The sequence below is a fragment of the Collinsella sp. AM41-2BH genome (genome assembly GCF_003468085.1).
GTDB lineage: Bacteria > Actinomycetota > Coriobacteriia > Coriobacteriales > Coriobacteriaceae > Collinsella.
In genome coordinates, this window is sequence record NZ_QSGH01000005.1 from 1 (window position 1) to 48513 (window position 48513).

35 protein-coding genes and 5 tRNA genes are annotated in these 48513 nt (G+C 61.2%); 33 read left to right on the top strand and 7 right to left on the bottom strand.

What is annotated here, in order from left to right; all coding sequences use genetic code 11:
- The first annotated feature begins 144 nt into the window (after window positions 1–144).
- The 7 genes from DW899_RS03600 to typA all read left to right on the top strand — a co-directional run bounded on the left by DW899_RS03600 (window position 145) and on the right by typA (window position 3930).
- Window positions 145–221 (top strand) — tRNA-Ile (locus tag DW899_RS03600).
- A gap of 67 nt (window positions 222–288) precedes the next feature.
- Window positions 289–364: transfer RNA gene (locus DW899_RS03605), tRNA-Ala, on the top strand.
- Between the two features lie 4 nt (window positions 365–368).
- Window positions 369–445, top strand: a tRNA-Ile gene (locus tag DW899_RS03610).
- Window positions 446–603: 158 nt separating this feature from the next.
- A complete protein-coding gene (locus DW899_RS03615; protein WP_117634709.1) occupies window positions 604–1104 on the top strand; it encodes a bifunctional nuclease family protein in 501 nt (166 codons plus the stop codon).
- 33 nt (window positions 1105–1137) lie between these two features.
- Entirely contained in the window at window positions 1138–1494 is a 357-nt protein-coding gene (locus DW899_RS03620) for a hypothetical protein (protein ID WP_147327465.1), read from the top strand.
- A gap of 30 nt (window positions 1495–1524) precedes the next feature.
- The gene (locus DW899_RS03625; RefSeq protein WP_089572580.1) at window positions 1525–1974 is read left to right on the top strand and encodes a hypothetical protein; all 450 of its coding nucleotides are present in this window, start codon (window positions 1525–1527) and stop codon (window positions 1972–1974) included.
- A 117-nt stretch (window positions 1975–2091) separates the two neighbouring features.
- Entirely contained in the window at window positions 2092–3930 is a 1839-nt protein-coding gene (gene typA / locus DW899_RS03630) for a translational GTPase TypA (RefSeq protein ID WP_117800040.1), read from the top strand.
- 129 nt (window positions 3931–4059) lie between these two features.
- Here the strand turns inward: typA and DW899_RS03635 are convergent, their stop codons facing one another.
- The 5 genes from DW899_RS03635 to DW899_RS03655 form a co-directional block, all read right to left on the bottom strand.
- The gene (locus DW899_RS03635; protein ID WP_117640653.1) at window positions 4060–5205 is read right to left on the bottom strand and encodes a polymer-forming cytoskeletal protein; all 1146 of its coding nucleotides are present in this window, start codon (window positions 5203–5205) and stop codon (window positions 4060–4062) included.
- Window positions 5206–5311: 106 nt separating this feature from the next.
- Window positions 5312–6109, bottom strand: coding sequence for a trimeric intracellular cation channel family protein (locus DW899_RS03640; protein WP_233539898.1), 798 nt, complete (start codon window positions 6107–6109; stop codon window positions 5312–5314).
- Between the two features lie 95 nt (window positions 6110–6204).
- On the bottom strand, window positions 6205–7212 hold the full coding sequence (locus DW899_RS03645; RefSeq protein WP_147349720.1) for a hypothetical protein: 1008 nt from the start codon (window positions 7210–7212) through the stop codon (window positions 6205–6207).
- Between the two features lie 274 nt (window positions 7213–7486).
- A tRNA-Ser gene (locus DW899_RS03650) sits at window positions 7487–7577 on the bottom strand.
- 48 nt (window positions 7578–7625) lie between these two features.
- Window positions 7626–7716: transfer RNA gene (locus DW899_RS03655), tRNA-Ser, on the bottom strand.
- Between the two features lie 494 nt (window positions 7717–8210).
- Here DW899_RS03655 and rpsF point away from each other — a divergent pair.
- The 6 genes from rpsF (at window position 8211) to DW899_RS03685 (ending at window position 11198) form a co-directional block, all read left to right on the top strand.
- On the top strand, window positions 8211–8504 hold the full coding sequence (rpsF, locus tag DW899_RS03660; RefSeq protein ID WP_006235831.1) for a 30S ribosomal protein S6: 294 nt from the start codon (window positions 8211–8213) through the stop codon (window positions 8502–8504).
- Between the two features lie 48 nt (window positions 8505–8552).
- Complete coding sequence (locus DW899_RS03665; protein WP_006235830.1) at window positions 8553–9005, top strand: single-stranded DNA-binding protein; 453 nt, start codon at window positions 8553–8555, stop codon at window positions 9003–9005.
- Between the two features lie 72 nt (window positions 9006–9077).
- Entirely contained in the window at window positions 9078–9344 is a 267-nt protein-coding gene (gene rpsR / locus DW899_RS03670) for a 30S ribosomal protein S18 (protein WP_006235829.1), read from the top strand.
- 15 nt (window positions 9345–9359) lie between these two features.
- A complete protein-coding gene (rplI, locus tag DW899_RS03675) occupies window positions 9360–9899 on the top strand; it encodes a 50S ribosomal protein L9 (RefSeq protein ID WP_022094073.1) in 540 nt (179 codons plus the stop codon).
- A 217-nt stretch (window positions 9900–10116) separates the two neighbouring features.
- The gene (locus tag DW899_RS03680; protein WP_117800042.1) at window positions 10117–10815 is read left to right on the top strand and encodes an IS1 family transposase; all 699 of its coding nucleotides are present in this window, start codon (window positions 10117–10119) and stop codon (window positions 10813–10815) included.
- A 20-nt stretch (window positions 10816–10835) separates the two neighbouring features.
- The gene (locus tag DW899_RS03685; RefSeq protein ID WP_117800043.1) at window positions 10836–11198 is read left to right on the top strand and encodes a hypothetical protein; all 363 of its coding nucleotides are present in this window, start codon (window positions 10836–10838) and stop codon (window positions 11196–11198) included.
- Between the two features lie 71 nt (window positions 11199–11269).
- Here the strand turns inward: DW899_RS03685 and DW899_RS03690 are convergent, their stop codons facing one another.
- Complete coding sequence (locus DW899_RS03690; protein WP_117629780.1) at window positions 11270–11764, bottom strand: nucleotidyltransferase domain-containing protein; 495 nt, start codon at window positions 11762–11764, stop codon at window positions 11270–11272.
- A 123-nt stretch (window positions 11765–11887) separates the two neighbouring features.
- Here DW899_RS03690 and DW899_RS03695 point away from each other — a divergent pair, with 123 nt between their 5' ends.
- The 9 genes from DW899_RS03695 to carB all read left to right on the top strand — a co-directional run bounded on the left by DW899_RS03695 (window position 11888) and on the right by carB (window position 25650).
- Window positions 11888–12454 (top strand): hypothetical protein, encoded by a 567-nt coding sequence (locus DW899_RS03695; RefSeq protein WP_117800044.1) that lies wholly within the window; start codon window positions 11888–11890, stop codon window positions 12452–12454.
- A gap of 146 nt (window positions 12455–12600) precedes the next feature.
- On the top strand, window positions 12601–13998 hold the full coding sequence (gene dnaB / locus DW899_RS03700; RefSeq protein WP_117800045.1) for a replicative DNA helicase: 1398 nt from the start codon (window positions 12601–12603) through the stop codon (window positions 13996–13998).
- 93 nt (window positions 13999–14091) lie between these two features.
- Window positions 14092–15378 carry an adenylosuccinate synthase gene (locus DW899_RS03705; protein ID WP_055251352.1) on the top strand — a complete coding sequence of 429 codons (1287 nt, stop codon included), beginning with the start codon at window positions 14092–14094 and terminating at the stop codon, window positions 15376–15378.
- Window positions 15379–15496: 118 nt separating this feature from the next.
- Window positions 15497–16801, top strand: a complete 1305-nt coding sequence (gene purD / locus DW899_RS03710; RefSeq protein WP_117800046.1) for a phosphoribosylamine--glycine ligase — start codon at window positions 15497–15499, stop codon at window positions 16799–16801.
- 21 nt (window positions 16802–16822) lie between these two features.
- Window positions 16823–17518, top strand: coding sequence for an NUDIX domain-containing protein (locus tag DW899_RS03715; protein WP_172622467.1), 696 nt, complete (start codon window positions 16823–16825; stop codon window positions 17516–17518).
- 247 nt (window positions 17519–17765) lie between these two features.
- Window positions 17766–19538: an ABC transporter ATP-binding protein gene (locus tag DW899_RS03720; RefSeq protein WP_117800047.1), complete on the top strand. Its 1773-nt coding sequence runs from the start codon at window positions 17766–17768 to the stop codon at window positions 19536–19538.
- Between the two features lie 19 nt (window positions 19539–19557).
- On the top strand, window positions 19558–20523 hold the full coding sequence (locus DW899_RS03725) for a hypothetical protein (RefSeq protein WP_117800048.1): 966 nt from the start codon (window positions 19558–19560) through the stop codon (window positions 20521–20523).
- A gap of 208 nt (window positions 20524–20731) precedes the next feature.
- Window positions 20732–22237, top strand: a complete 1506-nt coding sequence (gene carA, locus DW899_RS03730) for a glutamine-hydrolyzing carbamoyl-phosphate synthase small subunit (protein WP_233539893.1) — start codon at window positions 20732–20734, stop codon at window positions 22235–22237.
- 98 nt (window positions 22238–22335) lie between these two features.
- Window positions 22336–25650: a carbamoyl-phosphate synthase large subunit gene (gene carB, locus DW899_RS03735; RefSeq protein WP_117800049.1), complete on the top strand. Its 3315-nt coding sequence runs from the start codon at window positions 22336–22338 to the stop codon at window positions 25648–25650.
- Between the two features lie 215 nt (window positions 25651–25865).
- On the opposite strand, the gene DW899_RS03740 is transcribed toward carB, so the two are convergent.
- Window positions 25866–26648: a GntR family transcriptional regulator gene (locus tag DW899_RS03740; protein ID WP_158551165.1), complete on the bottom strand. Its 783-nt coding sequence runs from the start codon at window positions 26646–26648 to the stop codon at window positions 25866–25868.
- 308 nt (window positions 26649–26956) lie between these two features.
- On the opposite strand from DW899_RS03740, the gene DW899_RS03745 reads away from it, so the two are divergent.
- From DW899_RS03745 to DW899_RS03795, 11 genes are all read left to right on the top strand, one after another.
- A complete protein-coding gene (locus DW899_RS03745; RefSeq protein WP_089572603.1) occupies window positions 26957–27391 on the top strand; it encodes a PTS sugar transporter subunit IIA in 435 nt (144 codons plus the stop codon).
- A 79-nt stretch (window positions 27392–27470) separates the two neighbouring features.
- Entirely contained in the window at window positions 27471–27959 is a 489-nt protein-coding gene (locus DW899_RS03750; protein WP_089572604.1) for a PTS sugar transporter subunit IIB, read from the top strand.
- 72 nt (window positions 27960–28031) lie between these two features.
- Entirely contained in the window at window positions 28032–28889 is an 858-nt protein-coding gene (locus tag DW899_RS03755) for a PTS sugar transporter subunit IIC (protein WP_089572605.1), read from the top strand.
- Window positions 28889–29716 carry a PTS system mannose/fructose/sorbose family transporter subunit IID gene (locus DW899_RS03760; RefSeq protein WP_117646152.1) on the top strand — a complete coding sequence of 276 codons (828 nt, stop codon included), beginning with the start codon at window positions 28889–28891 and terminating at the stop codon, window positions 29714–29716. Before DW899_RS03755 ends, DW899_RS03760 begins: the two co-directional genes overlap by 1 nt.
- A 195-nt stretch (window positions 29717–29911) precedes the next feature.
- Window positions 29912–30238, top strand: coding sequence for a hypothetical protein (locus DW899_RS03765; protein ID WP_117646153.1), 327 nt, complete (start codon window positions 29912–29914; stop codon window positions 30236–30238).
- A gap of 104 nt (window positions 30239–30342) precedes the next feature.
- The gene (locus tag DW899_RS03770) at window positions 30343–30783 is read left to right on the top strand and encodes a MarR family winged helix-turn-helix transcriptional regulator (RefSeq protein ID WP_158550938.1); all 441 of its coding nucleotides are present in this window, start codon (window positions 30343–30345) and stop codon (window positions 30781–30783) included.
- A gap of 514 nt (window positions 30784–31297) precedes the next feature.
- The gene (locus tag DW899_RS03775; RefSeq protein WP_158566566.1) at window positions 31298–37711 is read left to right on the top strand and encodes a discoidin domain-containing protein; all 6414 of its coding nucleotides are present in this window, start codon (window positions 31298–31300) and stop codon (window positions 37709–37711) included.
- A 217-nt stretch (window positions 37712–37928) separates the two neighbouring features.
- A complete protein-coding gene (gene purE / locus DW899_RS03780; protein WP_117776632.1) occupies window positions 37929–38393 on the top strand; it encodes a 5-(carboxyamino)imidazole ribonucleotide mutase in 465 nt (154 codons plus the stop codon).
- Between the two features lie 35 nt (window positions 38394–38428).
- A complete protein-coding gene (locus tag DW899_RS03785) occupies window positions 38429–39427 on the top strand; it encodes a class B sortase (RefSeq protein ID WP_117646156.1) in 999 nt (332 codons plus the stop codon).
- 66 nt (window positions 39428–39493) lie between these two features.
- Window positions 39494–39913: a molybdenum cofactor biosynthesis protein MoaE gene (locus DW899_RS03790; protein ID WP_117800051.1), complete on the top strand. Its 420-nt coding sequence runs from the start codon at window positions 39494–39496 to the stop codon at window positions 39911–39913.
- A gap of 425 nt (window positions 39914–40338) precedes the next feature.
- Entirely contained in the window at window positions 40339–48453 is an 8115-nt protein-coding gene (locus DW899_RS03795) for a hypothetical protein (RefSeq protein ID WP_199570256.1), read from the top strand.
- The last annotated feature ends 60 nt before the right edge of the window (window positions 48454–48513 follow it).

Below are 48513 nucleotides of genomic sequence, written 5' to 3' on the forward strand. Positions count from 1 at the left end.
CTTAATGTGCTCTCCGTGCGAGCAGGACTGTCCGAGCAGGCGACTTCGCATGCCGCCGGGCAGCCGGGCCGACACCCCTCAAAGATTTTCAAAAAAGTTGTTGACGCGCGCGTAACGACTCGTCTAATATATCCCTTGCGCGATGGACCTGTAGCTCAGTTGGTTAGAGCGTCCGGCTGATAACCGGGAGGTCACAAGTTCGAATCTTGTCAGGTCCACCACTTTCTTTCGCAATAAACACCCCAGCGAGAGCCGAGTCGCCGCTGGGGTGTTTATTACTGTCTCCGTGGGGGTTTAGCTCAGCTGGGAGAGCGCGGGCTTTGCAAGCCTGAGGTCAGGGGTTCGATCCCCCTAACCTCCACCATGATGGACCTGTAGCTCAGTTGGTTAGAGCGTCCGGCTGATAACCGGGAGGTCACAAGTTCGAATCTTGTCAGGTCCACCATCAAAACTGTGAAGAGCCCTGGGGCGTTGCCTCGGGGCTTTTTTCTTGTCTGCGATAAATCTCATTTTGGTTTTGTGTGCTGTGCGAAAGATTGGGTAGTATAGCTATTCAATGCGGCGGGCTGCCGCGTGTTAACCGCTACGTACCGGAGGTGTTCCATGGTTCGTGTCGACATAGAGACCATCGTCATGGCCGCCGGTCCCGTGCCATCGCTTATCGTGCTTCGTGAGCGCAGCAGCAAATCGGACTCGCCCGCGCCGCTGCGTTCCCTTTCCATTCAGACTGGTTCGTTTGAGGCTGCGGCAATCAGCCGTGGCATCGATAGCGGCCGAGCCGAGCGCCCGATTACCCATGACCTGTTGCTCGATACTGTTGGCGCCCTGGGCGCCAAGCTCGAGCGCATCGAGATCGTTCGCGCCGAGCCGCCGGTGTTCTACGCGACGATCGTCGTACTGGCCGATGGTGACGAGTGCAAGATCGACGCCCGTCCCAGTGATGCCATTGCTCTTGCCGTGCGCAGCAATGCCCCCATGTTTGTGGAGGACGACATCATGAATCGCCTGGGCACTGTTTCTACCCACGCCGAGGAAGTCGACGACGAGCAGGAGTTCGAGAAGTTCGACGAGTTCGTCCATACGCTCTCCCCCGATGATTTCTAAATGCGGGGCGGCCAGGATGCGGAGTGTTCGCTGATGGCCGGCGGTATGTCGGCCGAGGCGGCTGCGATCGCCCGCGAGGCCCAGATGCGCTCGGAGGCTTCTGAGGCGGCTCGCATTGCCTATGTGACGCAGGCCCGCACGCTTCGCGAACGCCGCGGCTCGTTTATCAAGATGGTTGTCATCTCCGCCCTTGTCGCGGCAATCTGCTCGCGCCTTCGTGGTACAGTTGGTGCGCTTGGGTTTTCGATCTCTACGGGCCTCGTGATCTGGGGCGTGGTCGATGCGGTAATGCTGACCAGTCAGATCAAGGTGCTCGACAAGCGCGCGATGGATATGATGCGCGCCCGCGACGCTGCCGCCAAGATCGCCGCCGAGGCGCAAGAACTGTAACGACGCCAGACTCGATGGGAAGGTCTAAAGATGGCACAGGATATGCAGGACGCCGGTAACGTCTCCGCCGAGCTCGACGCCATGGTGTGTGACCTGATCGGTGCGTTCTTGGACGACCTGGCCGCCGGTGAAAACCCTGGCGTGGTCGTGGCAATTGAGGATGCCGCTTCCAACCGTTATCTGGCGGCGCTCGATGAGGATGGCGAAGAGGCGTGCCTCGAGGCGGCTACCAACTTTATCTCCGAGCACAAGATGGGTCTTAAGGACGAGGGCCTGGGCCGTATCGCCCGCTATGCCATCGGCTACACCGGCTGCGTTGAGATTGATGGCGGCTATCACGATGCTCTGCTCGTGAGCTTCTTCGAAACCACGCTCGAGAGTGGTTTTTCGGCATACGTGCTGTATGAGGGCATGGGTGCCGGCGATGGTTTTATGTGGAGCGACCCTGAACCTGCAGGTGAGGAAACCCCTCTTATCTAAAATCGCTAAAATAAACGAGTTTTCGGTAAAAGGCTCAATATTCCCGCTGAGCGTTGTGTTGCTGGGCGGGTCGCATACGCGTGCCGTTTGTATATGGATAGAAGATAGGGGAACTACATGCGCGTAGACAATCTGAGGAACATCGCCATCATCGCCCACGTCGACCACGGCAAGACGACGATGGTCGACAAGCTCCTGCGTGCCACGGACGCCTTCCGTGCCAACCAGCAGGTCGAGGACCGCGTCCTGGACTCTAACGACCAGGAGCGCGAGCGCGGCATCACGATTCTCGCCAAGAACATCTCTATCGAGTACAAGGACGTCAAGATCAACGTCATCGACACCCCGGGCCACGCCGACTTTGGCGGCGAGGTCGAGCGCGTGCTGCGTATGGCCGACGGCGCCCTGCTGCTGGTCGACGCCTTTGAGGGCCCCATGCCCCAGACCCGCTTCGTGCTGCGTCACGCTATCGACACCGGCCTCAAGATTATGATCGTCATCAACAAGATTGACCGTCCGGGTGCTAACCCCGAGAAGGCCTACAACGACTGCCTCGACCTTATGGCCGACCTGGGCGCCACCGACGACCAGCTTGAGTTCGCCATGGAGCACGTGGTCTACGCCAGCGCCATGAATGGCTTTGCCCGTCTTGATCCCAACGACGGCAACATGGACATGTATCCGCTGCTCGATATGATCATCGACGACATGCCCGCGCCCGAGGTTGACGAGAACGCCCCGCTGGCCATGCAGTGCGTGACCATCGACCACTCCAACTTCGTTGGCCGTATCGGCATCGGCCGCGTGTACTCCGGTACCATCCACCAGGGCGACCAGATCCTGGTTGTCAAGAACGACGGCTCCAGCGCCATCGCTACCGTCAAGCAGCTCTTTACCTTCGACTACCTGGGCCGCACCGAGTGCCAGGAAGTCGGCGCCGGCGACATCGCCGCCGTCGTGGGCATCGACCGCACCGATATCGGCGATGTCTACACCGACCCCGAGAACCCCGTCGAGCTCGAGCCCATCGAGATCGACCCGCCGACCCTGTCCATCGTCTTCGAGGCTTCGACCTCCCCGCTCGTCGGCCGCGACGGCGACATCGTGGGCGCCCGTCAGCTCAAGGAGCGCCTGTTCAACGAGGCCGAGAACAACGTGACCATGAAGATCGAGGAGCTCGAGGACAAGAGCGGCGTCGAGGTCTCGGGTCGCGGCATCCTGCACCTGTCCGTCCTGATGGAGTCCATGCGTCGCGAGGGCTTTGAGTTCCAGGTCGGCCGTCCCCGCGTTCTGTTTAAGAAGGACGAGAACGGCAACAAGATGGAGCCCGTCGAGCAGGCTGTTGTCGAGTGCCCGGACGAGTACTCGGGCAAGGTCGTTGAGGTCTTCGGTACCTCCGGCGGCATCATGACGAGCATGGATACCTCGGGCATCGTGACGCACCTCGAGTTTAAGATCCCGACCCGCGGCATCATGGGTCTTAAGAACCGCATCATGAACGTCACCCACGGCGAGGGCGTGTTCTACCACACCTTCCTGGAGTACGGTCCCTACGCCGGTGAGATCGGCAACCGTCAGAACGGCGCCATGATCTCCATGACCACCGAGAAGGCCGTTGCCTACGCCCTGGGTACGCTGCAGGAGCGCGGCCAGCTGTTTGTTGAGCCGGGTACCGAGTGCTACGAGGGCATGATCGTGGGCGAGCGCAGCAAGGCAGGCGACATGGTCGTCAACATCGCCCGTACCAAGAACCTGGGCAACCAGCGTTCCTCGACCTCCGACATCTCCGTGCAGCTGGTGCCGCCTCGCACCTTTTCTCTGGAAGAGGCGCTGGAGTACATCGCCGACGACGAGCTGGTCGAGATCACTCCCAAGAACATCCGCCTGCGCAAGCGTCTGCTCAACGCCACCGACCGCAAGAAGGCTGCCGTCCGCGCCGGCCAGGTCAACAAATAGGCGCTGGGCTTTATAGCGACTAACAAGAAAGGGCGTCGACCGCGATGGTCGGCGCCCTTTTTGGTGCAAGGGGGACAGGTTCGCTTGCACCACCACAAAGGTGCCTGTCCCCTTTGTGGTGGTTGGCGGCTAGGCGGTGGGGAGTTCCGGCGTATTAGCCGGCTGTTGCGACTTGAGGTGAGCGTTGCGCCAGATGATCTGGATAACATAGCCGAGCGTGAAGACAAAGGCCACGCCGCTGATGAAATCGCCTACGAGGGGGATTGCCGTAAGCGCGCCCGCGGCCACGCCGCCCGCGGCTGCCATGGCGTAGCGGTTCTGGTTGTGTCCGACCATGCGGGCGATCGCGCACCCCGCAAAGGCGCTCGACACCAACGCGATGCCAATAACACCGCACATGAGGGCTCCGGCAAGCGACAGACCAGCGATAGAGATAATTAGCAGTAGGACGGCGGGGACGATAGCAATCGTGCCCAGAAGACCGCTCACCCACAGGGGCATGGGGCGCTGGTGGAGCATGCCGGCGGCGCTGGCGGTTGCGCGCGGAAAGACGAGTTCGAGCAGTAGGGCGACAAAGCAGGTGGAAAGCGCCGCGGCGACGATACCGCCGATGACATCGTTAACGGTGGAAGTATCTTCGTTCTCGGTGCGGTCGATCTTGAGCGCACCGACCTCGGCTCCCGCGGCGCGCTCGGGGTCCTCGGAGACGTGCGCGTTCACGGTGCCGGTGATGTGGGCGTTCTTGCCCAGGATGAGCTTATCGGCCCAAACCTCGACATCGCCCTCGACGGTGCCATCGATAGTCACCGTATCGCCCGCAAGCGCTGCCGACTTGGTAGAGCCGCGCAGGGCAACCGTCTCGCCTATCGCATAGAAACAGTTGGCGGTGCTGTCGGAATTGAGCACGACATGCTGGCCGGCAACGGTCACGCTGCCATCAACCGTAGTCTTGGCAATGTCGATGGTGCGCGCCGCCAAGCGGACGGCGCCGCCCACCGTGCAGTCGCGGATGGAGAGGCTCTCGCCTGCTGCAATTATGTCGCGGCCGATGGACGCATCGTCCAAGTTGAGGGCCTGACCTGCCCAGTACAGGTCACCTTCGACGCCGGACGAATTGGCGTCATTGTCGGTCGCAAGTACGTTGCCTGCGGTGTCTGTGCCGGCGAACGACGCCGTGGGAAGCGCGGTGATCGCCAGCGCGATGAGTGCGAATAGGATGGTGATGCGGCCCCACGCTTTACAGCGCTGGGTCGACGGGAATTGATTGCGGGGCATAGTGAATCCTTCGTTAGATGCTCGATATGCATCTAACAGGGTACCCAACGCGTGGGCGCTCTAAAAGAACCTCTCGGTTGTATTTCGAAGGATGAGCCCGCGCAATCTACTTTTTGCGGTGCAAAAAGCGCGCGATGTCCTCTTCGGTGGGGCTTTTGATGTCAAAGCGCAGCGAGAGCCAGCGCAGACCCATGGTCACGACAACGCATACGACCAGCGCGGCGACATTGCTCATGATGCCGCTCATAACGAGACACACATAGCTTGTCGATCCGGCGATGGCGGCGATGGCATAAAAGTTAGTACGTTGGAAAATGCCCGGAACCACGCCCATAAAGCCGTCGCGCAACATGCCACCGCCCACCGCGGTGAAAAAGCCCATCATGATGCACACCGCCGGCGCAAAGCCGTAGACCAGCGCCTTGTCTGCTCCAGTGGCGGCGTAGATGCCGACCGAGATGATGTCGAGCAGGGGAATGAGTTTTTCGGGCTTGTCGACGATTGCCGGGAAAATATAGATGATGGCTGCCGTGGCAATGGAAAGCGGCAGCGCCATTGGCTGGTTGAGGATGTAGACGTTGCCCACCTGCAGCGTCATGTCGCGTAAAAGACCGCCGCCCAAGCCACAGACCACGGCGAGCGCAACTGCACCCACCAGGTCGAGTTTGTGCTCGCGCGCGACCAACACGCCCGAGATTGAAGCCGCGACGACGGCGAACATTTCGAGCCAAAACGGGATGGCGACCATGGCATCCGTGGCGTGTGAGGTAACGGTCATAGCGGCGACGACGGGCAAGATGGAATCCTTTGAGTTGCAGGTTTGGACAATGCCCGTACATAGTACATGGTTGGCGGCGATTGAGACCCTATTGCTCGGCAAACGGTAGGGGTTGGGTGCGGTCATAGGTTCCAAACATGTATACCAGCCTCCAAAGATGTCGAAAAATGTCGTTTTTGGCGGATGATGTACATGTTTTGGCGCGCGCCGAGCGGGCGACGTTACTCGGAGGGCGTCTCTATGTCCTTCGTGCCCTTCCAGTTGCGGATAAGTGCCTTGCGCAGTTCGTTTTGCTTTCGCTGATAATCGGCATCGGTGCAGCGGGGCATACCGAGCTCTTCGCGAATGCTATTCATGGCGCGATGAAAAGCAAGTTGATTGCTAAATTGCGCCGAGGTGAGCGTAACGATTCGATATCCCATTTGGGCAAGTACGGCTTCGCGTTCCGCATCTGCTCCCTTACGTTCGACCGCGTCGTGAAAGCCACCCTTATATTCGATGCCGAGCTCTCTGCGCTTATAGGTAATGAGGGCATCGATTTTGAGTGTTTGGGCTTTGGTGCAATGCCAAAGACGTTGAGGGATCTCGAGCGGTCGGTTGAACTCGATGCCTCGAATGCCAACGCCGCCTTCGCTTGTCGGAAGTGAAAGGGCGATTGCCGATGCAGTCTCCATAGGCGAGGCCGAGTGGTCGTAGACATGTCTGAGCGCGAGTCGCGCGCGTGTGGCACCGGGTTTGCCGGGGTATTGATCGAGCAGCTCGACAATTTCATCCTTGGAGGTGGTTGCTGGTTGCTCGGTATAAGGGTCAGAGGGATTAAGGCCCATGCGATAGTCGCCGCAAACTTCGTAGCCATACTCGAGGTATTCGATTCTATCCATCCACTCGGCGGCGAGCACGAAGGTGAAGGCTTCGTCGGTGATAAAGATGCCGGGCGTAAGCTCGTCAATATGGCCGTAGGGTAGGCTTTGGCCGAGAACATGGCAAGTGACACCGTTGGTGCGAATTCGCTCGAAAGCAAACACTACGGAGATATCGATAGTCTTGAACATATCGGGCGGAATGCCGCAGTCGGTGAGGGCCTGTCGTATGCGCGCGATGCGTTGCTGGGTGGAGAGACCTCTTGCGCCTATCTGGTAATCGTGTTGCGCGACCGCTTGAACCAGGCCTTGTGGCGCGTGATGGACGAGCCATGCAGTTTTATGCGAAATGAGAACAGGGGTATCCATTGGGGACCTCTCGCTCTGAGTCGATACCCAACTCTTATGTCCGTTGAGGTGGGGAAATATACCGGATGCTGGCAAAACGGTCGATCGTCCGCCGAGCATAATATGCAAAGGTGTACATCAGCCTCCAAAGATGTCGAGAAATGTCGTTTTTGGAGGGTGATGTACATGTTTTTGAGGGAGGGGCGGGTTCGAATCCCTCCTCCGCCGCCGTATTTGTATGTAAGGGGCTCAAAACAAAAAAAGCTCCCGTTGCTGGGAGCTTTTTCAACCAAAATGGCGGAGGAGGAGGGATTCGAACCCTCGTGACCTTATACAGGCCAAACGGTTTTCGAGACCGCCGCATTCAACCACTCTGCCACCCCTCCGCGTGGGGTAAAAACAAAGCAGGCTCAAAGGCCTGCTTTGGAATTAACTGGCGGAGAGTCAGGGATTTGAACCCTGGAGACGCTTTTGACGCCTACACGATTTCCAATCGTGCTCCTTCGGCCACTCGGACAACTCTCCGTTAAATGCGAAAGTCAGTATACACGAGGAATCGCAAAGTGCAAACAGAAAAGTTGGCATTTTTTGAAACGCTTGGCTTCGTGACGGGATCTAGGGGGCCAAAAACGGGCTCTGACCAGCATGACTGAATGCGGCAAATTGTTCAAAATGGGTATTTATAAACGACGCCGAACCAATTTTAAAAATAGTTGAACGGTGTTGTGAACCACTGGTATGCGTTTCGCGACCACAGCCTTGCAGTTGCTGACCTGCAGTTTGATTCGGTTTGTCCCCGCAGCGCCGTATCTTGTCCACAAATCCGTCAAGCATTTGGTCAGCATTTGGTTGGAAGACGCATGAAGTGCCGTGTGAGTATGGACATATGTGGAGGTCATGAGGTTGTAGCTGCATATTCTTGCAGCCTGGAAGGTTGAAAGATATTATTACCAAGTCTTTTCCTGCTTCAGGCGCACCTTCACGACCTGAAGCCACATTTGCCCAGAGGAGGTGACAATATGAAGGCTTATGAACTGCTGTTCTTTGTTGACCCGTCGCTCGACCCCGAGACTCGTCTCGCTGTTATGAAGCGTATCGATACCACGATCGCTGAGGGCGCTGGCAAGGTCGACTCCGTTGACGAGTGGGGCAAGCGCAAGCTCGCCTACGAGATCAACGACCTCACCGATGGTGACTACACCCTCATCAACTTCCACGCAGATCCTACCCAGATCGCCGAGCTTGATCGCGTCCTGCGCATCACCGACGCTGTGGTCCGCCACATGATCGTCCGTCGCGACGACCAGGAGTAAGACTGTCGTTTTGGACTGGGCTTGTGCCCCAAGAGGAAGTAGTGAGTTATGAGCATCAATCGAGTGAACATCACCGGTAACCTCACCCGCGATCCCGAGCTGCGCGCCACCGCCGGCGGAACCCAGGTTCTGTCCTTTGGCGTCGCCGTGAACGATCGTCGCCGCAACGCGCAGACTGGCGAGTGGGAGGACTATCCCAACTTTGTCGACTGCACCATGTTCGGCACCCGCGCCGAGGCCGTGAGCCGTTTCCTGGCAAAGGGAAACAAGGTCGCGATCGAGGGCAAGCTGCGCTACAGCTCTTGGGAGCGCGACGGCCAGCGCCGGAGCAAGCTTGAGGTCATCGTCGATGAGATCGAGTTTATGAGCTCCCGTGGTGGCCAGGGTGGCTACGACCAGGGCGGTTACGCCCCCGCAGCTCCCGCGCCCGCAGCACGTCCTGCCGCACCGGTGGCTACGCCGCCCGCGGTCGACGTCTACGATGAGGACATCCCGTTCTAAGGGTTGTTCACCTATTTTTGAGTGAGAGGCGGCTTCGGTTCGCCGAAGTTGCCAAACGAAAGGTATTTTGACATGGCTAATGATTTTTCTGCACGTCAGCCGCGTCGTAAGTACTGCCAGTTCTGCAAGGAGAACACTGAGTTCATCGACTATAAGGACACTCAGCTTCTCCGTAAGTACATGACCGACCGTGGCAAGATTAAGCCCCGTCGCGTCACTGGCGCTTGCACGCAGCATCAGCATGACATCGCCAACGCCATCAAGCGCGCCCGCGAGATGGCTCTCCTGCCGTACACCGTCCCCGTGGTTTCCTCTCGTGGCAACCGCGACCGCGGCTAAGAAGGGAGACGCATCATGAAGGTTATTCTTCTCGATGAGATCAAGGGCAAGGGCGGCGAGGGTGACGTCGTAGAGGTCGCTCAGGGTTACGCTGAGAACTTCCTGTTCCCCAAGAAGCTCGCTGTTGCCGCCACCAAGGGCAACCTCAAGCAGCTTGACGAGCGTCGCAACAACATCGCCAAGCGCGAGGCCGTCCGTCTGGCTACCGCCAACGAGACCAAGGCTGCCTTTGAGGGCAAGACGGTCACCGTTGACGTCAAGGTCGGCGACGAGGGCATCCTCTTTGGCTCCGTTACCGCCGCTATGATCGCTGACGCCATCAAGGCTCAGCTCGGTATGGACATCGACCGCAAGCGCGTCGAGCTCGGTAAGCCCATCAAGGTTGCCGGTGCCCACACCGTTGCCATCTCGCTGTACCGCGAGATCAAGGCCGAGGTTGTCGTTCTCGTCGGCGTTACCGCCGAGGAGCTCGCTGCCGAGGCTGAGGTCGAGGAGGCCGCTGAGGTCGCCGAGGCCGAGACCGCCGAGGTCGAGACCGAGGCTGCTGCCGAGTAGCATTTGCTGCAACGCAACAATCTTGTTCTAAGAAGGGCGCTCTGGGAGACCGGGGCGCCCTTTTATTTTTTGCGCTGAGTGGGTGTCACGTCATACATTGAGATGCAGTCCCACATAAGCGTTGTGTTAGACCACTTTGGATAAGTGTCCTGCACGCAGTACACGCGACGGGGCCCCGGTTGCGACAATTCCATCATCAGGAGAGATGGAGGTTGCAATGGAAGACGTGCTCACCCAGCTGACGAGGCAGTTCCTCCCGCAGATGACGGCTACCGAGAAGAGCAGGGCCCTGAGATCGCTCAAGGCGCTGATAGACGCGGAGCTTTTCGAACTCGCGGCAAGCGAGGGGGCGGAAGACGATCCCGACAGAGCCTGCCCCTGGTGCGGCTCCCCGCATTACGTGAAGAGGGGGCGAGACGGGTGCGGCCGTCAGCGGTTCCTCTGCCGAGGGTGCGCCAGGACCTTCATCGACGCCACCATGCGCATCTTCTCCACCACCAAGCTCGACAGGTCGGCCTGGATGAGGTTCGCGGAGTGCCACGTGGACATGCTCCCGCTGCGCGAGTCGGCGGAAAAGTGCGGCGTGTGCCTCAAGACGGCGTTCTTCATGCGCCACAGGCTGCTCGAGGCCATGGCCAAGCGCATGCCCGCCTTCCGCGTGGAGGCCGGCGGCGGGGCCGAGCTCGACGAGTGCTTCTTCAGGGAGAGCTTCAAGGGAAACCGCTCCAGGTCGGAGTCCGGCATGCCCAGGAAGCCCCGCACAAGGTCGCAGGGAACCGACGGGCACGAGAAGATATGCGTGCTCACCGGCATCAACGACGCCGGCGACATCTTCTACGAGATCGCGGGGAGGGGCGGCCTCGACGAGCGGCAGCCAGGGAGCTGCTCGCCGACAAGCTCGCGGTCGGCGCGATAATCTCGACGGACCGTGCGCACGTGTACCGCCGCGTCCTGCCCGCCCTCGGCGTCGGCGCGCACATCGCCAGCAAGAGGGAGGAGCACGCCATCAACAGGGTGAACAGCCTCCACTCCCAGATGAGGCACTTCATCGGCAGGTTCCGGGGTGTCTCCACGAGACGCCTCGAGAACTACCTCGCCTGGTTCAAGTGGACATGGTGCTTCAAGGTCCGCAGGAGCGCGGACGAGCTCGCCGAGCTCATAGTGAGGCAGGCAGCCCGCGGCACGTACGAGAAGACCTGGCGCCAGTACAAGGTGACCCCCTATCCGTTCTACGAGTACTGGATCAAGCAGGCGAAATGGGACTCGCGTGCGCGGAGGGCCATATACGGCGTGGCGTGATGTCCAGGGCGGTCTGGCGCAGCGCATCTGCGGCAAGCGCTGAAGTCGTGCCCCGATGCAAATAGCAACAGCTAGCGATATTCTTCGGGAACGTCGAAACCGTACTCACGGCATAGGAGCATGACATCGTGGGCGTCGTGCTCGTCATGCTGATAGCCCAAGTGAAACAACAGCTGGCTTTCGGGGTCGATGCACGACACCTCCACCTCGCCGATGCGCCCCCTCCCCGAAAAGACCTCCCCGGGAAAACGATCTCCCTGATACAGAATATCGCCATTCTCGGCGAAATCGAAGCAATGCAGGTCGACGATGCGCCCCGCCTCGTCTTGCCACACCGTGTGATCTTCGGTGGTGAAAGATGCAGCCACCTCGGAAAACCCCTCATCAGCAATTAGATCCACGAACCTTTGGTAATCCCCGCGCTGAACGAACAGGTCGATGTCGTTATGAGCCCTGGTCTCACGCCCGACAAGCGCATCGATGCCCCAGCCGCCATCAAGGTATACGCCAATGCCCGCACCTGCGGAAAGGCCGATTATCCAACACGCATCATCCTTGGTGACCATAGGAGCTCCTTCGCTTTCGCCTGCTATCTAAGCAAGAAAGATTATAGGAAAAGTCCCAGTATCCAAAGCGGTCGGGACTGCGGACAAAATAGTTGGACCGTTGAGGTCCGGAACGGAGTCCGCATGGCATACAGTAGGAGAATGGTGGAGAGGGCCAGGGCGCTTCGCGGCGCCGGGCTCACCGTCATGGAGATAACCGAGATACTCGGCGGGCCCGGCAAGACGTCCGTCTGGCGCTGGATCAGGGACGTGCGCAAGCCCGCGGGAAGGGCCGGTGGAGGAATGGACCTGCCGCGACTCGTCGGGGACGGCCCCGACTACCCCGACATCGACCCGGAGGACAAGGACGCCCTGATCGAGCGGCTCAGGCTCGAGAACGCGGTGCTGAGGGCGGTGCAGGACGTTTTAAAAGCCGCGAGCCTCGACGGGATGTCGAACAGGGAGAAGACCCTGGTGATAGACCGCCTGAGGCCGTGCGGGAAGTGGTCCTTGAGAGAACTCACGAGTTCCTTGGGGATATCAAAGAGCTCCTATGAGTACCAGCGCCGCGCGATCGCGAGGCCCGACCGGCGCGCGCCCCTGCGCGCGCTCGTGCGCAGGATCGGCCGATACAATACGGAGAGGCGCAGCGATGCGCTCGGCGGCCGCACGCCGGCCGAGTTCCGCGCCGCGCTGGGAAGGGCCGCGTAACGGTCCAAGAAATCGTCCGCAGTCCCGTCTAACACAACGTACATAAGGGACCGTTCGCCCGTTTGGTTCGGTGATGATTGTTAAGGCGCGCCTCGATTTAAAGCTGTGGCTGATACTATGGATGCTCGCAAGCGATATGAATGAGGATGCTCATGGCATATGACGATAGGGAGACATGGCTGACGGTCGAGGACCGCGGCTCCAAGTTGGGTCTCCCCCAAAACCAAGATGCAGAGGCCAACGTACTGGCCGCCATGCTGCTATCGCCCGAGGTGGTCGAAGAAGCCCAGGTCGAGCTGCAGCCCGATGATTTCTACCGGCCCATTCATAAGACCATCTATACCGCGATGGTCGATATGTACAATAGTCGCATCCCCATCGACTCCATCTCGCTGATCGATTACCTGCGAAGCATCAACAAGCTCGATGCCGTGGGCGGCGAGGCGTACATTTTGGAGCTGATGGGTCAGACCCTGTCGCTCGTCAACTGGCAGCACCATGCCGCCATCGTTCGTCGCGACTCGATGCTGCGTGAGCTGATTGGCGCCACCAACGAGATTAACGCGCTGGCCTACAACGCCCCCACCGATACTAAAGAGATCGTGGAGCTGGCCGAGAGCAAGCTGCTCAAGGTTACGGCGCGCGAGGTTAAGTCGAGCTACAAGACACTGACCGAGTTTATGGTCGAGGCCTATAACGAGGCCGAGGAAGTGTGCCAGGCCGGTGGCCAGGCAGCGGGCGTGCCCACGGGCTTCCCCTCACTCGACCGCATGCTTATGGGCTTCCGTGAGGGCCAGCTCATCATTATCGGCGCCCGCCCCGCCGTGGGTAAGACCTCGTTCGCTCTAAACCTGGCGCTCAATGCCGCCGCTGCGGGCTACACCGTCGGCTTTTTCTCGCTGGAGATGTCGGGCAAGGAAATTGCCCAGCGCCTGATTTGCGCCTATGCCATGATTTCGATCAGTGATTTTCGCATGGGTCGCATTAGCCCCGAGCAGTGGGCCAATATCAACGAGGCCACGCAGACCTTGTCCAAGCTTGATATTCTGATTGACGATACGCCCGGCACCACGGTGACCGAGATTCGCGCCAAGAGCCGCCGCATGCTCCACAACAAGGAGCGCGCCATTATCATCCTGGACTACCTGCAGCTGGTGAGTCCTCCGCCGGGACGCCGCTCCGAGAGCCGTACCGTCGAGGTCTCCGAGATGTCGCGTGGTCTGAAGATCATGGCCAAGGAACTCAAGATCCCGCTCATCGCGCTGTCGCAGCTCTCGCGTCAGGTCGAATCCCGTACCGGCAAGCGCCCGCAGCTTTCCGACCTTCGTGAATCGGGCTCCATCGAGCAGGACGCCGATATCGTTATGTTCTTGGACCGCTCCGCCGACGAGGCCGAAGCCTCGCGCGACGATCGACCCGACGAGGGCGTTACGCGTATCGTCGTGGCCAAGAACCGTTCGGGCCCGATCGGCGACGTCGACCTGATGTTCCTGCCGGCATCCACCAAGTTCTATGAGCTTGATGGGGCACATGCCGAGGAGTAGGACAGGCGCCCGTTGCACGGGTATACTGGGAATGTTTTGTGCTTCTGCGTGCCGGCGTGGCGCGTAGACAGTCCATGAATGTAAGGAGTAAACATGCCGTCAACCGTTTTGGTCGGTGCCCAGTGGGGCGATGAGGGCAAGGGTAAGATCTGCGACCTGGTCGCCGGCGACTTCGATGCCGTCGTGCGCTACTCGGGCGGCAACAACGCCGGCCACACCATCGTCGTCAACGGCAAGAAGTACGGCCTGCACCAGGTGCCCTCCGGCATCATGTATTCCGACCATGTGTCGGTGATCGGTAACGGCTGCGTCGTCAACCCCAAGGTTGTCCTTGAGGAGATCGACATGTTCGAGGCCGACGGCATCACCACCAAGAACCTCAAGATTAGCGGCAACGCGCATGTCATCATGCCGTACCACATCGACCTGGATGGCGCCTTTGAGCAGAAGCTCGGCAAGAAGAACATCGGTACCACCAAGCGCGGTATCGGTCCGTGCTATCAGGACAAGATGGCCCGCATCGGCCTGCGCATGCAGGATATGCTGGACGAGGCGCTGTTCCGCGACAAGCTGGAGACCGCTCTCGCCCGCGTGAACCCCGAGCTTGAGCTCATCTACAACCTGCCCACCTACACCGTGGACCAGATTTGCGACGAGTACCTGCCCATGGCCGAGCGCCTGCGTCCCTACATCACCGAGACGAGCCTGCTGCTCAACAACATGATCGATGAGGGCAAGGACCTGCTGTTTGAGGGCGCCCAAGCGACGTTGCTCGACATCGACCACGGCACCTATCCGTACGTGACGTCTTCCAACTGCACCGCCGGCGGCGCCATCACCGGCTCCGGCGTGGGCATGAAGAACGTCGACCGCGTGCTGGGCGTCATGAAGGCCTATATCACCCGCGTCGGTTCGGGCCCCATGCCCACCGAGCTTTCCTATGAGTCCGAGGCCGGTCACACGCTGACCGAGGAGGGCTATGAGTACGGTGTGACCACCGGTCGCCGTCGTCGCTGCGGCTGGTTCGACGGCCCCATCGCCAACTACGCCTCGCGCGTCAACGGCCTCACCGATATCGCCCTGACTAAGCTCGACGTGCTTTCGGCCTTCGACACCATCAAGGTGTGCGTGGCCTACGACGTCGATGGCGAGCGCTACACCAGCGTGCCCGAGCATCAGGTGCGCTTTGAGCATGCCAAGCCCATCTACGAGGAGCTCCCCGGCTGGAAGTGCGACATCACCGGTTGCCGCAGCTTTGATGAGCTGCCGCAGGAGGCTCAGGACTACGTGGCGTTTATCGAGGATCTGGCACACACCCGCGTGACGTTCATTGGCGTCGGCGCCGGTCGCGAGCAGATCATCAACCGATTCTGGAAGTAATCGGGACTATTTGGTTATTGCGATATACCCCTTTGCAGCCCAAGCGGGCGGCCGAGGGGTATATTTGCTTGCAAAGGGCTCGCGCGGAGCGGGCCATTCATCCATAGAGGAGGCACCCTTGAAGGCGGACACTCAAACCATCGACATCCTGTTGTTGGGCAGCGGCGGCCGTGAGCATGCTTTGGCAGCTAAGCTCGCAGCATCACCGCGCGCCGGCAAGCTCTACATCGCGCCGGGCAACGGCGGCACCGCGAGCTGCGGCGAGAACGTTGTTCTCGACGACTGCGATCCTGCGGCCGTGGCGGCGTTTGCGCAGAGCCACGGATGCGGACTCGTGGTAATTGGCCCCGAGGCTCCGCTCGTGGCGGGTGTGGCCGACGCCGTGCGCGCGTCGGGTATTCTCTGCTTTGGCCCGGGTGCCGAGGGCGCCCAGATGGAGGGCTCCAAGCTGTTCTCCAAGCAGCTCATGGAGCGCGCGGGCATTCCGACGGCAGCCTACGGCTCGTTTACCGACGAGGCTTCGGCTCTCGCCTACGTGCGCGAGCAGGGCGCCCCGCTGGTCGTCAAGGCCGACGGCCTTGCCGCGGGCAAGGGCGTCATCGTGGCGATCGAACTTGAGCAGGCCGAGGAGGCCGTGCGCGAGTGCTTTGGCGGCACCTTTGGCGATGCCGGCAATACTGTGGTCATCGAGGAGATGCTGACCGGCCCCGAGTGCTCGCTGCTCGCCTTTACCGACGGCAAGACCGTGCGCCCCATGGCCACCTCGCAGGACCACAAGCGCGCGCTCGAGGGCGACAAGGGCCCCAACACCGGCGGCATGGGCGTCTACAGCCCGGTGCCCATCGTGACCGACGAGGAGCACGCCACCATGGTGAAGGTCATGGAGCAGACCGTGGCCGAGCTCGCTGCCGAGGGCATCGACTACCGCGGCTGCCTGTATGGCGGCTTTATGCTCACGCCTGCCGGCCCCAAGGTGCTGGAGTTCAATGCCCGCTTTGGCGACCCCGAGACGCAAGTCGTGCTGCCGCGCCTTAAGAACGACCTGGTTGAGGTCATGCTCGCCTGCGCCAACTGCGAGCTCGATCAGATTGAGCTCGACTGGCGTGACGAGTGGGCTGTGGCCGTTGTCCTGACGAGTGCGGGCTATCCCGGCAGCTACGAGAAGGGCAAGGTCATCACCGGTATCGCCGACGCCGAGGCCATGGAGAACGTGACCGTGTACCACGCGGGCACTGCCATGGTGGACGGCCAGCTCGTGACCAATGGTGGCCGCGTGCTCGCCGTGACCGCGCTGGGCGACACGTTCGAGAACGCTCGCAACCTTGCCTACGAGGCCTGCGAGAAGATTGATTTTGAGGGCAAGACTCTGCGTCACGATATTGGCCTGCGCGCGCTGCGCGGCCGCGACGCCTGGGATGCCTAAAATCCGAGAGGAATGAGACGGATGGACGAGAAGAACGAAGAGCTCGTGGATGCGCAGATCGTTGAAGAGGACAGCCGCATGTATGGGCACGCCGAGGGCGAGCCCGGCGGCGAGGTCGCTGACGAGCCGGCGCTGGTGTTGGGCGACGACGACCCACACGATGCCGAACTGCACGAGAAGATTCTTTCGGAGGAGTGCGCCTGGAAGGGCAAGATCCTCGACGTCCACCGTCTTGAGGTTGAGCTGCCCAACGGTCGCCGCAGTGCCCGCGATATCGTTCGCCATCCGGGTGCGGCGGCCGTTGTGGCGCTGACCGAGAGCGGCAAGATCGTACTGGTGCGTCAGTACCGCACCGCCATCGACCGCGTGACGGTCGAGATTCCCGCCGGCAAGCTCGACCCGGGCGAGGACCCACTCGATTGCGCTAAGCGCGAGCTACACGAGGAGACGGGCTTTAGGGCCGGTCGCATTCGCTTTTTGACGTCGATTGTCACGTCCTGCGGTTTTTGCGACGAGATCATTCACATCTACTTGGCTACCAAGCTGGAGTTTGATGCGCCCAACCCCGACGATGACGAGTTTGTCAACGTTGACCTGGTGCCGCTGCACGAGCTGATCGACGCCGTGCTCGACGGCAAGATCGAAGACGCCAAGACCGTCGTGGGCGCCTTGGCCTGCGATAGCATCGCGCATCGCCTTGGGGGCGCGGAGCTCTAGGTTACGCGGTTTTACCAAACCGCGTAACGAGTCGACGCTGCAAACGCCCCTAAGCGGCAATCTGCCTTTCAATCGTCGCTCGCGTACCGAAGTACGCGTCGCTCCTCTTTCAAGGCACCTTGCTCGCTTAGGGACGTTTTCGCTGACGCTGCCAGAACATCGGCGTTATGCTTGTTGGGACGCTTTGTTTTCAGCCTGACCGGTTCAACCGGATTTCTCACGCTATTTATTTCTCTTCGAGGATTGCATGTTTAAAAGGTTTCTCTCGTATTACGAGCCCCAGATGGGGCTTTTTGTTGCCGATACTGTTTGCGCTCTGGTGCTTGCTGCCATTGACCTTGCGTTTCCTATTATTCTGCGCAATTTGACCGGTGGGCTCTTTACTCAGGGTCAGGCTGTCATTATGCAGGCGCTCGGCATGATTGCGGTGGGCTTGGTGCTGATGTATGCCGTCCGCTGCGCCTGCCGCTATTTTGTGAGCTATTGGGGCCACGTGATGGGCGCGCGCATGGAGTCCAAGATGCGCGAGGACCTGTTCGACCAGTATGAGCGCTTCAGCTTTGCGTACTTCGACCGCAACAGCTCGGGCGACATGATGAGCCGCGTGGTCAACGACCTGTTCGATATCTGCGAGGCGGCGCATCACGTGCCCGAGTGGATCATCATCTGCGGCATCGAGATTATCGGCTCGTTTGTGATCCTCTTTACCATCGCCCCGGTGCTGGCGCTTGCCATGGCTGTGGTGACAGCAGCGTTTGCGGTCATCATGTTTTGGCAGAACATGCGCATGCGCGAGGTCTTTAGCGACAGCCGCAAAAAGATCAGCGGCATCAATGCGCAGCTGCAGGATTCGCTGGCGGGCATGCGCGTGGTCAAGAGTTTTGCCAATGAGGAGACCGAACGCTTCAAGTTCCGCGCCTCCAACAATCGCTATCTTTCGTCCAAGGAGAACATGTATCACGCCATGGGCGTCTATACCGCGACGTATGGCCTGCTCTCGGGTGTGCTCTATGTGATCGTGGTGCTGCTGGGCGGCTGGCTGGTCGCCCAGGGACAGCTGCAGGCGGTCGATATGGCGACCTTTGCACTCTATATTTCGCTGTTCTGCACGCCGCTCGAGACACTCGTCAATTCGGCCGAAACGTATCAGAAGGCCATCGCCGGCTTTAAGCGCATGGACGAGGTGCTCTCGACCGCGCCGGATATCCAGGACAAGCCGGGCGCTACGGATCTGCAGGTGACTGCCGGCGCCGTGGAGTATCACGACGTGTGCTTTAACTACGAGGACGTTGAGCTGGGCGAGGGCGATGCCGAAGAGCGTCCCGTTATCGACCATATGAATCTGTCCATCAAGCCCGGGCAGACCATCGCTTTGGTTGGCCCTTCGGGCGGTGGCAAGTCCACGACCTGTTCGCTGCTGCCGCGCTTTTATGACGTGGCTGCCGGATCCATTAGCATCGACGGCCAGGACGTGCGCGATGTGACGCAGCAGAGCCTGCGTCGCGCCATCGGCCTGGTGCAGCAGGATGTCTATCTGTTTGACGGCACGATTGGCGAGAACATCGCCTACGGCAAGCCGGGCGCTACGGCAGGAGAGATCGCCGAGGCCGCCCGTCGCGCCAACATCGATGCCTTTATCGAGTCGCTTCCACAGGGTTATGACACGGTCGTGGGCGAGCGCGGCAGCCGTCTTTCGGGCGGACAGAAGCAGCGTGTTGCCATCGCGCGAGTGTTTCTCAAGAACCCCAAGATCCTTATTTTGGATGAGGCGACGAGTGCTTTGGATAACGAGAGCGAGGAGGCGGTGCAGGAGTCGCTCGAAGAGCTGGCACGCGGCCGCACCACGATTATCATCGCCCACCGTCTTTCGACCATTAAGCATGCCGATGAGATTGCGACCGTTGAGCGTGGTCGCGTTGTGGAGCGTGGCACGCACGAGGAGCTTCTCGCCCGTGGCGGCACCTATGCCCGTTACTATCGAATGCAGTTCGAAGGTGCGCGTGCGCACGAGCTCGACTGATTGATATGACAGGAAGTTTATGGCTGACAAGAACCCTTTGACTCCGGAAGAAGTGACGGAGTTATTCTCCGAAATCGATGCATCCGGCGTCTTGGATCCCACGCTTGCCAAAAAGCGAACCGAGCGCATGCGTGAGAAGGAGGCTGCGGCCAAGCGCGGTGACAAAGCGGCGCTAGCGCAGCTGCGCAGCGAGGACCGTGCGAGCCAGGCAAAACATATCGACCCGCTGTCTGAGGACGATCCTTCGGGCTCGCAGGTGAGCCATACCATTACGAAGACCGCGATGGCCGTGGTCATCGGTATTCTGGTGCTGATCGTGGGCATGCAGATCGGCTACGGCGTGATGCGCCGTCTGAATACCGCCAACCTGTCCGAGAGCGTTTCGGTGGATACCGTCTCGACGGCGCTGAAGGGCGGCCTTGAGTGGGGCAACGGCTTTACGCAGTTTCCGCTCGATTTTACCGTCGACGAGGCCGATGAGCGCACGGGCACGGTTGAGGTGACGGTGTTGGACACATCGTCTGCCAATGAGCTCGAGCTGCTGTCCAACGGGCAGATCCAGGCCGCGGCGCTTGCGACCAACGCCCTGCTCAACGATAAGATCGACCGCGTGGTGTATAACGTGCACGCCTATATCGATGAGGACAGCAATATCCAGCATGATTCCTTCTTTGGCATGTTCCCCGCGAGGGGTCATCAGAGCGCCATTTTGACGTTTGTGTGGACCAAGAGCTCGTCAAATGCCACGAGCATCGACTGGAAGATGCGTATCGTGAGCATGGACGACACGATTGCCGAGCGCATCCAAAAGCAGGTGAACTCGGTGTCGTCACTGATTGAGGACCCGGCGGTAAGCCAGACCAAGATCACGGAGGAAAAGGCCGAGCGCGACTTGGAGCATCGTCTGCATGGCCGCGAGATTTTCCGCGGCGGCAAGCCCGATCGCTCACCGTCCGATCTGCTGGAACAGGACAAGCAAAAGTAAGAGGCCATTATCCCGCGTGAGCCACAAGCCCACGCGGGATAATTTTTCTGGGACGGGGATTAAATAATCATTATGCATAGAAAGTCATAATTATCATTTCGTAAACATTTCGATGAAATTAACGCCATGAGGCATGCTTGCGGTTACAATACCGCGAGGCCTAACTACACACCTTTAAGCCGGTCCTGTGAGACCGGGAAGGAGAATTATGGCGAACAACCATACCGCGGGCGCTGCCGCCCGCACCTTCGCGCCCAGCGAGCTTTGCCAGCGTATGCTGGCCAAAACCAGCAAGGGCACCTGCGGTCCCTGTATCCTGTATCTTGAGGATGGGACCATTTTTTATGGACGTGCATGCGGCGCCGAGGGCACCGCGACCGGCGAAGTCTGCTTCAACACCTCGCTCGAGGGCTACTTTGAGGTCATGACCGACCCGAGTTATGCCGGCCAAATTGTAACCATGACCTATCCGCAGATCGGCAATTACGGTATCGACGAGACCGATGTCCAGTCGGCCTTCCCTGGCGACGCCGTGCGCCCTGCGAGCGCTCCGGCTATGCGCGGCATGATCGTTCGCGACATGTGCGCCACGCCTTCTAACTGGCGCTCGGCCGTCAGCGTGCCGGAGTACCTGCGCGCTCACGGCATCGTCGCTATCGAGGGTGTCGACACCCGCGCTCTGGTGCGCCATCTGCGCGACAATGGTTCCAAAATGGGCATTATCTCGACCGAGATCTTCGACGTCGACGAGCTTGCCGAGCGTCTGGCCGCAGCGCCCACGCTGGTAGGCGAGAACCTGGTCAAGACCGTAAGTTGCCCCGCGCCTCACGAGTTTGTGGCCGCCGACCTGCCTGCCACGCATGACTTTGCGCTTGCGGTTGCCGCTCCTGCCCGTCACAAAGTGGTCGCCTACGACTGCGGTGTGAAGCGCGGCATTCTGGAGGGGCTGGTCCGCGCCGGCTGCGACCTTACCGTCGTGCCGTGGGATACTCCCGCCCAGCAGGTGCTCGAGATGAATCCCGATGGCGTCTTTTTGTCCAACGGCCCCGGCGACCCCGACGCCGTGGTGGAGACCTACGAGCAGGTGCAGCAGCTGATCGGCAAGGTGCCGGTCTTTGGTATTTGCCTAGGTCACCAGATGATCAGCTTGGCCTGCGGCGCCCAAATGGAAAAGCTTAAATTCGGTCACCGTGGCGGTAACCAGCCGGTTATGAATCTGGTGAGCCGTCGCGTGGAGATCACCGCGCAAAACCACGGCTTTGGCCTGCTGTTCCCCAGTCTGGGCAAACTGATTCCGGAGCTTTCCGGCGGCGAAACCGAGCACGCGGCCGATGGCGACCTGCGCGCCTGGGTGCGTCGCGGCATCGCGCCGGTCGTGATGAGCGAGCGCTTCGGCCGCATTCGCCTGACGCACGTGAACCTCAACGACGGCACCGCCGAGGGCATCCAGCTGCTCGACGCCCCGTGCTTCTCGGTCCAGTACCATCCCGAGGCTTCGCCCGGCCCCACCGATGCCCGCTATCTCTTTACCGCCTTTACGCGACTCATGGACGGCGAGGAGAACTACCTGGACATCGACACCGCGAAGGACCGCCTCGCCGGCTGGAATTTCGCCGACGATGGTTCCGCCGTTCTACCGAACGGCGGACCGGTCGACGCTGCGGCTGCATCTGGCACATCATCTTGCCGTTCTGCTTCGGACGCGCGGGCATAAGCCCAGCGCGCCCTCGCATCACGGCAACCTGATGCACCAGCTGCACCCTCGCTGACTTTTCCAAAACATTGAGTCAGCCTCTCTAGGAGGTTTTTAACATGCCTAAACGTACTGACATCAAGCGCATCCTCGTTATTGGTTCGGGCCCCATCGTTATTGGCCAGGCCTGCGAGTTCGACTACTCCGGCGCCCAGGCCTGCAAGGTGCTCAAGGAGGATGGCTTTGAGGTCATCCTGGTCAACTCCAATCCGGCGACCATCATGACCGACCCGGGTCTTGCCGACCGCACCTATGTCGAGCCCATCACCGCCGAGTTTATCGAGCGCGTAATCAAGAAAGAGCGCCCGGACGCGCTGCTGCCCACGCTGGGCGGCCAGACCGGTCTGAACGCCGCCGTCGAGCTGGCAAAGGACGGCACGCTCGACAAGTACGGCGTCGAGATGATCGGCTGCGACCTGGCCGCTATCGAGCGCGGCGAGGACCGCAAACTCTTTAACGAGGCCATGGCCGAGATCGGCCTGGAGGTTGCGCGCTCGGGCTATGCCTACAGCGTGGCCGACGCCGAGGCTATCGCCGAGCGCGTGGGATATCCCTGCGTACTGCGCCCGAGCTTTACCCTCGGTGGCGCCGGCGGCGGCATCGCGCATACCCACGAGGAGCTCGTCTCCATCGTGAGCCAGGGCCTTGAGCTCTCGCCTGCCCATGAGGTGCTGGTCGAGGAGTCCATCGAGGGTTGGAAAGAGTATGAGATGGAGGTCATGCGCGACCACGCCGGCAACGGCATCATCGTGTGCTCCATCGAGAATCTCGACCCCATGGGCGTGCACACCGGCGACTCCATCACCGTGGCGCCGGCGCAGACGCTCTCCGACCTTGAGTACCAGCGCATGCGTGTCGCCTCGCTCGCCATCTTGGGGAAGATCGGCGTCGAGACCGGCGGCTCCAACGTGCAGTTTGCCGTGAACCCCCAGACCGGCCGCCTGATCGTCATCGAGATGAACCCGCGCGTGAGCCGTTCGTCCGCACTGGCCTCCAAGGCCACGGGCTTCCCCATCGCCAAGGCCGCCGCTCGCCTGGCCGTGGGCTACACGCTCGACGAGATCGTCAACGACATCACCAAGGCAACGCCCGCCTGCTTTGAGCCCACAATCGACTACTGCGTCGTCAAGGTGCCGCGCTTTGCCTTCGAGAAGTTTAAAGGCACTGATCCTACGCTCACCACGCGCATGAAGGCCGTGGGCGAGATTATGGCGATCGGCCGCACCTTTGAGGAGGCCTTCGGCAAGGCCATGCGCTCACTGGAGGACGGTCACCAGGGCATCTGCGCCGGTGGCAAGGAGGGTGCCGACAAGCTGAGCGACGATGAGCTCGCTCAGGCCGTGGCAACCCCGACCGAGCACCGCATCTTCTTTGTGGTCGAGGCCCTGCGCCGTGGCTGGGACATCGCCCACATCCATGCCATCTGCGGTATCGATCCGTGGTACCTCAACCGTATCAACGACATGGTGCAGGTCCAGGAGAGCATCCGCGGCCTGCGTGTGGAGGATATCGACGCCGACGCGATGCGCCTGCTCAAGCAGTACGGCACGAGCGACGCCGAGATTGCCGCGCTGACCGGCTCGGACGAGCGCTTTGTGCGCGCCTATCGCAAGGGTCTGGGCGTGGTTCCCAGCATGAAGACGGTCGATACCTGCGCTGCGGAGTTTTCGAGCGCCACGGAGTACCACTACAAGACGTACGAGAACATCTACCGCACGAGCCCGGACGCCAAAAAGTGCGTGGCTCCCGACGAGACCACGCCGGCGGACAAGCCCAAGGCGATGATCCTGGGCGCCGGCCCCAACCGCATTGGCCAGGGTATCGAGTTCGATTACTGCTGCGTGCACGCGAGCTACGCGCTGGCGGCCCGCGGCTTCGAGACCATCATGGTCAACTGCAACCCCGAGACCGTCTCGACTGACTACGACACCTCGGACCGCTTGTACTTTGAGCCGCTCACCTACGAGGACGTCATGGATGTCATCGATGTTGAGCGACCCGACGGCGTCGTGGTGACGCTCGGCGGTCAGACCCCGCTTAAACTGGCGCGCATGCTCGAGGAGAGCGGCGTCAACATTATGGGCACAAAGCCCGACGCCATCGACTTTGCCGAGGACCGCGAGCGCTTTGCCGCCCTACTCGACAAGCTGGGCATTATGTACCCGCCGGCGGGTCAGGCCACCTCGTTTGAGGAGGCCGAGGCCGTGGCCGCGCACATCGGCTACCCGCTGCTGGTGCGTCCGAGCTACGTGCTGGGTGGCCGCGGCATGATGATCGCCTACGATGCCGGGCATCTACGCGATTACATGGCCGAGGCTGCGCGCATTAGCCCCGACTACCCGGTGTACCTCGACCGCTTCCTGGAGGGTGCGATTGAGTCCGATGTCGATGCCCTGTGCGACGGCGAAGAGGTCTACATCGGCGGCATCCTGGAGCATATTGAGGAGGCCGGTATTCACTCCGGCGACTCTGCGACCTGCATTCCGCCGTTTAGCTTTAGCGAGAGCCTGCAGGCGAAGCTCCGCGAGACCACGCGCCGCATCGCGATGGCGCTGGGCGTACGCGGCCTGGTCAACGTGCAGTATGCCATCAAGGGTGAGACCGTCTACGTGATCGAGGCCAACCCGCGTGCCAGCCGTACCGTGCCGTTTATCTCCAAGGCCACCGGCGTGCCGCTGGCCAAGTGCGCGGCGCGTATCATGGCGGGCGATTCCATCGCGAGCTTGGGCCTGCCGAGCGATGAGCGTCAGCTGGACTGGTTCTGCATGAAGGAAGCCGTTATGCCCTGGGGCCGTTTCCCGGGCGCCGACGTCATCCTGGGGCCCGAGATGAAGTCGACGGGCGAGGTCATGGGTATCGCCAAGAGCTATCCCGAGGCATACGCCAAGACGCAGCTGGCGATCGACTACAAGCTGCCCGACCCGAGTTGCGGCAAGGTGTTCATTAGCGTGTGCGACCGCGACAAGCGCCATATCCTTTCGGTCGCCCGTATCCTGCGCTATCTGGGCTTTGACATCTGCTCTACCGAGGGTACGGCGCGCGTGCTGCGTGGAGGCAACGTGACGTGCGAGATCGTGGAGAAGATTAGCGGCCCGCACGACGGCGAGCGCCCCAACATCGGCGACCTCATCGCCGATGGCAAGATCGCGGTGATCATCAACACGCCGTACGGTCCGGGCTCGCGCGGCGACGGCTATCTGCTGCGCACCGAGGCAGTGCGACGCGGTGTGACCTGCGTGACCGCGATGTCTGCCGCCAACACGTACGTGAGTGCCATCGAGGCGGTGCGTGAGGACCAGCAGGGTCACGGCAGCGCCAACGACATGGGCATGGACGTCATCGCCCTGCAGGACCTGCCGCAGCACACGGTGTAATGTGACCTGGTCGGCCGGGGCGGCAGCCGGACACTTTCTCTCGGAAACTGGGCTTCGCGAAGTTTTCCGAGAGAAAGGACCGCCTCCCGCCCCGGCCTACGGTGACTCGGTTGCACCGTGTGCTGCCGAAGGGGCTTTGTGCGATGACTAGGGCTGAATAGAAAATGAGTGTGGGCGCCGTCGTTCGTTTGAACGACGGCGCCCACGTTTTGGATTTATTGGGCTGTGGCGGTGAAGGTTGTTTTGTCGGCGGCGATGTGCACGTGCAGCTTTGCCTGACCGTCGCAGCTGATGAGCACGCCTACCTCGAACGGGGTTCCCGTCTTGTCGTAGGTCGAACGCACGATGCGCATCGCCGCCTTACCGGTGTTCTGTCCCAAAAGACGCGCCTCATGCTTGTCGAGGTTGACTGTCTCGTAGACGGCATCGACGCTTGCGGGCAGGATGCCGGTCTTTTCCGCGATGTAGGCGTAGAGCGAGCCATCCACGTCTTTGCGCGTGAGCTCGGGGCAAAGTGACACGGGGATATAGACGTAGTTGAGCTCCATGGGTTTGTCGTTGGCGAGACGCAGGCGGCGAATCTCCCAGACGGGTGTCCCTTCGGGCACTTTGAGCCCGGAGGCGATGCCGCGGACGGCCGGTATGCTTGAAAAGGCGAGAATCTGCGAGCTCGGAACCCGTCCCGCTTCGCGCATCCGCGCGCTGAAATTCAGGGCCAGGTCGATGCCGGGTGCTGAAGTTTGGGGCTTGATGAACGTGCCCTGGCCGCGCTTGCGCACCACGCGCCCCTCGATGACGAGATCTTGGAAGCAACGGCGCACGGTCGCGCGCGATAACTCCAGCCGCTCACAGATTTCGAGCTCGCGTGGCAGCGGCGTCTTGGTGTCGAACGCCTGGCTGGCGATAAGCAGAGCGATTCGATGTTTAAGCTGGACATAGAGCGGCGTATCACCGCTGCGGTCGAAGGGTTCGGAGGCGAGAAACGAGATCATATCCATGGGGTACCTCCATGTCGTGGGCGTACGTGACATGGTCTGACACTGCGGGGCAAACCGGAGATGCCAGGCCCGATTCTTGCTGGTATGTATGGTGCATAAGGAACATAAAACATTTATCAGGCAATCTACCTGCTATTTTAAAAATAATTAGAAGAAAAAATAATTTAGGCACAAAAATAGTTGCTACCGTTAACCGATGAATAGTTGCCGTTCGCAACTATTTTCTTGTACCGAACATGCCCCGGCGCAACAATAATCTCAGCAAAAAGCAAAGCCGTGCGACACACGGCAGGTCGAGAGGAGACCGCATGCGGTATCTGGTAATGGTCAGTCACGGAACGCTCGCTCCCGGACTGCACAGTGTCCTCAAGATGCTCGGCAATGACGCCCCGAACATCTTGTCGACGAGTCTCGTGGACGGCATGGGCGCTGACGAGTATGTCGAGAACGTCAAGGCGATGCTCGCTCCCGTTACCGCCGATGACGAGGTTGTCCTGCTTGGTGACATCCTGGGCGGATCGCCGCTCACCAATGCCATGAACACGCTGGCCGAGAAGGGTTTGCTCGCCCACACCATTGCCTTCGGCGGTATGAATCTGCCCATGGCTATGACCGCCATGATGGGGCTTGCCACCATGGACCTGGATTCCCTCAAGCAGATGATGCTGCAGGAGGGCAAGAACGGTATGTCCGAGCTCGTTGTCCCGACCGATGACGCCGACGACGAGGACGACGACATCTAGGCAGCGCATCCGCCCAAATTTTCGTGATGGAGCGGGGGTTAAGAGGAAAGACCCCCGGTGATAAAGAAAGGGAGAACGCATGATTTCGTTCATCCGTATTGATGACCGTATGATCCATGGACAGACCGTTACCCGTTGGGCCCTCGAGTATCCCTGCGACGGTCTTATCGCCGTCAACGACGCTGCAGCGTCCAACCCCGTGCTCAAGGAGGCCTACAAGAGTGCCTCGGGCAAGAAGACGTTCGTGTGGACCAAGGAGCACTTCAAGGAGGTCTCCGAGAAGGTTCTCAAGTCCGACACCAAGTACTTCCTGATCACCAAGAACCCGCTCGACATGAAGGAACTTCTCGTCGATTTTGGCTTTAAGCCCGGCATGGACCGCATCATCGTCGGTCCCTGCAACGATCGTCCCGGCACCACCAAGCTTGGCAACAACCAGTCGATCACGCAGGAAGAGGCCCAGGCGCTCGAGGATCTCACCAACGCCGGTTACACGGTCGAGTTCGCCCTTATCAAGGAGAAGTCCATCGGTGAGTGGCCCAAGTTCCGCGGTCAGTTTGGCTTCTAGTTAGGTGCCAGCCGCATTTTGGTATCTACAGCCCTTGGTGAAAGGGGCTGAGGAATAAAGAAAGGGGAAAGCATGGCAATCAATGCATTCCAAGCCGCGCTGTTCGGCCTGTTCGCCTGCCTGGCATCACTGCCTGGCATGGGCGGCACGACGATCGGCAACTACACTCTGGGTCGTCCTCTGGTCGCCGGCCTCATCGTCGGCATCATCATGGGCGATATGCAGACGGGTATCCTCGTCGGCGCTGCCATCCAGGTTGTCTACATCGCTCTCGTGACCCCCGGCGGAACCGTCTCCGCCGACGTCCGCGCCGTGTCCTATATCGGCATCCCGCTGGCGATCCTCGCCATCAAGAACTCGGGCATCGATCCCGCCTCCGCTGAGGCTGCCGGCATGGCCGCATCCCTCGGTGCCGCCGTCGGCACGCTCGGCACTGTGCTCTTCTATGGCACCGCCACCATCAACCTGGTGTGGCAGGGCATGGGCTGGAAGTGGCTCGAGAAGGGCGATCTCCACAAGCTCTACCTGGTCAACAACGTTCTGCCTTGGATCGGTCACATCGTCTGCTCGTTCCTCCCGACGTTCATCATCACCATGGGCGGCACCGCCATGGTCGACCTCATGAAGACCTACATGCCCATGGACGGCATCGCGATGAAGACGCTGTTTACCGTCGGCTCGCTGCTGCCTACCGTCGGTATCGCCATCCTGCTCAAGCAGGTCATCTCTAAGCCCACGGACTTCCTGACGTTCTTCTTCGGCTTCACCCTGTCCGCTGTTATGGGCTGCAACCTGATCGCCGCTGCCGGCATCGGCTGCTTCTTCGCCCTGATCAACTATGAGATCGCTTCGCTCAAGATCGACCTCGCAAACGCTCCCAAGGCAGCTATCGCCTCGGGCTCAGATGATGAGGAAGAGGAGGACATCTAATGGCAGAGAAGAAAAAGCTCTCTAAGAAAACGCTTGCCAAGTCGTTCCGTAACTGGTCCTATGGCAACCTGACCTGCTTCTCGCAGGAGCACATGCAGACCTTCGGTTACCTGTGCGCCATGCTTCCGATTGTCGAGGAGCTCTACGACACGCCCGAGGAGCAGAAGCAGGCCCTCCAGACCTACTCCGCGTTCTTCAACACCGAGCCGCAGATCGGCACCATGATTGTCGGCGTCACCGCCGGCCTCGAGGAGGCTCGCGCAAACGGCGAGGCCATCGACGACGACGCCATCAACGGCATCCGCGCCGGCCTCATGGGCCCGCTCGCCGGCCTTGGCGACTCGCTGATCGTCGGTACCCTGATCCCGATCCTGCTCGGTATTGCCCTCGGTCTCTCGACCGGCGGCTCCCCGCTCGGCGCCATCTTCTATATTGTCGTGTGGAACCTGCTCATGTTCCTTGGCATGCGCTTTGCCTACAACCAGGGCTATGAGCTCGGCGGCAAGGCGGTCGAGGCCCTCGTCGGCCCCAAGGCCAAGGCTCTGCGTGATTCCATCGTGATGGTCGGTACCATGGTCATCGGTGCAGTCGGTGCTACCTGGGTCTCCATCACCTGCAGCCCCAACCTGGTGCTGCCCGGTGGCGGTAAGTTCCAGGACACGCTCGATGGCATCTATCCGCACCTGCTGCCGATGATCTTCATCATCTTCTGCTGGTACATGATGACCAAGAAGAAGGTCAACCCCATCGTTATGATGCTGATCCTCGTTGTGATCGCATTTGTGGGCGTTCTCATTGGCTTCTTCGACCCGGCACTGAGCTACTAGTCATCATCCCCTGGCCCCCTGTAAGGCCGTGCGGCCTCAACCGCACGGCCTTCTGATTTTGCGCCGCCCTTCAAGGGCAATATGGCCAGCGACCTCCATCGCCTACACGACACCCGCTATATTGCTCTTGAAAGATGACGTATTCGACAAACGATGCACTTGCGCATGATGCACACTTTGCACGAGGAGGACCATATGCACGAGAAACATGGACACGACCTTTCGCGCGACGACTTGATTCGCGAGGCAAAGATGCAGACCGATGCTATTCAGCGGCTCAATGTTTGGCTGCGCCTGGGCTATTCGCTCGTGGCGATTGGCTTTTTGATGGGGATGTGGGGTATGCAGGGCGGCCCCGGCTGGGGTGTCCCCGTGGGCATCGTGTGCCTGGTGGTGGGCACTCCGCTTTCGATCGTGCTTAAGGTCGGCACGACCAACGCCAAAAAGAATGTCGAGCGCATGCTCGAGGCCGCTGGTGTCGACGTTGAGGAGCTTATGCGACGCAAGAAGGACGAGCAATAGACTTCCGCGTTGGGGTATCATAAATAATTGTTGCGAATGTTAACTAATGTACGGCAAATGACGGTTTTATGGCCCTTCTAGAGTTGCAAAGGACAATATCCCCAGTGGATTACGATGACGTCGCTCGAAAACTGATTGTGTACTCACGTTCCCTTGCCAAGGGATCCTTGAGTGCTGCCGGCGGCGCCAGTGTGGGCGAGGCACCGGTTTTACAGTATCTATCGGGTATTGACGGTGATGTCATTCCCTCCGAGATTGCCAAGAAGCTGAAATTCTCCCGTGCGCGCATGTCGCATATCTTGGATTCACTCGAGAGTAAGGGTTACGTTCAGCGCAGGACTGATCCAAACGATCGTCGGCGTGTGCTGGTGAGCATTACCGAGGAAGGCCGTGATTTCGCGGCGAAAAAAAATGCCGAGAGTGTGGCATCGCTCTCGAAACAACTCTCGGCGCTCGGCGAGCACGATGCCCAGGAGCTCGTGCGCATCCTGAATAAAGCTTACAGCCTTACCTATGATGCCGACGACTACCTGGACAATCTATAAGGATAAAGACAGACATTTAGGTGCATCTTGAAATGCACCCGGGACAGTTGTGCCCATCAGCCACCGTCAACATCTCATTCCAAACCAAATCAGCCAACGTACGTCATGGCAATCCCCGGTAGGTTGCAGGATGGCGGCTGAGCCTTTCCCTCGGGAAACTTCGCGAAGCCCAGTTCCCGAGGGAAAGGTATGGTCTGTGTAATACCAGACAAACAGTACATTTTTGCTAGATTGGTATTTGACTGAAGAACCAATTGGTATGGCTTATTAAGCCCACCTTGCCGTTGACGCTTATTTTGCTGCCGCTGGGAGAATTCCGAACTTGGGTGCGCAAGTGCTCCCATATGTTGATATGACCTAGTAGGTGGCTATCTGGTTACTACCAGTTGGCCCCTTGGTAACGGGTGGCCCCCATTGTGCGGAATGTACCGAACATCTCCGTTTGATACGTTTTCCCATGCTGCCGGGGGGGGGCGTCCTCGGCACCTCAGCATGTCGGAAGAAAGGAGACCAGATGCGCAGGAATTCCATTTTTACGAAACGGTGGGTGAAGGGAAGCGCGGTCCTCGTTGCCACTGCAGCGACGCTCGTGTTTGCCAATCCCCAGCAGGCGATTGCCACGCCACTCAAGGGCGTCGACTCGGCGACCGTGTCCCAGTCTGCCTCGAATGTCGTCGACATCGATTTCGCTGACGGCATCAAGGGCCGTATTACGTTCCTCGAGGACGGTATTTTCCGTTATAACGTCGACCCCAAGGGTGAGTTTTCCGAGTACGCCACGCCGCGTAGTAAGTCCCACACGGCTAAGATCCAGGCTCAGCCCGATACCTCGGACACCTACAGCAAGCCGAGTGCGACGGTTGCCGACAAGGGCGACACTATCGAGATCACCGGCGGAAAGGCGACCGTGATCCTGGACAAGGCGACTGGCAAGATGAGTATCAAGTCAGGCGACCGTGTCGTGGTTTCCGAGTCCGCGTCCCTCGACCTTGATAAGAAGGGTACCGTCCAGACGCTCGCCAAGGAGAAGTCCGAGAACTTCTTTGGCGGCGGCACCCAGAACGGACGCTTCCTGCACACCAACCAGACCATCGCCATCTCCAACACGAACAACTGGACCGATGGCGGCGTTGCCTCGCCCAACCCGTTTTATTGGACGAGTGACGGCTACGGCGTACTCCGAAACACGTTTGCAGAGGGTTCCTACGACTTCGGTTCCACGGACTCATCGACGGTCACGACTTTGCACAGCGAGAATGAGTTTGATGCCTACTACTTCGTGGCGACCAACGAGGGCGCTTCGAACGTGGCAACCGAGATGCTGCAGGACTACTACAAGGTGACCGGTAACCCGGTACTGCTGCCCGAGTACGGGTTCTACCTTGGTCATCTTAATGCCTATAACCGTGATGGCTGGTCAACGACCTCGGGTCAAAAGAAGTGGGAGACCAAGGGCAGCAAGTCCTCGAGCGAGAAGGGCGACGTTAAGTACGAGTCTGGCATGTCGACGGGCTACAAGCTCGACGGCACACTTGCGGCCGAGACGCTCAACGGTGAGGGCCCTACGGTTGATACCGAGAACATGAAAGCGACCGATTTCGACCGCCAGTTCTCTGCTCGTCAGGTTATCGATGACTACGAGGACAACGACATGCCGCTCGGCTGGTTCCTGCCGAACGACGGTTACGGCGCCGGCTATGGCCAGAACGGTTACTACAAGACCGGCGGCGTCAACTCCGACGGAGCGAGCTCGGCCGACCGTCTTAACACTGTGCGTGCCAATGTCGACAACCTTAAGAAGTTCACCGAGTATGCCAACTCCAAGGGTGTGAGCACGGGCTTGTGGACCCAGTCCAACCTTGAGCCCGACAGCAACCCTGAGACCCCGTGGCATCTGCTTCGCGACTTCGACGCCGAGGTCAAGACGGGAGGCATCACTACCCTTAAGACCGACGTTGCCTGGGTTGGATCTGGCTACTCCTTTGGTCTTAATGGCATCAAGACAGCTTATGACACGGTGACGACCGGCGCTAACAAGCGCCCCAACATCATCACGCTCGATGGTTGGGCCGGCACGCAGCGCTTTGGTGGCATTTGGACCGGCGACCAGTATGGCGGTAACTGGGAGTACATTCGCTTCCATATCCCCACGTATATCGGTCAGAGTCTTTCGGGCAACCCCAACATCGGCTCCGACATGGATGGCATCTTTGGCGGCGACCCCATCATCTCTGCGCGTGACTACCAGTGGAAGACGTTCACGCCCTCTATGCTTGACATGGACGGTTGGGGCACCTACCGTAAATCGCCCATGACGCACGGCGATCCCTACACAGGCATCTCGCGCTTCTACCTCAAGCTCAAGGCGCAGCTCATGCCCTATATCTACACGAGCGCGGCCTCGGCGGCCAACATCGACACGGGTAACGGCGATGCCGGCCTGCCCATGATCCGCGCCATGCTGCTTTCCGACAACTCCGAGTACGCCGCAAGCACTTCGACGCAGTACCAGTATATGTTCGGTGAGAACTTCCTAGTGGCACCGGTGTATCAGGATACCCAGGCAGACGAGAACGGCAACGACATTCGCAATGGGATTTACCTCCCCAACTACGGCACCGACGAGAATCCCACCATCTGGATCGATTACTTCTCGGGTAAGCAGTATCGCGGCGGCCAGGTTCTCAACAACTACGAGGCTCCGCTTTGGAAGCTGCCGCTGTTTGTGAAGGCCAACGCTATCGTGCCGATGTACGCCGAGAACAACAACCCCGAGGCCGTGAGCGACACCAACACCAAGGGTACCGACCGCAGCCAGCGTATCGTCGAGTTCTTCGCCACCGAGGGCGACGGCACCTTTACGCAGTACGAGGACGACGGCTCCTCCATCGAGAACAACACGACTGAGGACGATTCCTACGGCACGATCGACAATATCTCCTACGGTGAGCATGTGAGCACCGTCTACAGCTCCAAGGCCGCAGGCGGCACCGCGACCTTTACCGCCGAGGCCTCGCAGGGCGGCTACAACGGCTACGACTCCAACCGCACCACGACCTTCGTGGCCAATGTGTCCGCCAAGCCCACGAGCGTTGTCGCCAAGAACGGCGGATCCGCACTCAACGTGGTTGAGGTCGACTCGCAGGAGACCTTTGACGCCGCGACCCCCGAGGCCGGCCAGGCGGTCTACTTCTACAGCGAGACCCCCAACCTCAACCACTACGGCAGCGATGCGGACGGCACCGAGGCCGAGCAGGGCGAGAGCTTCAACAACACCAAGATCACCACGAACCCCAAGGTCTACGTCAAGTTCGCGAAGACCGATGTTGCTGCAGCGGCGCAGACGCTTGAGCTGGGCGGTTTCGTGAACGCCGACGCCACGCTCACAGCCGATCGCCTCAACGAGAACCTCTCCGCACCCACGAACCTTGCTGCCCCCGAGGACGCCACGACCCCAACGAGCATCAAGCTCACCTGGGGAAAGGTCGATGGTGCTACCTCCTACGACCTTAAGGTCGACGGCACTGTGTTTGCCGTGGGTGATGCGGCCGAGTTCACGCACACCGACCTCGCCTACAATAGCAAGCACACCTACCAGATTCGTTCGCGCAACGCCGAAGGTTACTCCGCCTGGAGCGATGTGCTCGAGGCGAACTCCGCACTCGATCCGTGGCGGAACGTCCCCGACGCCGAGGAAATCACCTGGGAGGGCTCACTTTACGGCAGCCATAAGGCCGAGCTCGCCTTCGACCATGAGTTCCAGTCGGGCGACGGCGGTTTCCACTCCGGTGGCAACGATCTGGGCAAGGCGCTTACCGTTGACTATGGACGCGCTTACAAGCTCGATAAGCTCGAGTACTATCCGCGCGATGACGCCGGCAACGGCACCGTGACCAAGATGCGTGTTGAGACGAGTCTCGATGGCGTCCACTGGACGAGCCAGGAGGTCGATTGGGCACGTTCCGCTGATTGTAAGACGGTAGCGTTTGACGGCACCGTGGCCGCCCGTTACGTGCGCATGACACCGCTCGCCTCGGTCGGCAATTTCTTCTCCGCGTCCGAGATTGCCATCTACAAGACCGACGGCACGGATGGCTTCGCCGTGGGCTCCAACCTCAACAAGGCCACGATCTCCGACGGAGACTACTCCAACATGAAGAACTATCTGGGCCTCGAGAATCGCGAGCCCGATACCCCGACGTTCGGTTCGCAGATCCGCGACCACTTCGCCGACCTCAACGATAACGGCGTTTACGACGTCTACGATTACTCGTTCACCATGGCGGGTCTTGACGGCGGCACTAAACAAAAGGGCAAGGTCGCAGGTTCGCTCGCGGTGATTCCGAGCAAGACCGAGGTCGAGGCCGGTGATGAGATCACCGTTGATGTCTATGCGGCCGACGCCAAGAACGTCAACGCCCTGGGCGCCCTCGTCAACTTCAAGAGCGACCAGTTCGAGTTTGTGTCCGAGAGCATCGCGCAGGACGGCTCGACTGCCGGCATGGAGAACCTGTCTCGCGAGAAGGTCCAGTTCGTGGACGGAACGCAGACTATCAATCTCGCCTTTGCCAACCGCGGCGATGGCAAGCTCTACAACGGTACTGGCGCGGTGGCGAGTTTCAAGCTCAAGGCCAAGACCGCCGGAAAGGTCGAACTGCCCTCGACATCTTGGCTTATCGGCCCGGCATGCGACGCACTTGAGTTTGCGAGCGACGGCACGGTGACGATGCCGGACGTTCCTCAGCCAACGGTCGCCGAGTACGCCCAGGATGCCTTCAACATCACGATGACCAACGATGAGCTCACGACCGACGACGGGACCAACGTCGAGAAACTTATCCAGCAGAAGAGCTATAACGCGCTGTTCGATAATAACGAGGGCGACAACGGCTTTGAGTTCCTGTGGAACTGGAGTGGCAACTGGGACAGCGAGGGTAAGCTACCGAGTTACGTGAAGCTTCCCACCACGATGACATTCGCATTTAAGACGCCGTCGAAACTCGATAGCGTCGAGGCCGTTAACCGCAACGGCGGCAACGGAACCGTACAGAAGATCAAGGCCGTCGTGACGTTCGAGGATGGCTCGATCCAAGAGTTCGCGGGCGGGGAGTACGATTCCTTCCTGGCTCGCTACGCCTTTGACCTCTCTGCCGAGAACAAGGGCAAGAAGGCGACCAAGGTCGAGGTCACGCCGCTTGAGGCATCGGGTGACCAGATGCTCACACTGCGTGAGGTCAACTTCAACTACACGCAGGGTGTCGAGGCCATCGAGGGTGTCGAGCTAGGCAAGAACCAGACCGAGTTCTTTGAAGGCGACATTACGCCCGTCGACGCCAAGGCTACGCCTGAGAGCGCTGGCTACCCCTATGTGACGGTCGAGAGCTCCGACCCCTCTGTGGTAAGCGTCTCCGCTGTTCAGGCTGGCGATAGCGTGAGCTACTACCTGCGTGCCAACAAGGCCGGCAAGGCAAAGATCACGGTGGCGTCGGTACTCGACCCCTCCAAGACCGCATCCTATGAGGTCGAGGTCAAGGCTGGTGTCGATACCTCTGCGCTCGTGGCAGCGCTTTCCAAGGCCGCGGGCTACAGCGAGTCCGTCTACACCAAGGATTCCTATGCAGCTCTCACCACTGCGGTCGAGGCGGCTCGGAAGCTCCTCGACAGCGGCCAGGGCAGCTATAGCAAGAAGGATGTCGCAGACGCCACTGCCAAGATCGAGAAGGCAATCGACGGCCTCAAGATGCGCCCTGTCGATGAGAAGATCCTCATCAACACGCCCGAGAACCGCAAGAACGTCAAGGTGGCCGACTTCTCGAGTGAGGCCGACTACGAGGGCAGCAACGCCGTCAACGCTCTCGACGGCGACGAGCGGACGCTTTGGCACAGCGACTGGGCCCATGGGACCGGTATGCCCCAGTATCTGAGTGTCGACCTGGGCCGCGACTACGATCTCACCGACGTTACATTCCTGCCGCGCCAGGACGGCGGCACTAACGGCGATATCTTCGAGGCCGAGATACTGGTCTCCGACACTGCCGACGGTTATGAGATGGGCACCGCCGCGTCGATGGGTACGTTCGCCTTCGACAACGACGGCCGCGTGCTCACCGACCGTGGCGACTGGAAGCAGATGAGCTTTGGCGCCGCGCGCGGTCGCTACGTGACCGTCAAGGTGATTCACGCCGGCGGTGGCGACGTTGATGCCTACTGCAGCATGGCGGAGCTCAAGTTCTACGGTACGGCCGTCCCCGATCCGGTGGCGAAGGATGATCTCGCTACCGCGATCGAAAAGGTTGATGCCGAGGTTGCTGCCGGCGACCTCAAGGCCGGTGACTACACCGAGGCCTCCTGGACGGCGCTCGAGAACGCCCTGGCGAGCGCCCGCGCCATCTTGAGCGATGAGGACGCCACGCAGGACGAGGTCGACCAGGCGCTCAGGGCGCTCGAGAGCGCCCGCGGCGCGCTCGAGAAGACCCCGGTGGTCCCGGTCGAGAATCCGACTAAGAAGCAGCTCAAGGCCCTGGTCAAGCAGGCGAAGGAGACTGACACCAGGGACAAGACGGACGAGTCTGTCAAGGCCCTGACGGATGCCATTACCTACGCCGAGGACATCTTGGGTGATGAGAATGCTTCCGACACCCAGCTCCAGGCGGCCTATGACCAGCTCAAGCTGGCCATTGAGAGCCTCAGGGATGCCGACTCCGGCAACCAGGGCGGCTCGGGCAACCAGGGTTCCGGCAATGGCTCGAACGGCGGCAACCAGGCGGGCAAGCCCGCAGGCGACAAGGCCCAGGGCAGCAAGAAGAACGGTTCGGCGATCCCCAATACCGGCGACCAGACGGCGGCGACCGTCGTGACCGTCGGTGGTCTCGGCGCCATCATCGCCGCGATCGGCGCTTTCTTCCATCGTCGCAGCAAGGCCAAGTAGCCCCAGCAACAGCTAAGCAAGCGTGCCCGCCGTCCCACCCAAGGACGGTGGGCATGCTTTTTGAATGTAGGCGGAAAGCTCCGACCCTTCGGCCTTAATCTCGCAAAGCATTCCGTCTCTCACCGAACACATCGGCATCGGTGGCTATACTTGAATTATTTGCAGTTAAGGGTCGCGGATTCGCTGCGTCACCGCTCTCAACAGGAGGTCTATGTTTATGGCAGATCAGAAGCCGGTTGTCGGGATCATCATGGGTTCCAAGTCCGATCTGGGCGTTATGGAAGGCTGCACCGCCGAGCTCGAGGCACTGGGTGTGCCCTATGAGCTCGTCATTGCGAGCGCGCACCGCACGCCGGCGAAGGTCCACGACTGGGCTTCGACTGCCGCCGATCGCGGTATCAAAGTGATTATCGCCGCCGCCGGCAAGGCCGCTCACTTGGGTGGTGTCGTGGCTGCCTTTACGCCGCTGCCGGTTATCGGCGTGCCTATGAAGACGAGTGACCTGGGCGGTATGGATTCGCTGCTGTCGATGGTGCAGATGCCTTCGGGCGTGCCCGTGGCCTGCGTTGCCATCAACGGTGCCAAGAACGCCGCCATCTATGCCACACAGATTCTGGGTGCTTGCGACCCCGAGTACCGCAAGGTTATCGAGAAGATGAAGCAGGAGATGGCTGACGCCTAAGCGTTCCGCCGTTTCACCGCAGTATAAGGAGAGCCATGTCCGATTATCAGGGAAAACGATTCAAGGCTTCTCAGATTCCCGATCCGTCGAAGCCGGGTGCTGCCCGTGCGGCACAGCAGGGTCGGACATCCTCTCCTCAGCAGCCGCGCGCGCCGCGCCCCGTGACACCGGCGACGCATCGTCGACAGGACGCGCCGGCCGCATATCGTCCTTCGTCTTATAGCTCCGCTAAGAAGCCGCCCCGGTCTTCATCGCATGCCGCGCCGTCGGATCGCACCGAGCCGCCGCGCAAAAAGCGCCACTCCATTATTCCCATTCTGCTCATCATCATCGGTATCGGTCTGATTGTCGCCGCCGCCGCTATTTTTATTAATGCCCAGATTGGCTATAAGCAGGCGAGCGATTCGTATCAGAAAATCGAGAAGCAATATGTAAGCGATAAGGACGCCAGCGGCGTGCCGATTATCGACTTTGATGCGCTTGCTCAGACGAACCCCGAGATTGTGGGTTGGATTTACGTGCCGGGAACCAACATCAACTATCCCGTGGTGCAGACCAACAACAACTCCAAATACCTCAACACGCTGTTCGATGGCACGTCTAACGCCTCGGGTGCCATCTTCTTGGATAGCGATGACACCGCGCCGGGAATGGTCGACCAGCAGACCACGATCTACGGCCACCATATGAACGATGGGTCGATGTTCAACGTGATTTCGGATACGACTGACCAGGCAACGTTCGATAGCATTGAATATGTGTACTACATCACGCGCGATGCGACGTATAAGCTGCGTCCGCTGGCGACCAAGGTGGTCGAGGACACGTATGCCAAGGCGCGCACGACCAATTTTGAGGGCGACGACGGACTCAAGAACTACCTGTCCGAGATGCTCGACGGCGCTTCTGCCGTGGCGAGTGATGCCACCGATCGTGCCGCTTCGGCAACTAAGGTTGTAACGCTTGTGACCTGTCGTTCGCTGTCGCTGAGCAACACACGCGCCGTCATGGTGCTCACGCCGGTCGAGGAATAAGTTGTTCGAGAGCAGTCTTTTTGGGACGGGGCTTTTTTAGCTACCCGGGATGATCAAGGGGAGAACATGATGCTTGAGAGTGGCAAGGTAATGCCTTCGGTCGATGCGTGGCTGCGCGAGGCTAAGTCTGACCCGTCGGCTGCGGGGTGCGGTATGTACCTGACGCATAACGGCGTGGTGCGCGCGACACCCAAGTCCGAGGCGCGTGGAATCGAAACCGACGGCGTGGCGCCCGGGCACAAGGTGGGCGGTATGGTGTTTGATTACGATACCGACAAGGTCCAGGCCGCTATCGAGCAGACGCGCGCGATGCCGGGCATCGGCTACGTTCGCGTGTGGCTGGCGAGGGGGGAGCTCGCGGTGGGCGACGACATCATGCTCGTGCTCATTGGCGGAGACATTCGCCCGCACGTGGTCGATGCACTGCAGGCGCTCGTCGGCACCATCAAAAACGAGTGCGTGAGCGAGGTCGAGCGCGAAGCGTAAGGCCCTGGGTGCCGCCTCGCCCCGTCCCATCCACAACAAAAGCCCGCCAGCAGCTTGTGATGAACTGCCGGCGGGCTTTTGTTGTGCGTTGGAACTGGCTTGCGGATCGATAAATTGTAATCGACGAGAGATCGATTATTCGATGACTCCAGGAAACGCTTCGGTAGGCTAAAGAAAGACGTCCACAATATCGTTATTTGTGTTGCCCTACGCTCGAGTAATGTTAGAATTTCACCTACTTTTTTTATTAACAACCGTTTTGCAGTTGGGGGAGAGCATGCGGGCGAAACGAGCTATCGCGATAGCGCTGACCGGACTCATGCTGTTTGAAGCATCCCCGGTGCCCCAGATCTCCCAGGCGCTGACCATCCAGAACGCCGCCGCAGTCCGCCAGCTGATGAGCACCCTCACCGCTTCGACCGCGTATGCCGATACCTCCGAAAACGCGGGGGGGGGGGACGCTCCAGGTAGACACCGCTGCAAGCACCGAGGCCAGCGGAGCCGATGCCGCGGATTCGTCCGCCGCGACCGGCTCCGGTGCCTCAGCGGATAGCGTCTCCAACGCCGATGTCACCGCGGATGCCGACGCCCCCGCAACCACGAGCGACGCCGCGACCGCCGATGCCCCCGCTCCCGCGGACGCCATCACGGCAACCAACCAGCCCACCGCTCAGCCCGCCGCCCAAACCGCCACGGACGCCGCCGTCGAAGACGCCGCCCAGGACCTGGCGCAGCTCGCCGGCCGCGACTTCCAAGGCCAGGTCACCAAAACCATCAACGGCAAGACCTATATCCTGATTGGCAACGAGCAGCAGCTGCGCGCGATAGGCTCGGGCAAGAAGGTCACACGTCCGGTCTGGGAGATCACGCAGGAGTACCGGAAGACGGGCTTGATTAAAGGCGGCTGGGTCGATGTCGAGGGCTCCAAAACCGAGATTTACGCGGGTGACGCGGACCTTTCCGCGACCTCCAAATTGGACGAGGGCTCGAGCGAGAAATCGGATGAGCTGGGTGTCAGCCTTGCGGGTCACACTCGCAAACGCTACGTGACCCTTGACGACTATGGCAACGAGGTCAAGGCCGACGGCAACGCGACAAGCTCGACGCTGACCTACGCCGCCGACGCCAACTACATAATCTTCCGAAACATCGACGTGGGCTCCGACGCGGCCAGCGGCACCTCATCCAACGCGACCTGGACCCCGCTCATGTTCAGTGGCACCATGCTCGGCGCGGCGACCACCACCGACGCCGCTAAGACCGCCGGCGCGCTCTGGTCCACCATTAACGCCGACGGCATCTCCACCAACGACACTGCCCAGCGTCCCGTCATCTCCAATGTAAACGTCACTCAGACTGGCAAGCTCGATGTCTCCAGCCACACGGGCATCGGATTCTTCGGCACCGTTTCGCACAAGCTCAGCGAAACCAATCCGTTTACCGGGTCCGCTACACCCGCATACGTGAACAACATCAAGCTTCGGGACGTCTCTGTTACTAACGAATCCACCAAGGTCAAGGTCGATCAGACGCTCATCAGCTCACTCCTCGGCGTACTCGGCACCGTGGTGGGCGGCCTCGTCAGCACCCTGTTGAAGATTCTTACACTCGGCAAGGTTGACCTCAGTGGCCTTATCGAGTCCCTGTTGAACGTTCGCGCCGCCGATCCCTCTTCGCTCGCCACGGGTGCCTTCGCCGGGCGCATCGTGGGTGAGGTCACGGTCGACAAATGCGAGGTCGAGGGCGCGAGCGTGTCGAGTGCGGCGGACATGACGGGCGGCTTCGCAGGCTACGTTAAGGGAGAGGTCAAGTACGATATCCTCTCCGATGCGCTGGGCGACATCGTCAAGCTCCTGACAAACATCCTGAACCTCATCCCTGGCCTAGGCCTGGGCGACCTCATCACCCTGCTGCTCAACAACAACATCATCAAGGCGAGCCAGCTGCTCCCCGTGGCCTACTACAACCCCACGATCTCGAAATCGGGCGTCGTAAACTTCGCCAGCGGCACCGTCCTGGGCTCCGCTGGCAAGAACTACGCTGGCGGCTTCGCGGGCGTGCAGGCCGGTACCATCGTCACCGACGCCTATATACAGAGTGACGTCGCCTACACCGTGCGCGCCAAGGCATACGCCGGCGGCTTTGCGGGCGTCATCCGCGACGACGTGATGGAGGGCGCGCTCTCCGATTTGGGCGTAGACCTGCCAAGCCTCGCGAGGCTTGCCATCCCGCAGAGCATCGTCGCGACCTCCTCGCTCACTGCGGACGTCACGGTCGAGGGTGGCTCGTATGCCGGCGGCTTTGCGGGCGCCATGGCTGGCAGCCACGCGGTGAACGATAGCCTTACGGGTGCGGTCAACGTCACGGCCTCGGGCATTCAGGACGGCACGGCCGACATGCTCGCCTACGCGGGCGGCTTCACCGGTGCGGCGACGCTCGGCTGGGCGATGGACCTCGGCGCGGGCGACTACAAGAACACGAATCTGCTGAATGGTGTGGGCGGCCTGCTGAAGGGCCTGCTCGGCTCGAACAATCAGAGCGAGGCGAACACCCTCCTTTCCCTCGCGGGCTTGAGCGAGTCCGAGATCCTGGGTGCGCAGGTGTCTGGCTCCCTCACGGTGTCCTCGGCCAACGATTACGCCGGCGGCATGGTGGGGCGCGGCACAGGCCCGGTCATCGCGAGCTCCGATACGGCGCACGTGGGCGGCCTCGCGTTCTACAAGCAGGGCAAGCTCGACGCCACCGCGGTCGCCAGCCGTACCACCTCGCTCACCGGTCTTGACTCCGTCACGGCCAAGGGCAGCTACGCCGGCGGCATCGCGGGCATGCTTGTCCCCGGTGCCGTGGCGGCGCTGCTGAACGACACCCTCGGCTTGGGTGCGATTGGCCAGAAGCTCGGCGACGGCCAGTTCAAGATGTTCGAGGTCTCGAACGTGACGGTTGCGGGCGCCACGGACGGTGCGACCGTCTCCGTGGACGGGTGCTACGCTGGCGGCGCCATCGGCTGCGCGACTGGCGGCGACGTGGACGCCACGACCCTCACCGGCGTGAAGCGGGTCGAGGCCAAGGGCGAGGCCGGCGGCTTCATCGGCTTTTCCGGCCCGAGCGACGCGGCCGACGTGGGCGGCCTCGACGTCCTCGGCCTCATCAAGGTCTCGGGCCTGCTCTCGGTGGCCAAGTATTCGGCGGTCGAGGTGACCGACAGTTCCGTTGCGGGCGTCACAGCCGGCATGACGGTGGCAGCGACCGGCGTGAACGCCGCGGGTGAGACGAACGTCTACGCGGCGGGCGGCTTCTTCGGACGCGCGAACAGCACCAAGTCGGCGAACGTTCACGCCACGGCCGTAAAGGCGGTCACTGCTGACGCCTCAACTTCGGACGGTGCGGCGGGCGGATTCGTAGGCGTCTCGGCTACGGGTGGCCTTGCGGATGCGGTGAACGGTGAGGGCGAGGACTCGGGAGTCCTCAAGAACCTTCTCGAGAGTGGTCTCATCTCCGTCGACGGTCTCGTGGGCGCCGTTCCCTACTTGCTGCCTAACTACCAGAACGCCACGGTGACGTTCGTGAACGGCGGTAGCGTTGAAGCAGATATCGCCGGAGGTTTCGCGGGAGACTTCCAGGGCGGTAAGGTCAATATCTACACCGACGATGACCTCAAGGACGCAACGGGTGCGTACGCCCGTGCGAAGACCGCGGCCGAGCAGTCCCCCTGGGGCGTCATCAACATCGACCACGTGACAGGCGGCGCGTACGCTGGCGGCTGGGGTGGTCGCGTGACCTCGGGTGCGCTCGCGAGCGCGGGCAAGGGCGGAATCAGCCTGCTCGGCAAACTCGGCACAGTGGATATCGCCCAGCTGCTCGACGTGGTCGAGGGGTACGTGCCCCTCATCAACCGCTCCGGCGTGCTGTCGAACGCGGACACGGTGGCCGCGGATGCCTCGGGCGCCAGGCCGAGCGATGCCGCCAACCCTGGCCTCGTCGTCTCTGCCTCGCGCCTCGATGACACGGCCTCCCAGTCCGGCACGGCCGGCGGCTATATCGGCTATGGCTCCGGCGTGCAGGTGAGCCACTCCAACGTGACGCAACTGCGCCATACCGCGGTGACCGAGCCGAAGGATCTCGAGGGCACGGACGGCAGCAGCTACTTCGGTAATAAGAGCTCCTACGCCGTCACCGCCCCGCGCTACGCCGGCGGATACATCGGCCACATGGACGTGGGCTCCGCGGCCTCCGTGGGCGACGGCCTGTCGCTGCTGGGAACGAGCCTGCGGCTCACCGACGTGCTCGGCGTGGTGCGTGCCGTGGTCTCCACCATCGAGCACTCCGACGTGACGGGCGGCACGGGCGGTTTCGCCGTGCGCGCGAGCTCCGGTGCCACGGGCTCCGAGATCGGCGACGCGGGCGGTTTCGCGGGCCTTGTCTCCGGCGGGCACATCCAGGATTCAAACTCCTACAACTTCTCCTACGTGATCGGCCAGATTTCGGCGGGCGGCTATGCCGGGCAGATCGAGCCGGGCGACGTGGCGCGCGTGCTGGGCGAGCTGAACACCGGTAAGGACAACGAGTCCGCACTGGCCAAGCTGCTGCACGGCCTGGTGAGCACCAACGGCGCCCTCGCGTCGCTCGTGCAGGACTTCGTGCCCACGGTTCGCAACTCCGAGACCACGTCCATCCCCTGCGGCGGCGCCGTGCGCGCGCAGGCCGCCAGCACCGAGAGCGTGCAGCGCGGCATGGCAGGCGGCTACGTGGGGCATAACCTTGGCGGTCACATCTGGGGCACCAGCAACGCGCCGTGGACGAGCGCCGCGTCGTGGGAGTCCGAGAAGGACGGCAGCAACCACTACACCGGCACCCAGCGCGACGCCATGGCCGAGCGCATCCGCAGCGTCTACGGCGCCGAGATGGCCGGCGGTTTCACGGGCTATATGGAGCCTGGCGACACTGCCAAGACGGGGAGCGTCAGCCTGCTCTTCGGCCTGGTGAAGGCCAACAATATCCTGGGCGCTCTGCAGGTGGCCTATCCCACCGAGGAGAACACGCAGGTCACGGGCCCCGTGCGCGGCATCAGCCTCGAGACGTGGAATAGCTGGTCTCAGCACGTTGCCTCTAAGGGCTACTATGGCGGCGATTTCTACGGCAAGACGTTCACCACCGAGGATGAGCTCGCGGCCTTCCTCGCTGATTACGTCTATGGTACTAATGTGGTTGCTGGGCGCGCTGCATACGAGAACAAGGCGAACACCATGCACGGCGGTGTGGCCGGCGGCTACGTGGGCCTCATGCGCGGTGGCACCGTCACCAACGGCCGGGCCTTCGACACCAAGACCGTGCGCGCCATGCGCGCGGCGGGCGGCTTTGCCGGCCGCATGGAGACGGGCGGCGCCGTGGAGCTGGGCGGCGTGAAGGTGCTCGGACTGAACCTCAACCTCGGCCAGCTGCTCAACGTGGCCCAGGTGCTCGTTCCGGTGGTGAAGAGCTCCAGCGTGCAGGGCTTCCGCACGGGCATGGCCGTCAAGGCCACGGGTACCGACTTCAAGCACGAGACCGGCTTTGCCGGCGGCTACGTGGGCTACGCCTCTGGCGCGCAGCTGTGGGGCGACGCCACGTTCTCCGATGCCGACAAGGATGCCAACCGCTGGTCCATCGGCGCCACGCACAGCGGCTACACCGCTACGGGCGACAACGTCACCAACCTGCGCAAGGTCTCGGGCGCTAACTGCGTGGGCGGCTACGCGGGCCTCATGACGGCCGCGGGCGTGGCGGACGTGAACACCAATACGTCCTCGGGTCTGCTGCAGAAGATCTTGGACACGCTCATCGATACGCCGAACGACCTTGCGCAGGTGCTCCAAGCCACGCTGTCCACCGTGCGCGGTGCGAGTGTCTCCGCCGTGACGGCGGGGGACGGCGCAACCGATGCCCAGCGGAACGCCGCAGCCTGGGGTTTCACAGTCGACGGCTCCTATAAGGAAGGCAACGCCACCAAGTACGCCCGCGCGGCGGGCGGCTTCGCGGGATCGATGAAGGCCGTGGTCGCGGGCACGAAGGACCGGGACGAGGGCGCAACGGACGCCGTTACCAACACACTGCAGGTCATCGGCCTGCGCGGCGTGGAGGGCGGCCAGTACGCGGGCGGATTCTTCGGCCAGGCGGACATCGAGAGCGTGGCCTCCGTGGCGGGCGGCGACGGCGATGCCAACGGCGACCAGTCCACGAGCCTGCTGCTCAAGCTGCTGAAGGCTGGCAACATCTCCGCGCTCGACGCCTTCCGCACCTACGTGTACCACGCGAACGTGGCGGGCGTGGCAGACGGCTTCCAGGTCCGCGCGCACGATGCCAGCAAGCAAGGCATGCTCGATTCCACGCGCTTCACAGGCGTGGCCGGTGGCTTCGGCGGCGCGCTCATCAACGGCAGCGTGAAGAACGCGACCGTCGCCAACCTGTCCTCCGTGGAGGGCGTCAACTACACGGGCGGCTTCATCGGGCATCTGGGCAAGGGTGGCACGGTGGACGCGGACAAGGTCGGCGTCCTGTCGAACCTCAGCCTCCTCGGCGCCACCGCGGGCGTGCTCGACATCTGGGGCTCCCACGTCGAGAACTCCAGCGTGACGGGCATCGCCGACGGCTACACGGTGACGTCGACGCATCGGGGCGCTGACTACGGCCGCGGCACCGAGGCCGCGGGCGGTTTCGCGGGCTACGCCGACCTGGCGCGCGTGAAGGACTGCACGGTCACCAACCTCAAGAAGGTCGCGAGCGGTGAGGTCGCCGGCGGCTTCGTGGGCGAGACCAAGCGCGCATACCTGGTGGATGCGCAGGTTAGCTCCGTGCTGGTGGACGGTCTGCTGGTGATCGTGAACGCGCTGCTGAAGCTACTCTACGCGAACCAGCTCCAGAACCTGGGCGTCATCGACATAGGCAAGTGGTTCCCCGGCGTGAGCAAGGTCTTCGACCTCAAGGTGCTCGCCGAGGGCGAGACGCTCTACGTGAACCTCTTCGGCCTGAAGGTCGGCGTGGCGCTGTCCCGCGCGGATACCGAGAACAAACAGCAGACTGACGTGGCGATCATCACCATCGGCGACTCCACCATCAAGCTGCCGTGTACGGAAAAAGGCGGCGTGGACACCAAGGGCGATCGCGCCAACATCGACGCGCAGCTCATCAAGGGCAACCGCACGCGTGTGGAGAACTCCTCGGTCACGGGTATCGCGGTGGGCTATGACGTCTTCGGCGGCGGCGCGAGCCAGGCTGAGAACGGCGACGGGCTTGACGGCCTTACCACGGGCTACGCGGGCGGTTTCGCCGGCCTGAACGACGAGGGCGTACTCGCGAACGACCACATGGTGCTCGCCGACGTGATCCGCGGCACGAGCGGCCTGGTGGACCCCTTCGCCAACACCAAGCTCAAGAGCGTGTGGGACTTCAACTCCATGAGCGACATCGTGGGCGAGAAGGACGGCAACTACAACTCGTACAAGATCTACCGCTCCAGGAACGAGAGCCTGGCCGACGCATTCACGTCGAACAGCAAGAATGGGGCGGCGAGCGCCACCTTCGCCAAGCGCGATGGCAACGCCGATGGCACCGGCATGGATGCCTTCACGGTGAGCCTGTTGAAGCCGGTGGACGCGAGCGGCAAGGCCTCCGTCAACACCTACGATGGCACCGTGCCCACGAGCGAGGCGTCCGGTGACGCGGACACCGCTTGGCTCGGCATCAAGGACGCCGTGCGCCAGAATGCGGACGGTAGCCAGAGGCAGGAGCTCAAGGCCTATGAATCCGCCGCCAAGGCCGTGCTGATGCGGGACACCCCGGTGTCCGACAACGCCGGCGGCATCACGCCCGAGCCGGGCGAGGGGCAGGATCCGTGCGACACCTACGTGAAGCTCACGCTGCAAAAGGTGTGGGATGACCAAGGCAACAAGGCCGGCCTGCGGCCTGCGAGCATCAAGCTGACCGTGGTTGCGTCGTACAAGGACGCTGCCGGGAATGTCGTGACGCCCGCGATCACGCTGAAGGATGGGTCGACCTGGACGAACCCGCACGAGGTGGAGCTGACCGGTAAGGACGCATCCAACTGGTCCGACACCTGGCGCACGGTGATCGAGGGGCTGCCGGTGGCGGTGAAGGACGCTGACGGCGCCACACATTACCTGAACTATGCCGTGCAAGGTGAGGCCGTGAATGATGGCGCCGCCGCGCAGCCTGGCGTGCGGTTCGGCAAGGTCGAGGGCGGCAACACCGCGTACGTGCCGCCCGAGCAGGCCGGCTACAGCTCCGCGGTGGGCTCCGAGGCCAACACTCTCACGATCACCGTCACCAACACCCATCGCGATGCCCTGCCCGACACGGGCGGCCGCGGCATCTGGCTGTTCCTGATGATCGGTGCGGCGCTGGGCTGCGCCGGAGCCTACGAGGCGTGGCGTCGTCGGCGCGCGGGACAGCTCGCCGTGGCGGGCGCCCCGACTGCGGGCGCTACGGTCACCGCGCTGCAGCCGCGGCCGGTCGGGGGCCACTTCCGTGACGGGGGTGCGCGATGAACGATTCGACGAGCGGGCTGCCGCGCACGGGCGTGCGCGGCAGGGGGAGGGCGCTTCGCG

Bases quoted from the DNA above. Each gene is read 5' to 3' on its own strand.
- rpsF (WP_006235831.1), top strand. From the start codon at position 8,211: ATGAAGGCTTATGAACTGCTGTTCTTTGTTGACCCGTCGCTCGACCCC.
- DW899_RS03755 (WP_089572605.1), top strand. From the start codon at position 28,032: ATGGCAATCAATGCATTCCAAGCCGCGCTGTTCGGCCTGTTCGCCTGC.
- DW899_RS03625 (WP_089572580.1), top strand. From the start codon at position 1,525: ATGGCACAGGATATGCAGGACGCCGGTAACGTCTCCGCCGAGCTCGAC.
- typA (WP_117800040.1), top strand. From the start codon at position 2,092: ATGCGCGTAGACAATCTGAGGAACATCGCCATCATCGCCCACGTCGAC.
- DW899_RS03665 (WP_006235830.1), top strand. From the start codon at position 8,553: ATGAGCATCAATCGAGTGAACATCACCGGTAACCTCACCCGCGATCCC.
- DW899_RS03795 (WP_199570256.1), top strand. From the start codon at position 40,339: ATGCCGATACCTCCGAAAACGCGGGGGGGGGGGACGCTCCAGGTAGAC.
- DW899_RS03740 (WP_158551165.1), bottom strand. From the start codon at position 26,648: ATGGATATGATCTCGTTTCTCGCCTCCGAACCCTTCGACCGCAGCGGT.
- DW899_RS03720 (WP_117800047.1), top strand. From the start codon at position 17,766: ATGTTTAAAAGGTTTCTCTCGTATTACGAGCCCCAGATGGGGCTTTTT.
- rpsR (WP_006235829.1), top strand. From the start codon at position 9,078: ATGGCTAATGATTTTTCTGCACGTCAGCCGCGTCGTAAGTACTGCCAG.
- rplI (WP_022094073.1), top strand. From the start codon at position 9,360: ATGAAGGTTATTCTTCTCGATGAGATCAAGGGCAAGGGCGGCGAGGGT.
- dnaB (WP_117800045.1), top strand. From the start codon at position 12,601: ATGCTCATGGCATATGACGATAGGGAGACATGGCTGACGGTCGAGGAC.
- DW899_RS03715 (WP_172622467.1), top strand. From the start codon at position 16,823: ATGGACGAGAAGAACGAAGAGCTCGTGGATGCGCAGATCGTTGAAGAG.
- DW899_RS03640 (WP_233539898.1), bottom strand. From the start codon at position 6,109: ATGACCGCACCCAACCCCTACCGTTTGCCGAGCAATAGGGTCTCAATC.
- DW899_RS03695 (WP_117800044.1), top strand. From the start codon at position 11,888: ATGGCATACAGTAGGAGAATGGTGGAGAGGGCCAGGGCGCTTCGCGGC.
- DW899_RS03615 (WP_117634709.1), top strand. From the start codon at position 604: ATGGTTCGTGTCGACATAGAGACCATCGTCATGGCCGCCGGTCCCGTG.
- DW899_RS03775 (WP_158566566.1), top strand. From the start codon at position 31,298: ATGCGCAGGAATTCCATTTTTACGAAACGGTGGGTGAAGGGAAGCGCG.
- DW899_RS03745 (WP_089572603.1), top strand. From the start codon at position 26,957: ATGCGGTATCTGGTAATGGTCAGTCACGGAACGCTCGCTCCCGGACTG.
- DW899_RS03620 (WP_147327465.1), top strand. From the start codon at position 1,138: ATGGCCGGCGGTATGTCGGCCGAGGCGGCTGCGATCGCCCGCGAGGCC.
- DW899_RS03645 (WP_147349720.1), bottom strand. From the start codon at position 7,212: ATGGATACCCCTGTTCTCATTTCGCATAAAACTGCATGGCTCGTCCAT.
- DW899_RS03765 (WP_117646153.1), top strand. From the start codon at position 29,912: ATGCACGAGAAACATGGACACGACCTTTCGCGCGACGACTTGATTCGC.
- carA (WP_233539893.1), top strand. From the start codon at position 20,732: ATGGCGAACAACCATACCGCGGGCGCTGCCGCCCGCACCTTCGCGCCC.
- DW899_RS03635 (WP_117640653.1), bottom strand. From the start codon at position 5,205: ATGCCCCGCAATCAATTCCCGTCGACCCAGCGCTGTAAAGCGTGGGGC.
- DW899_RS03690 (WP_117629780.1), bottom strand. From the start codon at position 11,764: ATGGTCACCAAGGATGATGCGTGTTGGATAATCGGCCTTTCCGCAGGT.
- DW899_RS03750 (WP_089572604.1), top strand. From the start codon at position 27,471: ATGATTTCGTTCATCCGTATTGATGACCGTATGATCCATGGACAGACC.
- DW899_RS03760 (WP_117646152.1), top strand. From the start codon at position 28,889: ATGGCAGAGAAGAAAAAGCTCTCTAAGAAAACGCTTGCCAAGTCGTTC.
- carB (WP_117800049.1), top strand. From the start codon at position 22,336: ATGCCTAAACGTACTGACATCAAGCGCATCCTCGTTATTGGTTCGGGC.
- DW899_RS03785 (WP_117646156.1), top strand. From the start codon at position 38,429: ATGTCCGATTATCAGGGAAAACGATTCAAGGCTTCTCAGATTCCCGAT.
- DW899_RS03725 (WP_117800048.1), top strand. From the start codon at position 19,558: ATGGCTGACAAGAACCCTTTGACTCCGGAAGAAGTGACGGAGTTATTC.
- DW899_RS03705 (WP_055251352.1), top strand. From the start codon at position 14,092: ATGCCGTCAACCGTTTTGGTCGGTGCCCAGTGGGGCGATGAGGGCAAG.
- DW899_RS03790 (WP_117800051.1), top strand. From the start codon at position 39,494: ATGATGCTTGAGAGTGGCAAGGTAATGCCTTCGGTCGATGCGTGGCTG.
- DW899_RS03680 (WP_117800042.1), top strand. From the start codon at position 10,117: ATGGAAGACGTGCTCACCCAGCTGACGAGGCAGTTCCTCCCGCAGATG.
- purE (WP_117776632.1), top strand. From the start codon at position 37,929: ATGGCAGATCAGAAGCCGGTTGTCGGGATCATCATGGGTTCCAAGTCC.